At 73.0% G+C, this 57,523-nt stretch carries 53 protein-coding genes (1 of these 53 cut by a window edge); 29 read left to right on the top strand and 24 right to left on the bottom strand.

What is annotated here, in order from left to right:
• Window positions 1-3,174, top strand: partial view of an ATP-dependent RNA helicase HrpA gene (hrpA, locus tag ABIC52_RS12450; protein WP_354027473.1) — the 3' portion only. It extends 687 nt beyond the left edge of the window; the window shows 3,174 of its 3,861 coding nt (coding positions 688-3,861); its start codon lies off the left edge, out of view; the stop codon is at window positions 3,172-3,174.
• A gap of 6 nt (window positions 3,175-3,180) precedes the next feature.
• Here the strand turns inward: hrpA and ABIC52_RS12445 are convergent, their stop codons facing one another.
• Window positions 3,181-3,774 carry a YbaK/EbsC family protein gene (locus ABIC52_RS12445; RefSeq protein WP_126891684.1) on the bottom strand — a complete coding sequence of 198 codons (594 nt, stop codon included), beginning with the start codon at window positions 3,772-3,774 and terminating at the stop codon, window positions 3,181-3,183.
• A gap of 35 nt (window positions 3,775-3,809) precedes the next feature.
• Window positions 3,810-3,998 carry a hypothetical protein gene (locus tag ABIC52_RS12440; protein WP_126891683.1) on the bottom strand — a complete coding sequence of 63 codons (189 nt, stop codon included), beginning with the start codon at window positions 3,996-3,998 and terminating at the stop codon, window positions 3,810-3,812.
• A gap of 141 nt (window positions 3,999-4,139) precedes the next feature.
• On the opposite strand from ABIC52_RS12440, the gene ABIC52_RS12435 reads away from it, so the two are divergent.
• Both ABIC52_RS12435 and ABIC52_RS12430 read left to right on the top strand, forming a co-directional pair.
• On the top strand, window positions 4,140-4,790 hold the full coding sequence (locus ABIC52_RS12435; protein WP_354027472.1) for a CatA-like O-acetyltransferase: 651 nt from the start codon (window positions 4,140-4,142) through the stop codon (window positions 4,788-4,790).
• A gap of 80 nt (window positions 4,791-4,870) precedes the next feature.
• Window positions 4,871-5,344, top strand: coding sequence for a nucleoside deaminase (locus tag ABIC52_RS12430; protein WP_354027471.1), 474 nt, complete (start codon window positions 4,871-4,873; stop codon window positions 5,342-5,344).
• Between the two features lie 95 nt (window positions 5,345-5,439).
• Here ABIC52_RS12430 and ABIC52_RS12425 read toward each other — a convergent pair whose 3' ends face one another.
• Both ABIC52_RS12425 and ABIC52_RS12420 read right to left on the bottom strand, forming a co-directional pair.
• Window positions 5,440-6,177: a response regulator gene (locus ABIC52_RS12425; RefSeq protein ID WP_354027470.1), complete on the bottom strand. Its 738-nt coding sequence runs from the start codon at window positions 6,175-6,177 to the stop codon at window positions 5,440-5,442.
• On the bottom strand, window positions 6,174-7,451 hold the full coding sequence (locus ABIC52_RS12420; protein WP_354027469.1) for an ATP-binding protein: 1,278 nt from the start codon (window positions 7,449-7,451) through the stop codon (window positions 6,174-6,176). The genes ABIC52_RS12425 and ABIC52_RS12420 overlap by 4 nt, the downstream gene beginning before the upstream one ends.
• Window positions 7,452-7,679: 228 nt before the next feature.
• Between ABIC52_RS12420 and ABIC52_RS12415 the strand changes: the two genes are divergently transcribed.
• From ABIC52_RS12415 to ABIC52_RS12395, 5 genes are all read left to right on the top strand, one after another.
• Complete coding sequence (locus ABIC52_RS12415; protein ID WP_238638181.1) at window positions 7,680-8,636, top strand: tripartite tricarboxylate transporter substrate binding protein; 957 nt, start codon at window positions 7,680-7,682, stop codon at window positions 8,634-8,636.
• Window positions 8,633-9,241, top strand: coding sequence for a tripartite tricarboxylate transporter TctB family protein (locus ABIC52_RS12410; RefSeq protein WP_354027468.1), 609 nt, complete (start codon window positions 8,633-8,635; stop codon window positions 9,239-9,241). The genes ABIC52_RS12415 and ABIC52_RS12410 overlap by 4 nt, the downstream gene beginning before the upstream one ends.
• 1 nt (window position 9,242) lies before the next feature.
• On the top strand, window positions 9,243-10,763 hold the full coding sequence (locus tag ABIC52_RS12405) for a tripartite tricarboxylate transporter permease (protein WP_354027467.1): 1,521 nt from the start codon (window positions 9,243-9,245) through the stop codon (window positions 10,761-10,763).
• Between the two features lie 180 nt (window positions 10,764-10,943).
• A complete protein-coding gene (locus tag ABIC52_RS12400) occupies window positions 10,944-11,951 on the top strand; it encodes a LacI family DNA-binding transcriptional regulator (RefSeq protein ID WP_354027466.1) in 1,008 nt (335 codons plus the stop codon).
• Between the two features lie 78 nt (window positions 11,952-12,029).
• A complete protein-coding gene (locus tag ABIC52_RS12395; RefSeq protein WP_354027465.1) occupies window positions 12,030-12,419 on the top strand; it encodes a VOC family protein in 390 nt (129 codons plus the stop codon).
• Window positions 12,420-12,577: 158 nt separating this feature from the next.
• Here the strand turns inward: ABIC52_RS12395 and ABIC52_RS12390 are convergent, their stop codons facing one another.
• A complete protein-coding gene (locus ABIC52_RS12390) occupies window positions 12,578-13,252 on the bottom strand; it encodes an esterase/lipase family protein (RefSeq protein ID WP_354027464.1) in 675 nt (224 codons plus the stop codon).
• Between the two features lie 62 nt (window positions 13,253-13,314).
• Complete coding sequence (locus ABIC52_RS12385) at window positions 13,315-14,118, bottom strand: alpha/beta fold hydrolase (RefSeq protein ID WP_126891674.1); 804 nt, start codon at window positions 14,116-14,118, stop codon at window positions 13,315-13,317.
• 117 nt (window positions 14,119-14,235) lie between these two features.
• Here ABIC52_RS12385 and ABIC52_RS12380 point away from each other — a divergent pair, with 117 nt between their 5' ends.
• From ABIC52_RS12380 to ABIC52_RS12360, 5 genes are all read left to right on the top strand, one after another.
• Entirely contained in the window at window positions 14,236-14,784 is a 549-nt protein-coding gene (locus ABIC52_RS12380; RefSeq protein ID WP_126891673.1) for a dihydrofolate reductase family protein, read from the top strand.
• 102 nt (window positions 14,785-14,886) lie between these two features.
• Window positions 14,887-16,218: an NAD(P)/FAD-dependent oxidoreductase gene (locus tag ABIC52_RS12375; protein ID WP_354027463.1), complete on the top strand. Its 1,332-nt coding sequence runs from the start codon at window positions 14,887-14,889 to the stop codon at window positions 16,216-16,218.
• A gap of 313 nt (window positions 16,219-16,531) precedes the next feature.
• Window positions 16,532-16,735: a hypothetical protein gene (locus ABIC52_RS12370; protein ID WP_194074871.1), complete on the top strand. Its 204-nt coding sequence runs from the start codon at window positions 16,532-16,534 to the stop codon at window positions 16,733-16,735.
• A 67-nt stretch (window positions 16,736-16,802) separates the two neighbouring features.
• The gene (locus ABIC52_RS12365; protein ID WP_354027462.1) at window positions 16,803-18,014 is read left to right on the top strand and encodes an acyltransferase family protein; all 1,212 of its coding nucleotides are present in this window, start codon (window positions 16,803-16,805) and stop codon (window positions 18,012-18,014) included.
• A 127-nt stretch (window positions 18,015-18,141) separates the two neighbouring features.
• A complete protein-coding gene (locus tag ABIC52_RS12360) occupies window positions 18,142-19,323 on the top strand; it encodes an FAD-dependent oxidoreductase (RefSeq protein ID WP_354027461.1) in 1,182 nt (393 codons plus the stop codon).
• An 81-nt stretch (window positions 19,324-19,404) separates the two neighbouring features.
• On the opposite strand, the gene ABIC52_RS12355 is transcribed toward ABIC52_RS12360, so the two are convergent.
• On the bottom strand, window positions 19,405-20,286 hold the full coding sequence (locus ABIC52_RS12355) for a UbiA family prenyltransferase (protein ID WP_354027460.1): 882 nt from the start codon (window positions 20,284-20,286) through the stop codon (window positions 19,405-19,407).
• 99 nt (window positions 20,287-20,385) lie between these two features.
• Window positions 20,386-21,606 carry a formaldehyde dehydrogenase, glutathione-independent gene (gene fdhA, locus ABIC52_RS12350; protein ID WP_354027459.1) on the bottom strand — a complete coding sequence of 407 codons (1,221 nt, stop codon included), beginning with the start codon at window positions 21,604-21,606 and terminating at the stop codon, window positions 20,386-20,388.
• Window positions 21,607-21,792: 186 nt separating this feature from the next.
• Between fdhA and ABIC52_RS12345 the strand changes: the two genes are divergently transcribed.
• Window positions 21,793-22,641, top strand: a complete 849-nt coding sequence (locus ABIC52_RS12345) for a phosphotransferase family protein (protein ID WP_354027458.1) — start codon at window positions 21,793-21,795, stop codon at window positions 22,639-22,641.
• Between the two features lie 12 nt (window positions 22,642-22,653).
• On the opposite strand, the gene ABIC52_RS12340 is transcribed toward ABIC52_RS12345, so the two are convergent.
• Complete coding sequence (locus ABIC52_RS12340; RefSeq protein ID WP_354027457.1) at window positions 22,654-23,139, bottom strand: GNAT family N-acetyltransferase; 486 nt, start codon at window positions 23,137-23,139, stop codon at window positions 22,654-22,656.
• A 40-nt stretch (window positions 23,140-23,179) separates the two neighbouring features.
• Here ABIC52_RS12340 and ABIC52_RS12335 point away from each other — a divergent pair, with 40 nt between their 5' ends.
• Window positions 23,180-23,620 carry a bleomycin resistance protein gene (locus tag ABIC52_RS12335; RefSeq protein WP_209823988.1) on the top strand — a complete coding sequence of 147 codons (441 nt, stop codon included), beginning with the start codon at window positions 23,180-23,182 and terminating at the stop codon, window positions 23,618-23,620.
• Window positions 23,621-23,788: 168 nt separating this feature from the next.
• Here the strand turns inward: ABIC52_RS12335 and ABIC52_RS12330 are convergent, their stop codons facing one another.
• Window positions 23,789-24,703, bottom strand: a complete 915-nt coding sequence (locus ABIC52_RS12330) for a DMT family transporter (protein WP_126891376.1) — start codon at window positions 24,701-24,703, stop codon at window positions 23,789-23,791.
• 71 nt (window positions 24,704-24,774) lie between these two features.
• Here ABIC52_RS12330 and ABIC52_RS12325 point away from each other — a divergent pair, with 71 nt between their 5' ends.
• The 7 genes from ABIC52_RS12325 (at window position 24,775) to ABIC52_RS12295 (ending at window position 36,650) form a co-directional block, all read left to right on the top strand.
• Entirely contained in the window at window positions 24,775-25,623 is an 849-nt protein-coding gene (locus ABIC52_RS12325) for a LysR family transcriptional regulator (RefSeq protein ID WP_209679312.1), read from the top strand.
• 72 nt (window positions 25,624-25,695) lie between these two features.
• Window positions 25,696-26,895: a sensor histidine kinase gene (locus ABIC52_RS12320; RefSeq protein ID WP_354027456.1), complete on the top strand. Its 1,200-nt coding sequence runs from the start codon at window positions 25,696-25,698 to the stop codon at window positions 26,893-26,895.
• Window positions 26,883-27,584 (top strand): response regulator transcription factor, encoded by a 702-nt coding sequence (locus tag ABIC52_RS12315; RefSeq protein WP_126891374.1) that lies wholly within the window; start codon window positions 26,883-26,885, stop codon window positions 27,582-27,584. Before ABIC52_RS12320 ends, ABIC52_RS12315 begins: the two co-directional genes overlap by 13 nt.
• A gap of 40 nt (window positions 27,585-27,624) precedes the next feature.
• Window positions 27,625-28,437: a fructosamine kinase family protein gene (locus ABIC52_RS12310; protein ID WP_354027455.1), complete on the top strand. Its 813-nt coding sequence runs from the start codon at window positions 27,625-27,627 to the stop codon at window positions 28,435-28,437.
• Between the two features lie 138 nt (window positions 28,438-28,575).
• A complete protein-coding gene (locus tag ABIC52_RS12305; RefSeq protein WP_126891372.1) occupies window positions 28,576-28,896 on the top strand; it encodes a hypothetical protein in 321 nt (106 codons plus the stop codon).
• 399 nt (window positions 28,897-29,295) lie between these two features.
• Window positions 29,296-34,866, top strand: coding sequence for a glutamate synthase-related protein (locus tag ABIC52_RS12300; protein WP_354027454.1), 5,571 nt, complete (start codon window positions 29,296-29,298; stop codon window positions 34,864-34,866).
• On the top strand, window positions 34,863-36,650 hold the full coding sequence (locus ABIC52_RS12295; protein WP_354027453.1) for a sulfite reductase subunit alpha: 1,788 nt from the start codon (window positions 34,863-34,865) through the stop codon (window positions 36,648-36,650). The genes ABIC52_RS12300 and ABIC52_RS12295 overlap by 4 nt, the downstream gene beginning before the upstream one ends.
• 83 nt (window positions 36,651-36,733) lie before the next feature.
• Here ABIC52_RS12295 and ABIC52_RS12290 read toward each other — a convergent pair whose 3' ends face one another.
• The 7 genes from ABIC52_RS12290 to mvk all read right to left on the bottom strand — a co-directional run bounded on the left by ABIC52_RS12290 (window position 36,734) and on the right by mvk (window position 42,831).
• Window positions 36,734-36,901, bottom strand: a complete 168-nt coding sequence (locus ABIC52_RS12290) for a hypothetical protein (protein ID WP_153257434.1) — start codon at window positions 36,899-36,901, stop codon at window positions 36,734-36,736.
• Window positions 36,902-37,037: 136 nt separating this feature from the next.
• The gene (locus ABIC52_RS12285) at window positions 37,038-37,421 is read right to left on the bottom strand and encodes a DUF7882 family protein (protein WP_354027452.1); all 384 of its coding nucleotides are present in this window, start codon (window positions 37,419-37,421) and stop codon (window positions 37,038-37,040) included.
• Between the two features lie 104 nt (window positions 37,422-37,525).
• Window positions 37,526-38,701, bottom strand: a complete 1,176-nt coding sequence (locus ABIC52_RS12280) for a hydroxymethylglutaryl-CoA synthase (protein WP_126891368.1) — start codon at window positions 38,699-38,701, stop codon at window positions 37,526-37,528.
• A complete protein-coding gene (locus tag ABIC52_RS12275) occupies window positions 38,698-39,762 on the bottom strand; it encodes a hydroxymethylglutaryl-coenzyme A reductase family protein (RefSeq protein WP_354027451.1) in 1,065 nt (354 codons plus the stop codon). The genes ABIC52_RS12280 and ABIC52_RS12275 overlap by 4 nt, the downstream gene beginning before the upstream one ends.
• Entirely contained in the window at window positions 39,759-40,838 is a 1,080-nt protein-coding gene (locus ABIC52_RS12270; protein WP_126891366.1) for a phosphomevalonate kinase, read from the bottom strand. The genes ABIC52_RS12275 and ABIC52_RS12270 overlap by 4 nt, the downstream gene beginning before the upstream one ends.
• The gene (mvaD, locus tag ABIC52_RS12265) at window positions 40,835-41,842 is read right to left on the bottom strand and encodes a diphosphomevalonate decarboxylase (RefSeq protein WP_354027450.1); all 1,008 of its coding nucleotides are present in this window, start codon (window positions 41,840-41,842) and stop codon (window positions 40,835-40,837) included. Before mvaD ends, ABIC52_RS12270 begins: the two co-directional genes overlap by 4 nt.
• Window positions 41,842-42,831, bottom strand: a complete 990-nt coding sequence (mvk, locus tag ABIC52_RS12260) for a mevalonate kinase (RefSeq protein ID WP_209679333.1) — start codon at window positions 42,829-42,831, stop codon at window positions 41,842-41,844. The genes mvaD and mvk overlap by 1 nt, the downstream gene beginning before the upstream one ends.
• A 119-nt stretch (window positions 42,832-42,950) precedes the next feature.
• On the opposite strand from mvk, the gene ABIC52_RS12255 reads away from it, so the two are divergent.
• From ABIC52_RS12255 to ABIC52_RS12240, 4 genes are read left to right on the top strand one after another with little or no spacing between them, the layout of a single operon-like run.
• Window positions 42,951-44,495, top strand: a complete 1,545-nt coding sequence (locus ABIC52_RS12255; protein WP_354027449.1) for a Mur ligase family protein — start codon at window positions 42,951-42,953, stop codon at window positions 44,493-44,495.
• A 41-nt stretch (window positions 44,496-44,536) separates the two neighbouring features.
• Window positions 44,537-45,013, top strand: a complete 477-nt coding sequence (locus ABIC52_RS12250) for a MarR family winged helix-turn-helix transcriptional regulator (protein ID WP_174234715.1) — start codon at window positions 44,537-44,539, stop codon at window positions 45,011-45,013.
• A gap of 25 nt (window positions 45,014-45,038) precedes the next feature.
• The gene (locus ABIC52_RS12245; protein ID WP_209679339.1) at window positions 45,039-45,461 is read left to right on the top strand and encodes an organic hydroperoxide resistance protein; all 423 of its coding nucleotides are present in this window, start codon (window positions 45,039-45,041) and stop codon (window positions 45,459-45,461) included.
• A 27-nt stretch (window positions 45,462-45,488) separates the two neighbouring features.
• Complete coding sequence (locus ABIC52_RS12240) at window positions 45,489-46,463, top strand: zinc-binding dehydrogenase (protein WP_209679659.1); 975 nt, start codon at window positions 45,489-45,491, stop codon at window positions 46,461-46,463.
• A 95-nt stretch (window positions 46,464-46,558) separates the two neighbouring features.
• On the opposite strand, the gene ABIC52_RS12235 is transcribed toward ABIC52_RS12240, so the two are convergent.
• From ABIC52_RS12235 to ABIC52_RS12225, 3 genes are all read right to left on the bottom strand, one after another.
• On the bottom strand, window positions 46,559-47,263 hold the full coding sequence (locus ABIC52_RS12235) for a DUF4396 domain-containing protein (RefSeq protein ID WP_354027448.1): 705 nt from the start codon (window positions 47,261-47,263) through the stop codon (window positions 46,559-46,561).
• Between the two features lie 158 nt (window positions 47,264-47,421).
• Window positions 47,422-48,879: a sugar porter family MFS transporter gene (locus tag ABIC52_RS12230; RefSeq protein WP_126891361.1), complete on the bottom strand. Its 1,458-nt coding sequence runs from the start codon at window positions 48,877-48,879 to the stop codon at window positions 47,422-47,424.
• 222 nt (window positions 48,880-49,101) lie between these two features.
• Entirely contained in the window at window positions 49,102-49,611 is a 510-nt protein-coding gene (locus tag ABIC52_RS12225; protein WP_126891360.1) for a hypothetical protein, read from the bottom strand.
• 110 nt (window positions 49,612-49,721) lie between these two features.
• On the opposite strand from ABIC52_RS12225, the gene ABIC52_RS12220 reads away from it, so the two are divergent.
• Window positions 49,722-50,627, top strand: coding sequence for a LysM domain-containing protein (locus ABIC52_RS12220; protein WP_126891359.1), 906 nt, complete (start codon window positions 49,722-49,724; stop codon window positions 50,625-50,627).
• Between the two features lie 183 nt (window positions 50,628-50,810).
• Here the strand turns inward: ABIC52_RS12220 and pgi are convergent, their stop codons facing one another.
• From pgi to ABIC52_RS12200, 4 genes are all read right to left on the bottom strand, one after another.
• Window positions 50,811-52,520, bottom strand: coding sequence for a glucose-6-phosphate isomerase (gene pgi, locus ABIC52_RS12215; RefSeq protein WP_126891358.1), 1,710 nt, complete (start codon window positions 52,518-52,520; stop codon window positions 50,811-50,813).
• 143 nt (window positions 52,521-52,663) lie between these two features.
• Window positions 52,664-54,955, bottom strand: coding sequence for a heavy metal translocating P-type ATPase (locus ABIC52_RS12210; protein ID WP_354027447.1), 2,292 nt, complete (start codon window positions 54,953-54,955; stop codon window positions 52,664-52,666).
• A complete protein-coding gene (locus ABIC52_RS12205) occupies window positions 54,952-55,170 on the bottom strand; it encodes a heavy-metal-associated domain-containing protein (protein ID WP_126892667.1) in 219 nt (72 codons plus the stop codon). Before ABIC52_RS12205 ends, ABIC52_RS12210 begins: the two co-directional genes overlap by 4 nt.
• Before the next feature lie 30 nt (window positions 55,171-55,200).
• Window positions 55,201-55,503: a metal-sensitive transcriptional regulator gene (locus ABIC52_RS12200; RefSeq protein WP_126892666.1), complete on the bottom strand. Its 303-nt coding sequence runs from the start codon at window positions 55,501-55,503 to the stop codon at window positions 55,201-55,203.
• A 284-nt stretch (window positions 55,504-55,787) separates the two neighbouring features.
• Between ABIC52_RS12200 and ABIC52_RS12195 the strand changes: the two genes are divergently transcribed.
• Together ABIC52_RS12195 and ABIC52_RS12190 are read left to right on the top strand one after the other, a co-directional pair.
• On the top strand, window positions 55,788-56,981 hold the full coding sequence (locus ABIC52_RS12195) for a helix-turn-helix transcriptional regulator (RefSeq protein ID WP_126892665.1): 1,194 nt from the start codon (window positions 55,788-55,790) through the stop codon (window positions 56,979-56,981).
• Window positions 56,982-57,146: 165 nt separating this feature from the next.
• Window positions 57,147-57,523, top strand: a 377-nt coding sequence (locus ABIC52_RS12190; protein WP_354027446.1) for an Asp23/Gls24 family envelope stress response protein, incomplete at its 3' end; no start/stop codon positions are given.

Raw genomic sequence — 57,523 nt, 5'->3', positions numbered from 1 at the left:
GTGCTCCAGGGCATCACCGACGCACTCGACGAGCTGGCGCGCGAGGACCCGGGCGATGTGCTCGTGTTCCTGTCCGGCGAGAACGAGATCCGCGACGCGCAGGAGGCGATCGAAGGCAAGCGCTACCCGGGCACCGAGGTCCTGCCGCTCTACGGCCGACTGTCCGCCGCCGACCAGCACCGCGTGTTCGAGCGTCGGACCACCCCGGGCATCAGACGGCGCGTCGTCCTCGCCACCAACGTGGCGGAGACCTCCCTGACCGTTCCGGGCATCAAGTACGTGGTCGACACCGGCACCGCCCGCATCTCGCGGTACTCCCCGCGGGCGAAGGTGCAGCGGCTGCCGATCGAGGCGATCAGCCAGGCGAGCGCGAACCAGCGATCCGGGCGTGCGGGTCGCACGAGCGCGGGCATCGCGGTCCGCCTCTACTCGGAGGACGACTTCGCGCGCCGCCCGGAGTTCACCGATCCCGAGATCCTCCGCACGAACCTCGCCGCGGTCATCCTGCAGATGATCTCCCTCGGCTTCGGCGACATCGAACGGTTCCCGTTCCTGCAGCCGCCGGACTCCCGGGGTGTGAAGGACGGCCTCGACCTGCTGCGGGAGCTCCGCGCGGTCGACGCCGACGGCCGGATCACGAAGCCGGGTCGACAGCTCACACGGCTGCCGATCGACCCGAGGCTCGGCCGGATGGTGCTCGAGGCCGGCCGTCAGGGCGTCGGGCGCGAGGTCATCGCGATCGTCAGCGCCCTGAGCATCCAGGACCCGCGCGAACGACCGCTCGAGAAGCGTGCTCATGCCGACCAGCTGCACGCCCGGTTCGCCGATCCGACGAGCGACTTCCTCACCCTGCTCAACCTCTGGAACCACATCGAGGACAAGCAGGAGGAGCTGTCGTCGAGTGCGTTCCGCCGCCTGTGCAAGGCCGAGTTCCTGAACTACCTGCGCATCCGCGAGTGGCAGGACCTGTACCGGCAGCTGTCCCGCGCCGCGAAGCAGGTCGACGTCCGCGTCGGGCAGTCGCGCTCCGAGGACGGCGACGCCGTGCACCGGTCCCTGCTCGCCGGGCTCCTGAGCCAGATCGGTCTGCGCGACAAGGAGAAGCGCGACTACCTCGGTGCGCGCAACGTCCGGTTCGTGGTGTTCCCGGGCAGCGTCCTGGCGAAGAAGCAGCCCGACGCGGTGATGGCCGCCGAACTCGTGGAGACGAGCCGGCTCTTCGCCCGCACCGTCGGCCGGATCGACCCGGCGTGGGTCGAGCCGCTCGCCGGTGACCTGCTCAAGCGCACCTACGGCGAGCCGCACTGGGAGAAGAAGCAGGGCGCGGTCGTGGCGTACGAGCGCGTGACGCTGTTCGGTGTCCCGATCGTGCAGCGCCGCCGCGTGCAGTACGGGCGCGTCGACCCCGAGCACTCGCGCGAGCTGTTCATCCGGCACGCCCTGGTCGAGGGCGAGTGGGACGCGCAGCAGGCCTTCGACCGGGCGAACCGGAAGCTCCGCCGCGAGCTCGAGCAGCTCGAGGAGCGCACCCGCCGTCGCGACATCCTGTTCGACGACGAGCGTGTGTACGAGTTCTACAACGCCCGGATCCCCGCGGACGTCGCCACCACGCGCGACTTCGAGGGGTGGTGGCGGACCACCCGTCGCGAGCAGCCGGACCTGCTCACGATGCGCCGGCAGGACCTGCTCGACGAGGACGCCGCCGAGGCAGCCCAGGACGAGCAGGAGTACCCGACGCAGTGGCGCTCCGGCGACCAGCGCCTGGCGATCAAGTACCGCTTCGAACCCGGCGCGCAGGACGACGGCGTCAGCGTGCAGGTGCCGCTGGCACTGCTCCCCCGCATGCGCGAGGAGGGCTTCGACTGGCAGGTCCGCGGCCTGCGCAAGGAGCTCGTCACCGCCCTGATCAAGTCGCTGCCGAAGCAGATCCGGAAGAACGTCGTCCCGGCCGCGGACTGGGCCGAGAAGATCGTCGCCGAACTGCCCGACGACGCTCCGACCGAGCCGACCGAGTCGTTCCGTGCGACCCTCGCGGCGGCGATCCAACGGATGACGTACGTGCCGGTGACCGAGGCCGACTTCGACCTCTCCCGGGTGCCCGCGCACCTGCTGCCCACCTGGGCGGTGGTCGACGAGCGCGGCCGTCGGGTCGAGTCCGGCAAGGACCTCGCGGCCCTGCAGACGAAGCTGAAGGACCGGACCCAGCAGAGCGTCGCCTCCGCCACGGCGAAGGCGGCGGCACGGCCGGGAGGCGCGGCGCGCGTCGCCGGGGCGTCCTCCGGCACGCAGGTGGAACGGTCCGGCCTCACCACCTGGCCGTCCGACGACCTGCCCCAGGTCCTCGACACGAAGCAGGCCGGTGGCGTGATCCGGGCGTACCCGTCCCTGGTCGAGGAGGGCGAGGGCCCGAAGGCCACCGTCGGCGTCCGGCTCCTGGCGACCCCCGGCGACCGCGCGGTGAGCATGCCGGCCGGCGTCCGTCGGCTCGTCATGCACGCCGTGCCCTCGCCGGTGTCGTACGTGCAGTCGCACCTCACCGCGCAGGAGAAGCTCGCCCTGGCCGCCAGCCCGTACCCGTCGACCGCGGCACTGTTCGACGACGTGCTGGCCGCCGTCGTGGACGCCGGCATCCGACGCGCGCACCCCGACGGACTGGTCTTCACGAAGGTCGACTTCGAGGCGGTCCGCGATGCGGTCTCCGCCACCGTCGTCGACACGATGTTCACCGCTGTGTCCGAGGTCGCCGCCGTGCTCACCGCGCAGCGGGCTGCCGACAAGGCGATGAAGCAGGCGAACTCGATGGCGCTGCTGCCCGCACTCACGGACATGCGGCAGCAGGTGGAGCGCCTGGTGTTCCCGGGTTTCGTCGCCGTCGCCGGGCTCGACCGACTGCGCCGCATCCGGGTGTACCTGCAGGGGGTCGACGCCCGCGTGCAGAAGCTGCTGCAGAACCCGGGGCGCGATGCGACGTGGATGCGCGAGGTCACGGTTGCGACCGACCGCTACACGGACGCCGGTGGGACCTTCCCGCCGTCGGTCGGGGCGCACCCCGAGCTCGTGCACGCCAGGTGGATGCTCGAGGAGTTCCGCCTGAGCCTGTTCGCCCAGGAGCTCGGGACCGCCGAGACGGTGTCGTTGCAGCGGATCACGAAGACCCTGACCGCCGCTCGCTGACGCGGCTCAGCCGAGGTCGGCGGCTCCGGTGGCTCCGGTGGCCGGATCCTCCTCGACGGAGGGGCCCTCAACCGCCAGCCCCTCGACGACGGTGACGTTCGGCAGCGCTGCCAGGGTGCGTCCGGGCAGGAACACCTTCGCCCCGCGGAGCCCTGCGCCGACGACGACCTCGGGAGCCTCGAGCACCCGGGCGTCGACGTACACCGGCCAGTCCGCGGGCAGCCCGATCGGGGTGATCCCGCCGTACTCCATCCCGGTCAGCTCGACCGCCTGGTCCATCGGCGCGAAGCTGGCCTTGCGGACGTCGAGCAGCTTCTTGACGACCCGGTTCACGTCGAGCTTCGTCGACGCGAGCACCACGCACGCCGCGTACCGGACCTCGTCGCCGCGCTTCCCCACGACGACGATGCAGTTCGCACCGCCCTCCAGCGGGTACCCGTACGCCTCGGAGAACGCCGCGGTGTCGGCGAGGGCCGGGTCGATGGGCGCCGCCTGGATCGTCGACAGCAGGTCACTCGGCAGTGCGACGAGCGCCTGGGCGACGGGGATGGCGAGGAACCCGGTGGCGACGAGGGCAGGGGAACGGTCGAGCGTCGGCATGCCCCGAGCCTAGGGAGGAGCCGGCGGACGGGCGGTCAGGCGCGCTCGTGGATCGACCGCGCTCCCGGCACGGGCGGCGCCGGGTCGTCCGAGGCCTCGGGGTCGTCCGCACGCGCCCACTTCACGGTCCACCGGACCAGCGGCTGCACGCGGTCGCACGCCGCGGTGACGTCGTCGAGCGAGCTCTCCAGCGGCAGGTGCACGAGCGCCGCGTAGTGCTGCATCCGGAGCAGGTCGATCCGCGGGTGGTCGGCGTCGTACCCGCCCGAGGCGGTCTTCAGCGGCGGTCCGGCGTCGAGGGCATGCGCCAGTGAACCGCCGTCCCGTGCACGCGCGTCGGGAGTCCGGGGGACGAGACTGACCGGGTGGACCGACTGCGACCGATCGACCTCGACCAGTGGCCCCGCGCCGAGCACTTCGCGCACTACCGGCGCGAGCCCTGTGCGTGGGAGATGACCGTCGACGTCGACGTCACCTCCTTCGTCGACGCTGCTCGGGCCGCCGGGGCGAAGACGTACCCGTCACAGATCTGGGTGCTCGCGACGGTCGTGAACCGGCACGACGAGTTCCGGATGCAGCTCACCGAGGACGGCCAGCCCGCGGTGTGGGACGTGGTGCACCCGACCTTCACGGTCTTCCACCCCGACACCGAGACCTTCTCGGTGCTCGTCGTCGAGTACGACCCGGACGCACGGGCCTTCCACGACGCCGTGGTCGCCACGACCGAGCGGTACCGCGACGACCACCGCATGTTCCCGCAGGGCACCGGACGCACCGACCTCCTCGACGTCTCGACGCTCCCGCGCACGTCGTTCACCGGCTTCGCACTGCACCTCACCGGTGCCGAGGACCACCTGGCACCCGTGATCACGCTCGGGCGCTACAGGCAGGTGGACGGGCGGACGCTCATGCCCATGGCGCTGCGGATCAACCACGCGGCGGTGGACGGCTTCCACGCGTCGCGCTTCGTCACCGAGGTCGAGGAACTGTTCGCCGACCCGTCCTGGCTCGGCTGACCGCCGAGCCCGGCTCCGGCCTGGCTCAGCTGACCGGTTCGTCCCCCGGGCACACACCGACCGGGAGCACCGTGGCCGGCATGCACGACGACGAACTCACCGCCCTCGCGGTCTCCCGCGCCCTCGACAACGTCCACGACGGCGGCAAGCCCTTCGCCTGCCTGGTCGTCCGCGACGGCGAGGTCGTGGTCGAGGCCGTCAACCACGTCGCCCAGACCGGCGACCCGACCGCGCACGCCGAGATCCGTGCGATCCGGGCCGCCGCCGAGCAGGGCATCACCGACCTGACCGGGTACGAGGTGTTCGTCACCGCGTACCCGTGCCCGATGTGCCTCGGCGCGCTGTACTACGCCCAGCCCGACCGCGTGGTGTTCGCCGCGACGCGGGAGCAGGAGGGCGAGCACTACGAGGACGGCAACCGCCTGATGACGCTCGCCACCTTCTACGACGAGTACGCGAAGCCGGTCGAGGAGCGCGCCCTGCCGTCCGAGCAGGGCCGTGTCGAGGACCCGACGGCCCCGTTCCGCGAGTGGAGCGCCCGCCACCCGTCCTGACCCGACGCCACCGCTCGCCTGGCGTGACCACGGGACGGACGGGAGGCTCGTGGCCGTGTCCGCCACGCGCCTCCCGTCCGCGCCGGGGCCGCGTCTCAGGGCGCCGGCGTCAGCCGGTAGAGCACCTGCGGGCGGCCTCGACGGCCGTACCGGTGCGCGAGGTCGATGGCACCCGTCGCGACGAGGTGGTCGAGGTAGCGCCGAGCGGTGGCGCGTGAGGTGCCGGTGGCTGCGGCGACCTCGTCGGCCGAGCGGGCGACGACCGGGTCGAGGGCCGCGACGACGCGGCCGAGCGTGGTGGCGCTGACGCCCTTCGGCAGAACGCCCTCGGGTGCGCCGGCCGGCGCGCCGGCCGGGCCGACCACGCGCACCGAGCCCGTGGCGAGCAGCCGGTCGACGTCGCCCTGCCCCATCGGGACGTCGCGGTGCGCGTCCTCTCGGGACCGGCGCTCGGCGGCGTAGGCGCGCAGCCGGTCCTGCAGCGCCTCGCGGTCGAACGGCTTGAGCAGGTACCCGACCGGGTGCGCGGCGAGCGCCTGCCGCACGGTGACCTGGTCGCGCGACGAGCTGACGACCAGCACGTCGGTGCGGTCGACGCCGGCGACGTGCATGCGGTGCAGGACCTCGATGCCGCTGATGTCGGGCAGGCGCATGTCGAGGAGCACGAGGTCGACCCCGCGTTCGACCGAGGCCAGCGCGGCCCCGCCGGACGCGACCGCCCCGACGACCGCGAACCCCTCGGTCGCGGCGACCCACCGGGTGTGGAGTGCGCGGGCGCCCGCGTCGTCGTCGACCACGAGCACCCGCAGGGGTGCGGGCCCGGACGCGGTCACGACTCCGCCGCCATCTCGACGTCGAGCCGGGCGCCGCCGAGCGCTGCCGAGCGTCCGACGAGCACCGACCCACCGCGGTCGGTGGCCGTCCGCCGGACGAGTGCCAGGCCGATGCCGCGCCCGAGTCCGGTCTCGTCGGGCTTCGACGACCACCCGCGGGTCAGCACGCGGTGCGCGTCGGCCGCGTCGATGCCGGGCCCGTCGTCCTCGACCGTGACCGTGACGCGCCCGTTCCGGGTGCCGACCGTGCAGGCCACGGTGACGGCCCCGGCCTCGGCGGCGTTGCGGCACAGGTTGGCGACGACGAGCAGCACCGCGTCGTCGAGCACGACGTCGTCGGCGACGCGCAGGTCGAGCGTGGCACCGGCCACGGCGAGCTCGGACCGCACCGCCGCGACGGACGCCGTCGCCACCGCACCCCGCCGCGGCGAGCCGACTCCACCGCCGCTGGTCAGTCCGGGCGCGACGGCGTCGATGTAAGCCATCGCGTCTTCTGCGTCCCCCTGCTCGACGAGCCCGCGCACGACGTGCAGACGGGTGCCGAACTCGTGGGCCTGCTCGCGGAGCGCCTCCGTCGTCCACCGGACCTGCCGGCTCTCGGCGTCCACCGCGTCGGCCCGGCGCAACCGGCGCGCGATCAGGAGCGACAGGAGCACGCTCGCGAGCGTCGCGGCGACGAGGGCGCCGGTGCTCCACGGCAGCAGGGTGCCGAGGGCCCGCTCCCGGTCGGCCGCGATGGTCGACTCGAGCACGCCGACCGCGACGACGCCGACGACCTCGCCCTCCTCGTCGCGGATCGGCACCTTGGCGCGGAGCGTCGTACCGGAGGGGCCGGTCTCGGTCCCGACGAACCGCTCACCACGGAGCACGGGTGCGATCGTCGTCTCCACGGGCTCGCCGCGTTCCACGGGGTCGGGGTGGGTGATGCGGACGCCCTCGTCGTCGGTGACCACGACGTAGGAGACACCGGAGGCGCCCTCGACGAGCGTCGCGATGGGCTGCAGCGCCGCGGTGGCCGATGCGAGGTCGTCGGCGTCGGCGAGCGCCCCTGGTGCTCCACGGTCGACGGCGGACGACACCGCGTCACGCACCTCGGGCAGGTCGGCCAGGCTCGAGGCGACACCGGACACCTGGTCGACCACGGACGTGCGGATGGCGCGCTCCTGCACCACGGCCGCGACCCCGGTCGTGACACCCGTCGCCGTGAGCACGATGACGCTCGGGAGCGCGAGGACCGCGATCCGCCGCAGCCGCCCGAGACGTGCCCTGGTCACCGTGGCGTCCTCCTCCGGCCGCGACGCCGTGAGCGTCAATGAGCACATCTCCGCCGCCGGCAGCTCGTCCGGTCGGCGGCTGCCATCGTACTTCTCGACCTGCGGCACGACGACGTGCGCAGGAGGGAGCCATCCATGACAGAGCAGTCAGTGCCAGAGCGGTCAGCGCCCGAGCAGTCGACGACCGGGACAGCGGACGGGCCGCGTGCCCGGCGTCCCGTCGCCCGCGTGGTCGGTGCGACCGTCGCCGCGGTGTCCATCGCGGTCGCCGCCTTCGGGTCCGTCACGTCGGCAGCGGCAGGCGGCGACCCGACCCGGTCCGTCACCCTCGTCGCACCCGCGGCTGCCGGTGGCGGCTGGGACGGCGTCGCGCGGTCGATGCAGCAGGCCCAGCGCGCGAACGGCATCGTCAACTCCGTCCAGGTCGTCAACATGCCGGGCGCGGGCGGCACCATCGCCCTCGGCAACGTCGCGCGGCTCGCGGGGCAGACCGACACGCTGCTCGTCGGCGGGACCGGGCTGCTCGCGGCCGAGATCCAGTTCGGGTCCGCCGTCACCCACGACGACATCACGCCGCTCGCGGTCACGGTCGAGGAGTACGACGTGATCGTCGTCCCCGCTGACTCGCCGTACGAGACGCTCGACGACCTGGTGTCGGCATGGCGCGAGCGTCCCGGCTCGGTGCCGTGGACAGGCGGCGGTTCGTTCGACCAGCTCGTCGTCACCGACCTCGCCGTGTCGGCCGGGATCGACCCGAAGGACACGAACTACATCCCGTCGGACGGCGGTGGCGAGGCGATCCAGGCGCTCCTCAACGGCACGGCCGCTGCGGCCTCGGGCGGGTACCCGGACAACATCGACCAGATCGAGTCCGGTCGGCTGCGTGCCCTCGCGCTCGTCGCGGCGGAGCCGGTCGAGGGCATCGACATCCCCACGGCGGTCGAGCAGGGGCACGACGTCACGCTGACGAACTGGCGCGAGATCGCCGCGCCGGGCGGCCTCGACGACGAGCAGCGGGCGCAGCTCACCGACATCGTGCTCGACACCCTCGACACCCCGGAGTGGGCGGACGCGATGGAGCGGTACCACTGGACCGAGCGGATCATCACCGGCGACGACCTCGACGCGTTCATCGACGAGGAACGCGAACGCATCACCGCGCTGTACGAGGAGCTGGGCCGATGAGCCGTCCGAGCAACCCCACGTCGTCGTCCGCGGTCGTCGGGCAGCGGCTCACGTTCCGGGCCGACCCGGGCCGTGTCGCCGCGGTGGCGAAGGAGCTGACCACCCCGGCGCTCTTCACCGCCTTCGCGGTCTACCTCGTCGTCGGCATCGTCACCATGGAGGTCCCCGCCGGCACCGCGTTCCCCGGGCCGGCGGTGTTCCCCGGGCTCGTCGCCGCGGCACTCCTGCTGCTCGCCGCGCTGCTGGTCGTGCGGTCCGTCCGGGCTGCACGGGGGCGTCGCGCCGGGACGGACGACGCCCCGCTGGAGCCCGCCACCGACACCACGGACGGAACCAGTACGGAGACCGCACGCTCGGTCCGCGTCGACTGGCGCTCCCTGGCCTGGGTGGTCCTGTCCTTCGCCGCCTTCGCGCTGCTGCTCGGCGTGCTCGGGTGGATCATCGGCGCCGGGCTGCTGTTCCTCGGCGTCGCGAAGGGGCTCGGCGCCCCGGGGTGGCTGCGTCCGCTCGTCGTCGGGCTGACGGTGAGCGCGATCAGCTACATCGCCTTCGACATGCTGCTCGACCTGTCGCTGCCCTCGGGCATCGTCGGATGGGAGTTCTGACGTGGACGTGCTCGGTCTCCTCGGCGACGGCTTCGCCGGTGCCCTGACCCCCGCCAACCTGCTCTGGGTCGTCGTCGGCTGCCTGCTCGGCACCGCCGTCGGCGTCCTCCCCGGCCTCGGCTCGTCGATGGCGGTGGCGCTGCTGCTGCCCGTGACGTTCTCGCTCGACCCGACAGCGGCGTTCATCATGTTCGCCGGCGTCTACTTCGGCGGACTCTTCGGCGACTCGACGATGGGCATCCTGATGAACACGCCGGGCCAGGCCTCGGCGATCGCCTCGACGTTCGAGGGCCACAAGATGGCGCTGAACGGACGAGCCGCCCAGGCACTCGCGACGGCCGCGATCGGCGCGTTCGTCGGCGGCATGATCGCGTCGGTCCTGGTCGTGTTCCTCGCACCGGCACTCGCGTCGTTCTCGTCGAGCTTCGGACCGGCGGAGTTCTTCGCCCTCGCACTGTTCGCCTTCGTCACGACGTCGTCGGTCGTCACCGACGACGCGCTGAAGGGCCTCGGGTCGCTCTGCCTCGGGCTCGGCATCGCGGTGATCGGCGTCGACGGCATCTCGGGTGCACCGCGCTTCACCATGGGTGTCCCGGAGCTGTTCGACGGCATCTCGCTCGTCACGGTGACGGTCGCGGTCCTGGCGCTCGGCGAGGTCATCTACGTCGCCTGCCTTGCACGGCACCTGAAGGACGGCCGGATGGTGCAGGCGACCGGCCGCCCGTGGCTGTCGAAGCGGGAACTCCGGGAGGCCGCACCGGCGTGGCTGCGCGGCACCGCCATCGGCCTGCCCTTCGGCGTCGTGCCCGCCGGCGGGTCCGAGATCCCGACCTTCCTGGCGTTCGGGCTCGAGAAGCGCCTGGACGCCCGTCGGAAGGACCCGCAGTTCGGCAAGGGTGCGATCCGCGGTCTGGCGGCGCCCGAGGCCGCGGGCAACTCGACGACCGGCATGGCGATGGGCGCGCTGCTGTCCCTCGGCCTGCCGGTGTCGGCGACGGCCGCGATCATGCTCGCCGCGTTCCGCCAGTACGGCCTGCAGCCGGGCCCGCTGCTGTTCGACCGCTCCCCCGACCTGGTCTGGGCGCTGCTGGCGTCGTTCTTCATCGCGATGGTGGTGCTGCTCGTCATCAACCTGCCGTTCGCCATGCTGTGGGCGAAGCTGCTGCGCATCCCGCGGGCGTACCTGTACGCGGGCATCGCGGTCTTCTGCGGCCTCGGGATCTACGCGACGAGCGGTTCGGTGTTCGACCTGCTCATGCTGCTCGGCATCGGCCTCGTCGGGTTCCTCATGCGGGCGCTCGACATCCCGCTCGCGCCGCTCATCATCGGCATGGTGCTCGGTCCGCTCGCCGAGACGAGCCTGCGGGACGCCGCGCTGAGCGCCGACGGGGACTTCTCGGTCCTGGTGGCCGGGCCGATCCCGATCGTGCTGTACGCCGTGCTGGCGGTCGTGATCGCGGCCACCGTGACCAGCCGCGTCCGGGCGCGCCGGGCGGCGCGTCGCGAGCTGGTCGACGCGTAGCCGCGCCCCGACGGCGCCGGCAACCGGACGCGGTGGCGGTCGGACCACACCGTGTCGGACGGGAGGCGCGTGGCGGCCGCGCACCGTGCCTCCCGTCCGTCACCGCGCCGGACGGGAGGCGCGGGACCGTCCGGCACCGTGCCTCCCGTCCGCCGGGCGGCGCGCGCTACGCTCGTCCCGATGCGCGCGACCGTGCGGGACGTGGCGGCCCTCGCCGGGGTCTCCCCGAAGACCGTCTCCAACGTGGTGAACGGCGGCGTGTCCGTGCGGCCCCAGACCCGGGAGCGCGTCGAGCGCGCGGTCGTCGAGCTCGGCTACGTGCCGAACCTGTCCGCCCGCGGACTCCGGAACGGCCGTTCCGGTGCGATCGCCCTGACGCTGCCCGAGCTCGGCAGCGCGTACTCGGCGGAGCTGGCGCAGTGGTTCGTCGAGCTCGCCCGCGAGCGCGGCTGGACGGTGCAGCTCGACCAGACCGGACACGACCCGGGCCGCGAGCGCGAACTGGTCTCCCGGGCCCGAGCGCACCTCGTGGACGGCCTCGTGCTCAACCCGGTGTCGCTCAGCGCCAGCGTCCTGGCCGAGACCGAGGGGCTCCCGCCGACCGTCGTCATCGGCGAGGTCGAGCCCGAGCACGTCGACCAGGTCCACGTGGACAGCCGGCTCGCCGCGCGGGAGGTCACGAGGCACCTGCTCGACCGCGGGCACCGTCGGATCGCCCTCGTCGGAGCAGCGCGTCCGACGGACGCCACCGCCACGAGCGAGCTGCGCGACCGGGGTCACGCGGACGCGCTCGGTGCGGTCGGCCTCGAGGTCGACCCGTCCCTGCGCGTGCCGCTGGCGGCGTGGACGACGAGTGCGGCGGCGGCGACGTTCGCCGAGTGGCTCGACGTGAACCCGCTGCCGGACGCGGTGTTCGCCTACACGGACTCGATCGCGTTCGGCGTGCTGCACGTCCTGGCCGCACGGGGTGTCCGCGTCCCGGAGCAGGTCAGCGTCGTGGGGTTCGACGACGTGGACGCGGCCGCCTTCGCGATCCCGGCGCTGACGACGGTGTCGTTCGACCGGCGGGTCTTCGCGACGGCGGCTCTCGACCTGCTCAGCCGGCGGATCGCCGACCCAACTCTGCCGCCGGAGACCGTCGTCGTGCCGCACCGGATCGTCGAGCGCGCGAGCGTCGCCGACCGCTGAGCCGCCGGCCGCCGGGCGGGCGCCGGGCCGCCGCGGTGCTGGACCGTCCTGTCGTGAGGCCCGGGTAGCGTGCGCCGCATGAGCGCCGACGACCCCGCGATGCCCGTGCTGACCGCGACCGTCCTGCAGTCCCCCGATCCCGTGCGCCTCGCGCGGTTCTGGGGTGCACTGACCGGGTGGACCGTGCACGAGGACGGCCCGACCTGGCTCAGGGTCCGCCCTGCCGACGGCGGGGTCGGGCTCTCGGTGCAGTACGACGACGCGTACGAGGCTCCGACCTGGCCCCCGATCCCGGGCACGCAGGGCATGCAGCTGCACCTCGACCTGCAGGTGGAGGACCTCGGCGCCGCGACCGCTCGTGCGCTCGAGCTCGGTGCGACCGAGGCGGCGTTCCAACCGCAGGACGACGTGCGGGTGCTCCTCGATCCCGACGGGCACCCGTTCTGCCTGTTCCTGCCCGGCGCCTGAGCGCTGCGGCGCGGCGCGACGGTGCGAGGTGCCTCTGCACAACGGGAAGCAGCTCGCGCCACGTGATCGCGTGGTTCGACGTGCTTCCGGTTGTGCGAGCGCACACGAGCGCCCGGGCCGCACGCGGACCGCACACGAGCGCGCGGCCCGACCTCGGCTCAGCCCGGTGTGCCCGGGCCCGCCGCGTCGAGCACGACCTCGCGGGTCTGCTGCGCGCCGAGGATCCGGAAGTGCCCGCCGACGGGCACCCGCACGTTCGTGGCCCCGGCGAGTTCGCTGCCTCCCGGGATGAGCGTGTCGAACACCCCGTAGACCGAGGTGATCCGCGCGTTCACCGCCAGGTCACGCCCGAGCGCGGCGAGCACGGGGTCCGCCGCTCGGAAGGCCCGAAGGTGCGGCACGGGGGCCAACCGGGCGTAGACCGACCCGCCGAACGGCGTGGAGACCGCGACCATCCGGTCGATCCGCTCCCCCTCGGGCAGCGTCATCGCGTACTTGCCGATGAGACCGCCCTTGCTGTGCGCCACGATCAGCACGTCGCGCAGGTCGCGTTCGTCGAGGTACGCCAGGACCTCGCGCGCCGACTCCGGCACGGGCCGCAGGTTGTGCCGCAGGACGGGCAGCACGTGCACCGGGTGCCCGGCGTCGTGCAGCGCGTCCATCAGCGGCCGCATGAAGTGCCAGGTCTCGTAGACGCCGGGCACGACGACGACGGGTTGGCCGTCACCGGTCCGGTAGTCCTCGGCGGTCGTCGGACCGACGCTCCGGAGTTGCCAGCGGGCCGCGTACCACCAGTCGAGCACGGCCCACCAGGCGCGCCGGAGCAGCGGCACCCGGACGGGAGGCTCGGGGCCCGTCCCGGGGACCGCTCCGGTCCCCGGGACTATCGGCTCGGTCACCGTGCGTCGCCCGTCGTCGCGTCCCCGGTCATCACGTCCTCCGTCGTCTGCACACGTCGGAACTCGTCGACCAGGCGGGCGAACGCAGCCGGCTGGCGGTCCTGCACGTGGTGTCCGCCGGGCAGCTCGACGAAGGCGCCGCGCTGCGCCGAGGCGGCGAGCGCAGCCGCCCAGTCGCGGCGGCCGATGGGGTCCCGGTCACCGCGGACGACCAGCACCGGCTGCGTCAGGGTCGGCACGACCTCCTCGAGCCGGTACCGGAGCATCGGTCGGAGCTCGCGGACGTACTGCCGCATGCTCCGGAGGTAGTCGGTCAGGACGACCCCGTTCATGCGCGGGTCCTCGACGACCGTGTCCCGCCCGAGGTCGAGCGCCTGCTGCAGGAGCGTGCGGCGCGCCGGATCGACGACGGGGCCGATCAGGACGAGCGACGCGACGGCCTGCGGGTGGCGGCGCGCGGCCGCGACCACGACCTGGGTACCCATCGACTGCCCGACGAGCACGAGGTCGCCGGCACCACGGGAACGGACGGCCTCGACCACGAGGGCACCGAGTTCCTCGACCTGCACCGCCCGGCCGACCGGCGGGACCCCGCCGAATCCCGGCAGGTCGACCGCGACGGTGCGGTTGGTCCGTGCGAGGATCCGCTGCGTCCGTGCGAAGGACCGGTGTGACATCCCGATGCCGTGGACGAGGACCACGGTCGGGGCGAGGCCGTCCCGCAGCCGGCCGGCGGGTGCCATCGTCCGGAGCCGCACGGGCAGCCCACCGATCTCGAAGGACTCCACCCTGGCGCGCACGTTGCGAACCTACCCGGCCCTCCGCAGCGCGGGGTCAGCCTCCGCACCGGCGCGCAGCACGCCGTCGGGGCGGACCGGCCCTCGACGTCGCACCGACGGGGCCCTATGCTCCGCAGCATGCGCAAGGTGACCTCGGGGCTGTTCGCATCGGTCGACGGTGTGGTGCAGGACCCGTACAAGTACCAGTACGACTCGTTCGACGCCGAGCTCGGGACCGCCATGACGGCGTGGATGGAGCGCACCGAGACGGTCCTGCTCGGCAAGCAGAGCTACCTGGAGTGGTCCGAGTGGTGGCCGCAGCACGAGGACGACCCCTTCGGCCGGTGGATCAACCCGATCGAGAAGCACGTCGCGTCGACCACCCTCGGCGACGACCTGACGTGGCAGAACGCCCACCGGATCCAGGGTGACGTCGACGACTTCGTCCGCGACCTCAAGGCCGGCGACGGCGGCGACGTCGCGGTCACCGGCAGCGTGACGCTGGTGCGCCACCTGCTGTTCGCCGGGCTCCTCGACGAACTGCAGCTCATGGTGCACCCGGCGATCGCCGGTGCCGGGCGGAAGCTCTTCGAACCGACGGACCCGCCCACGCGTCTGCGCCTGGTGCAGAGCGTGATGACCAGCAAGGGGAACGTGCTGAGCACCTACGCGCCCTTCGACGCCTGACGGGGTCAGGGTGCGCCTCCAGGCCGGACCCGCAGGACCGCTCCATCGGCAGCCGGACGGGCAGGTGGACGGACAGGTGCCGCGACCGGCGTACCCTTCTGGGTGGCCGTCGACCGCACCACCCTGGAGAACACCATGTCCGAGGACACCCGCCCGCACGTCGTCATCGTCGGGGGTGGCTTCGCGGGGATCGCGGCCATGCGGGAGCTCGCCGACGCCGACGTCCGTGTGACGCTCGTCGACCGCCACGTCTACAACATGTTCCAGCCGCTCATGTACCAGGTCGCCACCGGCGGCCTGAACGCGGGCGACGTGACGTACTTCCTACGGAGCCTCCGGGCGAAGCAGTCGAACGCCGACTTCCGGCACGGGCTGCTGACCGGCATCGACACCGAGCACCGCATCGCCGAGATGTCCGACGGCGAGCACCTGCACTACGACTGGCTGATCCTGGCGAACGGTGTCAACACGAGCTACTTCGGCACGCCCGGTGCGTACGAGTACGCGTACTCGATGTACTCCCGGTCGCAGGCCCTCCGCATCCGCGACGAGCTGTTCACCCGCCTCGAGCAGGCCGCGGCACAGCAGGGCCCGGACGAGATCCGCGTGGTGATCGTCGGCGGCGGCGCGACCGGCGTGGAGATGGCCGGAGCCCTCGCCGAGCTGCGCGACCAGGCGCTCGTCGGCGCCTACCCGGAGATCGAGCGCGGCAACATCTCGATCACGCTCGTGCACCGCAGCGGTGAGCTGCTCAAGCCGTTCGCCCCGCGCCTCCGCCGGTACGCGGCCAAGGTGCTCCGCAAGCGCGGGGTCGTGCTCCGGCTCGACACCGGCGTCGCCGAGGTCAAGGAGGACGGTGTCGTCACCGCCTCGGGCGAGTTCATCTCCGCGTCGCAGGTCATCTGGGCCACCGGGGTCGCGGCGCACAAGGAGGTCTCGGGCTGGGGCATGCCGCAGACCCACGGCGGCCGCATCCAGGTGAACGACGACCTGAGCGTGAAGGGCGTCGAGCGGATCTTCTCGGCCGGCGACATCGCGGCCCAGGACGACGCCCTCGCCCAGCTCGCCCAGCCCGCGCTGCAGGGCGGCAAGCACGTCGCCCGCCAGGTCAAGCGGCTGCTCGACGGGAAGCCGACGGAGCACTTCAAGTACTTCGACAAGGGCACGATGGCGACCATCGGGACGAACGCCGCGGTGGCGCAGCTGCGCGGTGGCATCACGATGGTCGGCCCCGTGGCGTGGCTGGCGTGGGTGGCGGTGCACATCGCCTCGCTGCTCGGCAACGGCAACCGGCTGTCGACGCTGTCGCACTTCTTCGTCCGCTACCTGTGGTTCATGCGGAAGCGCTCGATCCCGATCGTCGGCGACGTCCGGCCCGTGCGTCCGAACGGCGACCGCGAGCCCGAGCCCTGGCAGATGCAGAAGGCCGAGTAGCGCGGGTCGCGGACGCCGTCGCCGCTCAGCGCGCGGCGGGTCCGAACTCCGGATTGCGCGACTGGTGCGACAACGTCGACGTCGTACGACAGCGGTTCTGTCGTTCCACCCGCACTGCTCGTGCTCCGCGCGGTTCGTGCGACAACGTCGACGTCGTACGACAGCGGTTCTGTCGTTCCACCCGCACCACGGCATGCGCGGGGGCCGGCCGCCCTCAGCGCGCGGCGACGTGGGCGTACGCCCCCGCGGCGATGTCCTCGAGCAGGGTCGGGCCGGTCAAACGCCGCCGCGGAGTCGGGAACTCGGGAAGCTCGTGACCCTGAAGGTCCACCTGGGCGACGCACTGCGGGCACACGGGATCGACGAACCGGCGGCCACGATCGCCGCGGAGACGGCGGTCACGGTGTTCCACCTGTCCTTCACGCAGTGGATCACGGACGGCGAGGACCGCGACTTCGGGGCGATCGTGCACGAGCGACTGGACGCACTGACCCGGATCGTGCACCCCGGATCTTGAGGGTCCTCTTACCCGGGCAGGGCAAGCTCGTCGTCATCCGTTCGAACGATCCTCGCAGGGAGGAACCGTGGCGACGAACACCCTCGCCCCCGAGCACACCCGCGCGGTCGACCGCAGCACTCCGGTCGGTCGCGGGACCCGTGCTGCCCGGCCGACGCCGCCACCACCGCTGACCCGCCGTGCGCCGGCCCTCGACGGCCTGCGCACCATCGCCATCGCCATGGTGATCCTGTACCACCTGCACGTGCCGCAGTTCGAGGGCGGCTTCGTCGGCGTCACCGTGTTCTTCGCCCTGTCGGGGTTCCTCATCACGACCCTGCTGCTCGGCGAGCACCGGAAGACCGGGCGCATCCGACTCGGGAACTTCTGGCTGAAGCGCCTGCTCCGGCTCTACCCGGCGCTCGTCGCCCTCGTCGTCATCGGCCTGCTCCTGTGGAACTGGGTGGGCGACTACAAGGGTGCGTCGTTCAGCCCCGGCGAAGCGGCGTTCATCGCGCTGACGTACACGGGCAACCTGTTCCGCTCCTTCTGGGACACGACGCAGGGCGTCTTCGCCCACACGTGGTCGCTGTCGATGGAGGAGCAGTTCTACCTGGTCTGGCCACCCGTCCTGGTGCTCCTCTTCGTGGTCCGGTCGCGTCGACGCTGGCTGCTCGCCGGGCTCGGCTCGGTGATCGTGGCATGCTCGGTCGTCGCCGGTCTCGTCTACGCGAAGCCGAACAGCGGCGCGACGCCCGACGTCTACTTCTCCCCCGTCCTCGGGGTCGTCCCGCTGGCGACGGGCTGCCTGCTCGCACTGCTGCTCGACGACGAGCGCGTCCGCACGTGGGCCGCCGGGCTCGCCGGCCACGTCGCGACGTGGGCCGGCATCGTCCTGCTCGCCGGGGTCATGCTCTGGATCGGGGACGACTGGGCCCAGCACGCGTGGACGTTCAGCGTCGTGCTGCCGCTCACCGGTGTCGTCTCCGCCGTGCTCATCGGCGGTCTCGTGTCGGTGCGGTCGCCGCTGTCCGCCGCGCTCGCATGGTCGCCCGTCTCCTGGTTCGGTCGGCGCGTGTCGTACGCCGCGTACCTCTGGCACCCGCTCGTCATCGCGCTCCTCGACCCCTTCGCGGTCGGTCCGTGGGGCCAGGTGTCGATGATCGCGGTCGCCGTCATCGTCGCGGTCGGTGCCGCCTACGCGGTCGAGGTCCCCGTCGAGAAGGCGCAGAAGCGCTTCCGCGAAGCCCGTCGGCTCGCCGCCGAGGACCGCGCCGAGCGCGCCCGCGTCACCACCTGACGACGGCGGCGAGCGGGGCGTCGACGTGCGCCACCGCCCGACGGGAGGCTCGCGGCGCGCCCGCCACGCGCCTCCCGTCCGACGACGCCTGGGCGGGTCGTCGTGACCGGTCCGTAGGCTCGCCTGCGTGACCACGGAACGTGTCGAGGTGCTCGTCGTCGGCGGCGGGCCCGTCGGCCTGTTCGCCGCTGCGCTCCTCGAACGGCTGGGCGTCTCCGTCGCCGTCTGGGAGCGACGCGACACCGAGCCGACGGGCTCGCGGGCGATCGGGATCCACCCGCCGTCGCTCGACGCCTTCGCCGCGATCGGCCTGGACACCGCGGTGCTCGCCGAGGCGGTGCTCGTCCGCACGGGCGTGGCCCGGAGCCGCGGTCGCGTGCTCGGGTCGCTGTCCTTCGACCGCGCCTCGGCGACGCACCCCTACGTCGCCACCCTCGACCAGCACCGCACCGAGGCCCTGCTGCGCGACCGGCTCGCACCCGGGGTGCTGCGGACGGGCACGACGGTGACCGACCTGTCCCGCCACGCCGGGCACGTGCTGGCCCACGGCGTCGCCACCGACGGAACCCCGGTCGTCGCCGAGGCGGCCTTCGTCATCGGGGCGGACGGTGCCCGGAGCGCGGTGCGCGACCTGGTCGGCATCGCGTCCTCGGGGCGCGACTACCGCGACCGGTACGTGATGGGCGACTTCGTCGACCCCGAGCCCGAGCGGGCGCGGTCGTCGGCGTTGGTCGACGTCGGGCCGGAGGGGGTCGTCGAGTCGTTCCCACTGCCGGGTGGCCGACGGCGGTACGTCGCCCTCGTGGCGGGCGGCCGGACCGCACCGGGCGATCGCTCGCCGGACCCGGACGCTGCCGTCCGGCTCGCAGCGATCGTCGCCGGGCGCACCGGTGCTCGGCCCGACCCGGCGACGTGCACGATGACGAGCGGCTTCCGGGTGCGGCGGCGGGAGGCCTCGCGCGTGGGTGTCGGACGGGTGGTGCTCGTCGGGGACGCCGCCCACGAGATCAGTCCGATCGGTGGCCAGGGCATGAACCTCGGCTGGCTCGACGCCGCTGCGCTCGCGCCGCTGCTGGCCGAGGCGGTCCGATCCGGGACGACCGCTCCGTGGCAGGAGTCCGCGAACGCGTACGCCGTCGGGCGGCAGGCCGCGGCGCGACGGGCTGCGCGGCAGGCGGAACTGAACATGGCGCTCGGGCGTCCGACCGGTGCGCTCGGGTCGGTGGGGCGGGAGGCGCTGCTCCGCACCGTGCTCGCGCTGCCGAGCGCCGACGGGCTCGCCGGGGTCTACGCGATGCGGTGGGCCTGAGCGGCGCTGTCGCTCCTGCGGGCGCTGGTGCAGGCGCTGGTGCTGGTGCTGGTGCTGGTGCTCGCCCGTGGACCGGTGCTGTCAGGCGACCAGACGCGCGCCGGCCAGGCCCAGCTCCACCACGAGGACCAGGGACGACGCGATGACGAGTCGGAACAGCGCGCGCGTGGGACGACCGGCGACGACCAGCCGGATGCCGACCGCGGCGAGCACGACGACCACGAGGGCGCCCACGACCGCCAGGACGGTCCCGGCCGTGCCGACGCCTCCGCCAGCTCCGCCGCCGCCGCCGAGCTGACCGCCGAGCACCAGCGCCGCCGCGACGACGAGGGCGCCGAACGCGAGCGTGCCCGCGCCCCGGAGCCCCAGCCGGTGCGGGAACCCTCGGACGCCGGTGGCCTCGTCGTCGAGCAGGTCGGGCAGCACGTTGGTGCAGTGGATCGCGACACCGAAGACGGCTCCGGTCGCGATCGCCCACCACGCCGGCCAGGCACCGCCGGCGCCGGCCGCGACGGACACGACCGGCAGCAGTCCGAACGCCACGACGAACGGCACGACGGACCACACGGTGCGCTTCAGTCCGGCGTCGTAGGCCCAGCCGGCAGCGACGAGGACGACGTGGGCGACCGCGGCGACGGGCCCGAGAGTGATCGACAGGAGCACGGCGACACCGGCCGTCGCGAAGGCAGCGGTCCGGACCGTGCGGACGGCGATGAGTCCGCGGGCGACGGGCTTGTCGCTGCGGCCGACCGCCCGGTCGCGGTCGGCGTCGATCCAGTCGTTGGCGAGGCCGATCGACAGCTGCCCGGCCACGACGGCGAGCGCCACGAGCACGACGAGCCACCAGGGGTGCCCGACGGCGGCGGCGATCACGGCGGCGAGGACCGTCACCGTGACGGTCGGGCCGGGGTGGGACGACGCGAACAGCAGGCGGACGGTCGAGGGCCTGCGGGTGTCGCTCACACCGGCGAGCGTACGGACCGGCGGCTGCACGGGTGCGACGGCGGCGCTGACCCGCGGCGCCTCGGGTGTCGAGGCGCCGCGGGCCGTGGTGCGCTGCGATCAGGCCGCGGGGATCAGGCCGTTCGGGTCCAGCACGTACTTCGTCGCTGCGCCCTTGTCGAACTCCTCGTACCCGCGGGGGGCCTCGTCGAGTCCGATCGGCTTCGCGTTGACGTTCTTCGCGATGCTCGTCCGGTCGTGCAGGATCGCCATCATCAGCTGCCGGTTGTACTTCATCACCGGGCACTGGCCCGTGGTGAACGACAGCGACTTGGCCCACCCGGTGCCGAGGCTGAGCGAGAGGGCGCCCTTCTTCGCCGCCTCGTCGACGCCGCCCGGGTCACCCGTGACGTAGAGCCCGGGGATGCCGAGTGCGCCTCCGGCCGCCGTGACGTCCATGAGGGAGTTGAGCACCGTGGCGGGCGCCTCGTGGCCGGAGCCGGAGCCGTGCCCCTTCGCCTCGAAGCCCACGGCGTCGATGCCGCAGTCGACGAGGGGCTCACCGAGGATCTGGTCGATCTGGTCGGCCGGGTCGCCCTTCGTCAGGTCGACCGTCTCGCACCCGAAGCTGCGCGCCTGCGCCAGCCGGTCGGCGTTCATGTCGCCGACGATCACCACGCTCGCACCGAGCAGGAACGCGCCGGTCGCGGCTGCGAGGCCCACGGGCCCGGCGCCGGCGACGTACACGGTCGAGCCGACCTCGACCCCCGCGGTCACCGCACCGTGGAAGCCGGTCGGGAAGATGTCGGAGAGCATCGCGAGGTCGAGGACCTTCTCGAGCGCCTGGTCGCGGTCGGGGAACTTCAGCAGGTTCCAGTCGGCGTACGGCACGAGCACGTACTCGGCCTGGCCGCCGACCCACCCGCCCATGTCGACGTAGCCGTAGGCGCTGCCCGGTCGGTCCGGGTTCACGTTGAGACAGATGCCGGTCTTCCGCTCCTTGCAGTTCCGGCAGCGCCCGCAGGCGATGTTGAACGGCACCGAGACGATGTCACCGACCTTGATGAACTCGACGTCCGGTCCGACCTCGACGACCTCGCCGGTGATCTCGTGCCCGAGCACGAGGTCCGTCGGGGCCGTCGTGCGGCCGCGGACCATGTGCTGGTCGCTGCCGCAGATGTTCGTCGCCACGGTGCGCAGGATCGCGCCGTGGTTCACCTTGCGTCCGACGTTCGCCGGGTTCACCCCGGGTCCGTCCTTGAGCTCGAACGTCGGGTAGTCGGTGTCGATGACCTCGACCTTCCCGGTTCCCTTGTACGCGACTGCGTGGTTGCTCGCCATGTGATCCTCCTCGATCGGTCGGCGGCGGCACGTGCGGGGAGCGCGCAGCACGGCGGTGCGCTCCTCGTCCCGTCGAGGGGCCGTCTCCGTCGACGGGTGATCCGGACTGTACCTCCCGTGCCCGAGGGCGACAAGGACGGTGCACGACTACCGGATGATCGGTCTCCCCCGTGCCAGGATGGCGCCGTGGGGTGGGACGACAGCGGGCTGAGCCCGGCGCAGGCGGCGTTCGTCGCCCGGGTGCTCCCCGGGGCGTCGACGGTGGCGGACGAGTCGTGGGGCCTCCTCGACACCCGGGTGCTCCACGTCCGCAGTGGTGCCGGCGACCACACCGTCAAGGCGTCCGGACCGGAGAACTCGCACTTCCCGCGGGAGCTGACGGCGCACCGGCACTGGACCGGGGCGCTCCTCCGCGGTGACGACACGGGGCGTCTGGTCGCCGCGGACACGGAGAGCCGTGTGCTCGTGCTGGAACGGGTCCCCGGGCACCTCGCGCTCGGGACCTCCGACGAGACCGCTGCGAGCGTGCACCGGCAGGCGGGCACGATCCTCCGGAGGCTCCACGACCAGGCGACCCGCACCGATGCGGACCACCTGGCCGCAGAGACCGCGAAGGCGCTCCGCTCCCTCGACGCCCCACACCGGATCGATCCCCGGCTCGAGGACCGCGCGCGGACGCTGCTCCGATCGTCGAGACCGCACCCCGTGACGCTGGTGCCGACGCACGGCGACTGGCACCCGCGGAACTGGATCGTGCAGGACGGTCGGCTGCGTGCGATCGACTTCGGTCGCTTCGCGTTCCGCCCGGCCGCAGCGGACCTCACCCGCCTGGCAGTCCTGCACTGGGAGGACTCCCCCGAGCTCGAGCACGCGTTCTTCGCGGGCTACGGGTCCGACCCTCGCGACGCCGACGACTGGCGCTGGCTCCAGCTTCGCGAGGCGGTGGGGACGGCCGTGTGGGCCTTCGCGGTGCACGACGAGCGCTTCGAGCGACAGGGACACCGGATGCTCGAGCACGCACTCGCCGCCTTCTGACCCGCCGGAGACTCAGGTCGAGGTACCGCTGAGGGACTTCCGGTACCAGCGGTCGGAGTACGGCTCGTCGTTGAACGGATCGACCCGCCGGTAGCCGAGCCGCTCGTACAACGCGCACGCCTCGGCGAGCTCCCCGCGGGTGTCGAGCTGGACCGTGCCGACGCCCCGCTCCAGGCACGCCCGTTCGACGGCGCGGACCACCCGCCCCCCGATGCCCCGCCCGCGTGACTCGCTCAGGGTGAACACCTTGGTCAGTTCGGCGACGTCCCCGCGGAGGCGCGCGCCGGCGCACGCGACCGGCTCGCCGTCGTCGAGGGCGACGAGGAGCACGCCCGTCGCACCCGTGAGGTCGTCGGAGGGCTCGTCGCGGAGTGCCTGGTCGACCTCCTCGTCCGTCGCGGGCCGGCCGTACCACCGCGAGGCGACCTCGGTGGTGTACCGGCGGAGGATGCTCACGGCGGTGGGCGCACCGGGGAGCACGGTCTCGATCGTCAGCACGGGGCGAGCGTACTGCCGCCGACGGTGCCACGATGGTCCCGTGCCCGACACGTTCGACCCTGCCCTCGTCCCGGAGCTGCTGGTCGAGGACCTCGACCGGAGTCTCGCTTTCTGGTGCGGAGCATGCGGGTTCACCGTCGCCTACGACCGTCCGGACGAGCGCTTCGCATACCTCGTGCTCGGGTCTGCGCACGTGATGCTCGAACAGGTCGGGGTCGGCCGCAACTGGGTGACGGGTCCGCTCGATCGGCCGTTCGGACGGGGCATCAACCTCCAGGTCACCGTGCCCGACAGCGCTGCGCTCGCCGACCGACTCGATGCCGCCGGCGTTCGGCTCTTCATGCGGCCCGAGACGAAGTGGTACGACCTCGGCGACGAGGAGGCCGGGGTCCAGCAGTTCCTCGTGCAGGACCCGGACGGCTACCTGCTGCGTTTCCAGTCCTCCGTCGGCAGACGCCCGATCGCGGACCGGAACAGCTGAGCGAGCCCCGGGCTGATGGGTCCTGGTGCGCCTGGCCGTTCCGGGCGTACCTGGCCGATCCGGGCGTACCTGGTCGTTCGTTCCCACCGGGTACGCCCGTTTCCGCTTCCCATCGCAGCCGCTCTGGGAAAGAACGGGCAGCGCGAGAGCCCGCACCCGCGCGCCACCTCAGGCAGCAGCCGCAGCCCGCGGTGCCCTCCGCTGCCGACGCCCGAGCACCCCCGACGCCAGCGCGATCCCGAGCAGCACCACGACACCGCCCACGGGCTCGTTCCACCGCAGCGGCTCACCGAGCACGAGGACCCCGAGCGCCACCCCGACCACCGGCGTCAGGTACGTCACCGTCGATGCCCGCCCGGCGCCCCACGCCCCGACCAAGCGCGTGTTCCACGCGTAGGCCAGCCCCGTGCCCACCGCACCGAGCGCGACCATCGCGGCCACGATCCTCCAGTCCAGCTGCACCGGACCGGTGGCGATGACGGGCGCGACGAGCAGCATGAGCACCGCCGCCAGCGTGAGCTGCACCGTCGCGACGGTGGTCGGGTCCTGGCCGCTCCCGACGCCGAAGCGTCGGAGCCACGCGAGGCCGATGCCGTACGAGGCGGTCATGCCGAGCAGCGCCAGCTGCCCGGGGACGGTGGCGAGGACGGCAGGGTCGCCGACCAGGTCCCACGGGCCGACGAGCACGAGCACGCCCAGGATCCCGAGGGCGATCCCGCCGAGCTGTCGTCGGCTGAGTCGCTCGGAGGGCACCAGCACGGCGAGTGCCAGCAGCGTCATGATCGGCGTCGTCGCGTTGTAGATGCTCGCCAGGCCCGACGGCACGGTCTGCTCGGCCCACGCCATGAGCGACGACGGCACCGCGTTCAGGAAGACCGCGACGACGAGCAGGTGCCCCCAGACGCGCGGCTCCCGCGGCCACCGCCGCCGGGTGACGAGCAGCACGACCACGAGCGTGACCGCGCCCAGCACGGTGCGCACGGTGGCGACCTGCTGCGGCGCGAGTCCCTCGAGCCCGATCTTCGCGAAGAAGAAGCTCGAGCCCCAGGTGAGGGCGACCAGGACGTAGAGGAGGGCGTTCACGAGCGCTAGCATCGACCACCACTCGGGCATGTGTCGAACGACTGCCCTGCATGACGCCATGAAGGGCACGCATGACCCTCTCGATCCAGCAGCTCCGCGCGTTCGTCGCGACCGTCGACGCCGGTTCCTTCACCGGCGGGGCATCCGCGCTGGGCGTCGGACAGTCCGCCGTCTCGCACGCCGTCGCCGGGCTCGAACGCGAGGTCGGGGGCCCGGTGGTCCGTCGCGGCGGCGCCGCGGTGGCCACCCCGCTCGGCGACCGCATGCTGGCCCACGCCCGCAGCGTGCTCGCCTCGGTCGACGCCCTGGAGGCCGTGGTGCGGCCCGCCACGGTCCGCGGCACCGTGCGCCTCGCCGCCGTGCCGACGGTCTGCCAGGGCCTGCTGCCGCGGCTCCGCGAGCTGTGGGCCGTGACGCTGCCCGACGTCGACGTGCAGGTCTACGAGGGCGACGACGACGAGATGGCGGAGTGGCTCGAAGGCGGCACCGTGGACGCGGCCGTGCTCGTCGACCCGGGGCCGTTACCCGACGGCGGCGTGGTCGTCGCGCGGGACGAGATGGGCGCGGTGGTGCGGCGGGACCACCCGCTCGCCTCGAGTGCGGCGCTGACGCTCGACGACCTGCACGAGGACGGGCTGGTCGCCGGCGGCGGCGGGTGCGAGCACCAGATCCAGCGCATGCACGAGCTCGCCGGCCAGCCGTTCCGCTGGGCGCACCGCGTGCGGGAGATGAGCACGATGTTCGGGATGATCCAGCGCGGCGAGGGCGTCTCGATCGTCCCGACCCTCGGGCGGGTGATGCTGCCCGACGACCTGGTGATGCTGCCCGTGGAGCCACGGTACGTGCGGACGCTGGTGCTGAGCGGCCCGAGCTCGCGGCCGTGGCACCCGTTGGCGCAGGCACTGGTCGACGCGGTGTGACGCCGCCCGCACCCCGGTTCTCCGACCTTCGGCCGATCCGACGCGGGTGCCGCAGTTCCTAGGCTCGGGGACGTGACCGCCACCCCGCTCCAGCCCGTGCCCCTCGGCCGACGCGTGTGGGCGCAGTCCTGGCGCGTGGTCATGGCCGCGCTCGCCGGTCTCATCGCGTTCGGGGTGGTCTGGCCCGAGCTCGACACCGACGGATGGTCGGACGCGCGCCTCGGCCTGGGCCTGCTCACCGACCTCGGGGCGGGGCTGGTCGCCCTCGTCCTGTACTGCTTCCGGCACCGATCCCCGCTGCTCGTCACCCTCCTGGTGATCGCGATGAGCACGGTGTCCACCATCGCGGCCGGGGCGGGGGTGCTCGCCCTCGTCTCCCTCGCGGTCCGACGCCGACCGGTGGAGATCGCGGTCGGTACGGTCGCGATGCTCGTCACCGGGCTCGTCGGGGACGCCCTCGTCTTCCCGAGCGGGAACGTGCCGATGTGGCAGACGATCCTCGTCTCGGTGATCTTCCTCGCGCTGGTGGTGGCCGTCGGCGTCGCGATCGGGCAGCGCCGCGCGCTCGTCCAGTCGCTCCGGGAGCGGGCGGCCCTGCTCGAGCGGGACCAGCAGCTCCGTGAGGACCGCGCCCGCGAGCAGGAACGCGCGCACCTCGCACGGGAGATGCACGACGTGCTGGGGCACCGGCTGTCCCTCGTCGCCCTCCACGCCGGTGCGCTCGAGTACCGCGGCCGGTCGCTGTCGCCCGACGAGACGGTCGAGGCCGCCGGGGTCGTCCGTGCCGAGGCGCACGCCGCGCTCACCGAACTCCGCGACGTGCTGGGCGTGCTGCGGGAGCCCGGGGACGGCGCCGCGCTCGCCGGAGCCGCTCCCCCGCAGCCGACCCTCCGGGACCTGCCCGCGCTGCTCGACGAGGCGCGGAGCTCCGGCGCCCGGGTGTCGTCGGCCGTCGACGAGCGGGTCGCCGACGCACCCGACGCCGTCGGACGGCACGCCTACCGGGTGGTGCAGGAGGCGCTGACGAACGCGCGCCGGCACGCGCCGGGGCAACCCGTCTCCGTCGCGGTCGACGTGCTCGGCGGGCCCGCGCTGCGGGTGCGGGTGAGCAACCCGACGACGGGCCTCGTGCCCGACGACGACGACCGGGCCGCGGGCCACGGCCTCCGGGGCCTGGCAGAACGTGCCCGGCTCGTCGGCGGCACCTTCAGCGCCGGACGCGGTGCCGACGGCACCCACGTGGTCGAGGCGGTGCTGCCGTGGGCGGCGTGAGCGCACCGATCCGGGTCGTCCTCGTCGACGACGACCACCTCGTCCGGGCCGGACTCCGGCTGCTCCTGAGCGGCGACGACGGCATCGAGGTCGTCGGCGAGGCGGGCGACGGACTCGAGGCCGAGGGCGTGATCGCGTCCGCAGCGCCCGACGTCGTGCTCATGGACATCCGGATGCCCCGGTGCGACGGCCTGGTGGCGACCGCACGGGAACTCCGGAAGCAGCCGGACCTCGCCGTGCTCGTGCTCACCACGTTCCAGGACGACGACCTCGTGCTGGGCGCGCTGCAGCGGGGTGCACGGGGCTTCCTGCTCAAGGACACCCCGCCGCAGCAGCTCGTCGAGGCGGTCCGGACGGTCGCCGCCGGGCGCTCGACCCTGTCGCCCTCCGTGCTCGACCGCGTCATCGCCTTCGCAGCGCGCGCCTCGACCGGGACGGAGCGTGGGGCGGCCGCCGTCGCGACCGCGGCCGCCGACGGTGCCGCGGAGCGCGCACTCCTGTCGACCCTGACCGACCGCGAGACGGAGGTCGCCCTGGCCGTGGCGGCCGGCGCCTCGAACGCGCAGATCGCGTCGGACCTGTTCGTGAGCCTGGCCACCGTCAAGACGCACGTCGGCCACGTGTACGAGAAGTTCGGGGTCGACAACCGGGTACAGCTCGCCCTGGTCGTGCACGCCGCCCGCCGCTGAGCCTGAACGTCGGCGCCGCAGTCTCGGCAGGATGGCATGCGTGCCCGACATCCACGAGAAGACCTTCCGCGACCCGGACGAGGCCACCGCCGAGGCAGCCGACCTGGCCTGGCTCGCCGAGGCCGAGGACACCGGCGGGACCCGGATCGCCCGCGTGCTCGACCACCCCCGGCCGACCGTCCTGCACCTCGAACGGATCGCTGACGGCTCCCCGACCAGGGCCCAGGCTGAACGCTTCGGACGGTCGCTCGCGCACACCCACGCCGCCGGTGCGTCGCACTGGGGTGCGCCGTCCCCCGGGTTCCCGACGAGCGGTGGCCTGCGCATGGGCCGCTCGCGCACGCCCTTCACCAGCGCAGCCGACGCACCGGCCGCCTGGGGCGCATTCTTCGCCGAGTACCGCATCCGGGACTTCGTGCAGCGCATCGTCGACCGAGGCGGGTTCGACGCCGCTGAGGCCGCGGTGTTCGACCGCGTGGCCGACCGGCTCGAGGACGGCACGCTCGGCTCCCCGCAGCCCCGGCTCATCGGCGACGCCCCCGCGCGGATCCACGGCGACCTCTGGGCGGGGAACGTCCTGTGGCCCAGGGACTCCTCGGAACCGACCGGGGCGGTGCTCATCGACGCGACGCCGCACGGCGGGCACGCGGAGACCGACCTGGCGCTGCTCGCCCTGTTCGGACTCCCCCGACTCGAGACCGTGCTCGCCGCCTACGACGCCGAGTCCCGGCTCGCCGACGGGTGGCAGGAGCGCGTCGAGCTCCACCAGCTCGCGCCGCTGCTGCTGCACGTGTTCCTGTTCGGCGGCTCGTACACCGACCACGCGCTGCGCGCAGCCCGCCGCTACGCCTGACGACGGCGGGTGACCCGGCCGCCGGGGCGTCCTGCGTCCACCCCAGGCCCGCCGGTCCGCCAGCCCGCCGGCCCGTACCCGATCCGGCATCGTCGAGTCGGACGAGTACGATGCGGGCACCGGCGGAAGGGGAACGCGATGGACGAGCGACACGGTGACCTGCGGGACGGCGACCCGCGCGCGACGAGCCAGCGGTTCGCCCGGCTGCCCGACCGTACCCGAGCCGAGGACCTGGTCGTCGAGGTCCCGGCGTTCGAGGACGACCGGCCCCAGCCCGAGCCCGAGCCACCCGCCGCCGCCCCCGAGCTCGTCGCCGCGACCCGCTTCGCGCAGACCTCGCACGTGACCCCGACGATCCGGCGGACGCAGAAGCGGGCAGGGCTCTGGATAGCCGGCGTGCCGATCGCAGCGCTCGCCGTCGTCGCGGTCGTGCAGATCGTCCTCGGCGTCACCGGCTGAGCCGTCGCGACCGCGCACCTCGCCGCCACCGCTCGACCGCGCACCTCGCCGCCACCGCTCGACCGCGCCGCTGCACAACCGGGAGCACCTCGCGCCACGGGGCTCCGTGGCGCGAGGTGCTCCCGGTGGTGCGCAAGCAGACGAAACCGCGGCATCACACCGGCACGATCACCGGCGCCGGAACCGGCGCCCGCACCGGACGGGAGGCGCGTGGCCGGGCCGCCACGCGCCTCCCGTCCGGCCGGTCTGTTGCACCCGCGGTATACCAAGCCGTAGCATCGGCTCACCGCACCACCCCCACACAGGGCCACGACCGCCACCACCGGTCCGCCCGCGGCGAGCGCTCCACCGATGCAGCCCTGGCCGTCCGCTGCCGGCTGAGCCCCACTGGACCCGCACGTGAACCCCTCCCCCTTCGGTCTGTACGACCCTGCCCGCGAGTCGAGCGACTGCGGCGTCGGCTTCATCACCCGCCTCGACGGCACCCCGAGCCACGACGTCCTCCGCAAGGGCGACGAAGCGCTCTGCTCGATCCCGCACCGCGGTGGCAAGTCCGCCGAGGGCGTCGGCGACGGTGCCGGCGTGAGCATCGACCTGTCGGTGGAGTTCTTCAGCGCCATCACCGGCGAGGAGCTCGTCGCCGGGCACTTCGGCGTCGCGAACTGCTTCGTGCCGTCCGACCCCGCCGGGCGCTCCGCCGCCGAGCAGACCGTGACCGGAGCGATCGAGCACGAGGGCTTCGACCTGCTGCTCGTCCGCGACGTGCCGGTCGACCACTCGGTGGCCCGTCCCGAGGCCGAGCAGTACCAGCTGCCGATCGTGCAGTGGGTCTTCCGCGCACCCGAGGGGTGGTCCCGCACGGACGTCGACGCCGCGGCGAACCGCGCCCTGCTCGCCGTCGAGCGCGTCTCGTACACGCAGGCTGCCGAGGCACACGCCCCGCACGCCGCCCTCTACCCGCTGTCGCTCAGTGCCCGGACGCAGATCCTCAAGGGCCGCCTGAACTCGGGCGAGGTCATCTCGTACTTCCGCGACCTGGCGGACCCGCGCCACTCGGTGCGCACGCTCTACTTCCACACGCGGTTCTCGACGAACACCGAGCCGCACCCGACCATGGCGCAGCCGTTCCGGCTCATGGCGCACAACGGCGAGCTGAACACCGACCGGAAGAACCGCCTGTCGGACGAGGCCCTCGCCGCCGCCCGCACGCGCAGCATCGTCCGGCCGCCCGGGCAGTCCGACTCGAGCCGCCTCGACCAGACCCTGCAGAGCCGCGTGTTCGACGACGGGCTCGAGATCGTCGAGGCCGTCGTCACCCTCATGCCCCCGGCGTGGGAGAACGACCGCACGCTGACCCCGGACGTCCGGGACATGCTCGAGTACTTCTCGCTGTACGAGGAGAAGAACGACGGCCCCGCCGCGGTGATCTTCAGCGACGGCGACGTCGTGGGCGCACGGCTCGACCGCCTGGGTCTCCGCCCGCTGCGCACCGTGCAGACGGACGAGTACCTCATGGTGGCGTCCGAGTCCGGGCAGGTGACGTTCCCGGCCGGCGACGTCGTGCACCGCGGCCGCATCGAGGCCGGCGGCATGCTCGTCGTCGACCACCGCACCGGGTCGGTGATGCGCACCGACGAGGTCCTGCGGATGCTCGCCGCGCGCCGCGACTACGGGACGCTGCTCGACGCTGCACGCGTGCACCTCGACGACCTGCCCGCGCCGGACTACGACCGGGGCACCAGCACGCTCGGCTACGACGGCGACCTGTCGCTCGCGGGCCGCTACGTGGCGTACTCGCTGAACCAGGAGAGCTTCCGGTTCATGCTCGACCCGATGCTCGCGAACGGCTCGGAGCGCATCTCGGCGATGGGCTACGGCACCGCCATCAACGCGCTGAGCGACACCGAGGGCGGGATGGCGAAGTACTTCTCGCAGCGCTTCGCCCAGGTGACGAACCCGCCGCTCGACTCGATCCGCGAGGCCGACGGCATGAGCATGCGCGTCGCCCTCGGCGCCAAGCCCGACGGGACGGGCAGCGGCACCGCCACCGCCACGCCCAGCCGGCAGATCGTCGTGGACTCCCCCGTCCTCGGGCACCTCGACATGGTCCGGCTCCGCGACCAGACGATCGTGCCGCTCGAGCGGTTCGACATGCTCTACGTGCCGGTCGTCGACGACGAGCAGGCGAACGCCGACGCCGTCCGCACCGCCACCGAGCAGCTCGCCGAGGCCGTCGTGGCCTTCGCCGAGCGCCAGGGCGGGATCGCGGTCCTGACCGACCGCTCGGTGTCGTCGACGCACGCGCCGCTCCCCGTGATCCTCGCCGTCGCCGCGGTCAACCAGCGGCTCATCGAGACCGGACTGCGCCTGCGCGTGTCCGTCGTCGCGGAGTCCGGCCAGCTGCCGTCGTCCCACCACGTCGCGACCGCGCTGGGCTTCGGCGCCTCGGCCGTGTACAGCCTGTCGGCCCGGCTCCGTGCGGAGGAGCAGTACCCCGCCGCCCCGGCACCCGCGGGCGAGCTGACCGCGACCGACGCCGCGCTCAAGCGCTTCCGCAAGGCGACCGAGAAGGCCCTGGCGAAGACGATGGGCCGGGTCGGCCTGTGCACCGCCGAGAGCTACATCGGCGGCGAGTTCTTCGAGCCGAACTACCTCGACACCCGCGACGACCTGTTCGCAAGGGTCTTCCCGCACATGGACGCCCCGGTCGGCGGTGTCGGCTTCGCCCGCATCGCACAGGCCGCCACGGACTGGCACGAGCGTGCCCGCTCGGTCGCGACCGACGGCCAGGTGCCGCTGCTCGGGCTCTTCAAGGAGCGGTCGGACGGCGCCGGGCACTCGTTCGGCGTCGCGAGCGTGCGCGGGTTCGGCGGGATGACCGAGGAGCGCCCGGCCTTCGAGCGCTCGGGCGACTCCGACGCGCTGCGGCTGCTCACGCTCCGGCAGCTCGACGACTCCTTCGGCATCTCGGACACCGCGTACCGCAACACCGGCTACGACCGCCTGAGCGACGCCGAGATCGACGCGCACCGGATCACCCCGGGCTACGTCACGTTCCTGCAGACGACGCACGACGAGCGCTCCCGTCGCCCCGCGGCCCTCCGCGACGTGCTCGCCCTGCCGGCCGACGTCACCGGCATCGACGAGGCCCCGGACTTCGCGCGTGAGCTCGGCCGCTTCTCGACCACCGGGAACGCGAGCATCACGGTGCGCGGACTGTCCGGCTCGCGGCCGTCGTCGGAGGACGCCCTGCCGGGCGGCACGACCCGCTTCACCCTGCAGCTCACCTCGACCGGACCCACGGGTGCGCTGCGCCACCGGGCCCTCGCGGACGGGCTCGCGCTGCTGCACCCCGGCCTGGTCGACGTGGACGTCGTCGCCGACGACCGGGTGACGCTCCGCGCCACCGGTGCGGCCGCCGAGCTGCTCGCCCTGCTGCAGCAGGCTCCCGCGAGCGTCGACGTGGCCGAGGTCCAGCCCGCACACGAGATCACCCGGACCCTGGCGTCCGGTGCGATGAGCCACGGCGCCCTCGTCGCCACCGCGCACGAGGCCGTCGCGCACGGCACGAACATGGTCGGCGGCATGTCGAACTCCGGCGAGGGCGGCGAGCACCACTCCCGCTACGGCACGATCCGCGGCTCGCGCATCAAGCAGTTCGCCTCGGGCCGGTTCGGCATCTGGGCCGGCTACCTCGCCGACCCGATGCTCGAGGAGCTCGAGATCAAGATCGGCCAGGGCGCGAAGCCCGGCGAGGGCGGCCAGCTGCCGGCTCCGAAGGTCACGGTGGACATCGCCGCGGCCCGCGGTGGCACCCCCGGCGTCGAGCTCATCTCGCCGCCGCCGCACCACGACACGTACTCGATCGAGGACCTCGCGCAGCTCATCCACGACTGCAAGGCCGCCCGGGTCCGGGTGGTCGTGAAGCTCGTGTCCTCCGAGGGCATCGGCACCATCGCGGTCGGCGTCGCGAAGGCCGGCGCGGACGTCATCAACGTCGCGGGCAACACCGGCGGCACCGGCGCCGCGGCCGTCACGAGCCTGAAGTACGCCGGACGCTCGGCGGAGATCGGCGTGGCCGAGGTGCACCAGGCCCTCGTCGCGAACGGGCTGCGCCAGAAGGTCACGCTCCGCTGCTCCGGTGCGCACCAGACCGGTTCGGACGTCGTCACGAGCGCGCTGCTCGGCGGGGACTCGTTCGAGTTCGGCACGACCGCGCTCATGATGCTCGGCTGCGTCATGGCGAAGAACTGCAACGTGAAGTGCCCGGCGGGCCTGACCACGAACGCCGAGGCCTTCGAGGGCGACCCCCGCGCGCTCGCGCAGTACTTGCTCAACATCGCCCACGACGTCCGGCAGATCCTCGCCCGCCTCGGCCTGCACTCGCTCCGCGAGGCCCGGGGTCGCACCGACCTGCTCCAGCTGCTCGACCACCCGGCGTCCGTCGGTCGGCTCGACGTGCGGAACCTGCTCGCGCAGGTGCCCGAGAAGGTCGTCACCGACCCGGAGTACCTCGAGAAGGACTTCCGGACCGACGACGCCCTGATCGAGCAGGTGCGCGCGGCACTCGTCGACGGGCACCAGCACACCCTGACCGTCGACGGCATCGCCCTCGGCAACGCCGACAAGTCCGTCGGCGGGCAGTTCGGCATCGACGTCGAGCGCGTCCTCAACCACGAGTTGCGCGGCGTCGACCTGTCCGCACACCCGGCGATCACCACGGACGACCGTGGCCGTCGTCGCCTGGTCGACGGTGCCGTGACCATCCGCACGAGCGGTTCGGCCGGGCAGTCGTACGGCGTGTTCACGAACGACGGGACCACGCTCGACCACACCGGCACCGCGAACGACGGTGTCGGCAAGAGCCAGTCGGGCGGCCGGATCGTCGTGCGTGCCCCGGGCGGTGGGAGCGTCGAGCGGGGCGGCAACGTCCTCGTCGGCAACTTCGCCCTGTTCGGCGCGACCGGTGGCCGCACCTTCGTCGAGGGCGAGGCCGGTGACCGGTTCGCCGTCCGGAACTCCGGTGCGACCGCCGTGGTCGAGGGCCTCGGCGACTTCGGCTGCGAGTACATGACCGGTGGTGCGGTGTTCAACCTCGGCGGCTTCGGCAAGGGGCTCGGCAACGGCATGTCCGGCGGCTTCCTGTACCAGTACGACCCGTCGGGCTCGGTGACCGAGCGCGCGAGCACCGACTCGCTCCTCGTCTTCCCCGTGACCGAGACCGAGCGCGGTGGGTTCCACGAGGCCGCGGCGAAGCTCCTGCTCGAGTGGCACCTCGAGGCCACCGGGTCCGCCCTCGCCGAGCGGTTGCTCGCGGACTGGGCGACCACCCGCGAGCACGTGTTCGTCGGGATGCCGCGCGCGCTCCTGCTCAGCCAGGACGCCGACGAGATCCTCGCCGCCGCCACCCGCGCCGAGCTCCTCGACGAGCTCGCCACCTCGGTCGCGACGGACAAGCTCCGCGCGTTCAAGGTCGACTACCGCGACCAGCGGACCGTGCTCGACGGCCGTGCCCCCGCGCTCGGTGACCAGGGCGAGGACACCTTCTCGCTGCTCTCGTCGTACACGGTGCTCGGGGTGGCGCAGGACGTCGCGCAGGAGCGGGTGCCGGGCGCCGCGCCGAACGACCCCCGCGTGACCGAGGCGGTGCGGAACCTCGTCCTGACCGAGGACTTCCAGGTGAAGCAGCGCGTCGTGAAGTACCTCCGCAGCACGTTCGACCGGTTCGCCGACGACGAGCTCGCGACCCTCATCGCCGTCAAGCGGCTCGACGACTCGAAGCGTGCGCTCGCGCAGCGGAACAACCGCAGTGCGGACATGCCGGGCACCACGGGGTGGATCATGCACCAGAACGCCAAGAACGCCGGCCGGGTCCGCGCGGCCCGCTTCGACGAGCTGCTCGCGACCGCGGCGCTCGAGGACATCGCTGCCCGCGCTCCGCAGGCCCCGGTCGAGGCGGTGTCGGCATGAGCACGCTCCCGCCCACCGGGCAGCTGATCCCGGTCGACGCCCCGTTCTCGGCGGCGCAGGAGTCCTGGCTCGCCGGGTTCATCGCCGGCATCGCCGCCGCGGGCAAGCGGGTCACCGGCGAGGCCCCGACCACGACGGTCGACGTGCTCTTCGGCACGCAGACGGGCAACGCGGAGTTCCTCGCCGACGAGCTCGTCGCCGGGGCGAGGGCACGCGGGCTCGGCGGCCGGGCGACCCCGCTCGACGCCGTGACGCCGGAGCAGCTCGCCGGGATGTCGCACGTGCTCCTCGTCACCTCGACGTACGGCGAGGGCGAGATGCCCGACAACGCCGGCCTGTTCTGGGACGCGATCCAGGCCTCGACGGTCCCCCGGCTCGAGGGACTGCAGTACGCCGTCCTCGGGCTCGGCGACACGAGCTACGACGAGTTCTGCCAGGCCGGCAAGCTCCTCGACACCCGGTTCGAGCAGCTCGGCGCGACGCGCATCCACGACCGTGTCGACTGCGACGTCGACTTCGAGGACCCCGCCGCGCTCTGGAGCGCCGCGATCCTGGACCGTCTCGCCGCCGAGGCCGGCGCGCAGCCGGGCGCTGCCGGCCCCGCCGCCGGAGCGACCACCTCGTCCGCCGCGTCCGGCGGGGCGGGGGCGAGCCGTGCCTCCCGGCCGGGGTCGCAGTGGAACAAGCGCAACCCGTACCGGGCGCCCCTCGTCGTGAACCGGTTGCTCTCCTCGCCGCGCAGCGCGAAGGAGATCCGGCACGTCGAGTTCGACCTCGGCAGCTCCGGCATCGAGTACGCCGCCGGCGACGCGCTCGCGGTGGTGCCGCACAACGACCCGGCGCTCGTCGACCAGCTGCTCGCACACCTCGGGGTCGACGGCTCGGCGGAGCTCGACGGGCGACCGCTCGCCGAGGTCCTCCGCACCGACCGCGAGATCCGGACGCCGTCGAAGGACCTCGTGGCCGACCTCGTGCAGCGTGCGCCCGCGTCGGAGCTCGCGGCGGTCGTGTCGCACGGCGACAAGCACGAGCTCGACCGGTGGCTCTGGGGCCGCGACGTGCTCGACCTGCTCCGTGACGCCGGCAGTGCCGCGCCCACGATGGACGAGCTGCTCCCGAACCTCCGCGGGCTGCAGGCGCGGCAGTACTCGATCTCGTCGAGCCCGCTGGCGCACCCGGACCGCATCCACCTGACCGTCGCGTCCGTCCGCTACGGCGATGCGCGCCGCACGCACGGCGGCGTCGCCTCGACCTACCTGGCGGACCGGGTGCTGGCCGACGGCGAGGTCGACGTGTACCTGCAACCGAACGCGGCGTTCGGGGTGCCCGCCGACGGTGACGCACCGATGGTCATGATCGGGCCGGGCACCGGCATCGCCCCGTTCCGCGGGTTCCTGCACGAGCGGGCCGCTGCCGGGGCGACCGGGCGCAACTGGTTGTTCTTCGGCGACCAGCACCGCGACACCGACTTCGTGTACGAGGACGAGCTGACGGACCTGCAGGAGCGCGGCGTGCTGACCCGGCTCGACCTGGCGTTCTCGCGCGACCAGGCCGAGAAGGTCTACGTGCAGACGCGGATGCGGGAGCAGGCAGCGGAGCTGTACCGGTGGCTCGAGGACGGGGCGCACGTGTACGTCTGCGGGGACGCGTCGCGGATGGCGAAGGACGTCGAGCAGGCCCTGCTGGAGGTCATCGCGACCTGTCGGAGCCGCGGGGACGACGACGCGCAGGCGTACCTGGCGGACCTGCGGCGCGCGAAGCGCTACGTCCGCGACGTGTACTGACCCGCGCCGTGTGCTGACCCGCGCCGCTGTCGAGGCGTGCCCCGGCCGCCGAGGGACCGACGACCGGGGCACCCGAGGGACGGTCACCCGGTGACGGCGACCGACTCCGCATCCCGCGCGACGAAGAAGTCCGAGTACAGCGTGCACCCGTCCGGCTCGACGAGGAGACCCCTGATCCAGATCTCGTGTCGACGCTCCACCTCGACGACCGTCCCGAAGCGGTCGTCGTGCGTGCTCTCCGTGGCAGACATGCGGTTCCCTCCCACCACGGCACGCACCCGGTCGGCTCCCTGACGCCGGCCGTGGGGACGGTGCGTCCAGCGGCACCAGTACGCTACGGAGCCGCCCGCGGCAGCCGGAACCCGTTGACTCGACCCGGCCGCTGTGCTACCCCGTGTCGCCGGCGGACGCGGACTCCGCCGCCCCCGGGACGACCGCTCGGGACCACGCGGAGTCCGCCGCGGTGCTCGTGTCGGGTGGCTCGGGCACGAGCACGAGTCCGGCACCGGAGGTCGCAGCGGCGTAGAGCTCCTCGAGCCAGCTGCGGTTGATCGCGGGCACCCGGCTGCCCGCGAAGGTGAACCGCAGACTGACGTTCGGGTGCAACCAGACCGAGCTCCGCCCGTCGCCGTGGAGCACGTCGTCCTTCCACGAGAACACGAAGCGGTGCTCACGGCGGAGCATGTTGACGATCACGATCTGCAGGTGTGTGAGAGCCCGGTCGTCGATGCGCAGGTCGAGCACTTCACCGTCGTACACGAGTTGACCCATGAGGATCCTTCTACACCGCGCGAGCGGGCGAGGGACGGGAGCAGGAACGGACGGGAGGCGCGGTGCCAGCCGGCACCGCGCCTCCCGTCCGTCGTGGGGTCGCGTCAGTCCTGCGCGGTCGCCTCGTAGTGGCGGGCACCACCGCGCACGCCCGCGAAGCGGTACGGCGCGGCCGTGACGCGCGGACGCTCGACGTCCTCGCTCGTCGCGGCGCCGGCGGCGTGCAGCTCCCGGTAGGCGTCGACCGTCAGCGGGACGCGTGCCTCGAGCAGCGCGCGGACCCGGCCCTCCCGTCGGTGGGAGCGGTAGTCGGGTCGGACGATGCCGGTGATCAGCTCACCGACGCTGCCCGAGCCGTAGCTGAACAGGGCGATCCGCTCCCCGGCCAGGTCGTCGTCGAGGTCGAGCAGTGCCGCGAGCCCGATCCAGAGCGACGCCGTGTAGGTGTTGCCGGTCTGCTTGTTGTAGGTGAAGCCGATCGCGAGCTCGGACTCGTCGAAGGGCACCCCGACGTGCTGCGTGAGCTTCCGGTGTGCCTTGAGCGCCATCTTCGTGAACGGCTGGTGGTGGACGAAGCGCACGATGTCCTCGTACGCCGGGCCACCCTGCGACGCCAGGTCGTCCCACGCCCCGACGAACGCATCGACGTAGGCGCTGACCGACAGCCGACCGTCGACGAGCGCGGTCGAGCGGTCGTTCGGTCGCCAGAAGTCGTCGACGTCGGCGGTGAAGACGCCGGCGGCGGGCTCGATCTCGATCAGGTCGGGGTCAGCGGACACCAGGATCGCGGCGGCGCCGGCGCCCTGGGTGGGCTCGGCGGCGGTGTCGACGTCGTACCGCGCCACGTCCGCGGCGATGACGAGCACCCGCTCGTGCGGCGCGCGCGCGATGATGCCGAGGGCGAGCTGCACGGCGGCGGTCCCGCCGTAGCAGGCCTGCTTCAGCTCGACCACGCGGACGTTCTGCGGCAGGCCGAGCAGCCCGTGCACGTAGACGCCGGCGGCCTTGGACTGGTCGACGCCGGACTCGGTCGCGAACAGCACCGTGCGGATGCCCTCGACGCCGTGGCGGTCGATGACCTCCTTCGCTGCGGCGGCGCCCATGGTGACGATGTCCTCGTCGGGGGCGGGCACGCTGAAGGCGTCCTGGCCGATGCCGACGTGGTACTTCGCCGGGTCGACGCCGAGCCGTTCCGCCAGGTCGTCGAGCTCGAGCACGTGGTGGCCGGTCGCGATCGCGATGTCGTGGATGCCGACGCGCACCTGCTGCTGAGCGGTCATGCTGCACCTCCTGCGGGCTTCGACCCGCGACGTTCCATGGCGACGTGCGCCGCCATCAGCTCCCCCGGGTTGGTCTGCGCGGCGAGCAGCGACAGCTCACCGCAGAGCACGGTCGCGGCGCACAGGGCGGCCAGGCGGCGGGCGTTCGCCCCGGGCTCGCGGTCCTCGCGGCAGCCGAGGCGCACCAGGGCGTCCTCGACGACGGGCAGGTCCCCGCCCTTGCCGTTGCCGACCGTGCCGACGATGAGGTGCGGCAGCGCGGTGGAGAAGTACAGGTCGTCGCCGCGGGCCTCGGCGTAGGTGATGCCCTGGGAGCCCTCGACGATGTTCGCGGCGTCCTGCCCGGTGGCCAGGTAGAAGCCGAGGAGCATGTTCGCGTAGTGCGCGTTCGCGGAGCGCAGGGCCCCGGCGATCGTCGAGCCCACCAGGTTCTTCGCGACGTTGAGCTCGGCGATGCGCTCCGCGCTCGACCGCAGCCGCTTCTCGACGATCTCGCCCGGGATGACGATCTCGGCGATCGTGTTCCGGCCACGACCACGGATGCCGTTCACCGCGGTGGCCTTCTTGTCGGTGCAGAAGTTGCCCGAGACGCTGACGTACCGCAGGCCCGGCTCCCACGCGAGGATCGCGGGCAGCAGCTTGTCCGCCGCCTGCGTCACCATGTTGTGGCCGGAGGCGTCGCCGGTGGTGAACGCGAAGCGCAGGAACAGCAGGTCGCCGACGATCTCGGGGTGCACCTCGATGAGCTTGGCGAACCGGCTCTGCCCGGCGACGATCCGCTCGAGCTCGTCCTGGCGCGCCAGGATCCGCCCGGCGGCGATGTGCGCGGCGGCCGCACTGTCGGCCTTCACGACGACCGAGCGGGTCATGCGCTCGTCGACGACGGTCGCGACGATGCCGCCCTCGACCGTGCGCGAGACGCGAGCCCCGCGACCGACGGACGGCCACAGCGGCGACTCGTACGTGGCGAGGGGCACCTCGTGCTCGCCCTCGACGGCGTTGCCGCTCACACGGATCGGCCCCACCCACTTCGTGGGGATCGGGGTCAGCAGGTCGGTCATTCGACGCTCCCTTCGGGCGCTTGCACCGCGACGCTGAGGTGTCTGATGTCGTGCGCCTCCCAGGCGCGGTGGATGCCGGCGAGGTCGGTGTCCGCCGGGACGAGCGCGATGCCGCAGTCGCCGCCGCCGGCGCCGGAGGGCTTCGCCGCCCCGCCGGCCGACTCGACCACGTCGCACAGGGTCGCGAGCCGTTCGGTCTCGATCTGCGAGCCCACGGACGCGCCGAGGCGCTGCATGAGCACGCGGGCGCGGCGGAGGGCGTCGAGCGTGATCGCCGCGTCGCCGGTCCGGAGGCCCGTGGTCAGGTCGTCGACGCAGGCGCGGCTGTCGTCGAGGAACGCCTGGTACCCGCCGTTGCGGTGCTTCCGGACCACGCTGACGAGCTTCGTCGTCGACGCCGGCGAGCCCGTCCAGCCGACCAGGAGTTCGAGGTCCTTCGGTGCGGGCAGACGCTGCACGTCGAAGCCGCTCCAGGCGTCGGTGTCGTCGAGGATCGCGGTCACGGAGCGGCTGTCGAGCATGGCCACAAGACGCTCGCGGTCCGGTGCGCTGTAGCGGAGCCAGCCGCCGAACGTGCTCGCGGCGAGGTCGCCGCCGGACGCCCGGGGGTTGACCCGGACGGTCGCGAGCAGGGCGACCCGGAAGCGGTCGCGCTGGGAGAGCCCGATGCCGTAGAACCGGTCGAGTGCGCCGACCGTGGCCACGGTGACCGCGGCCGAAGACCCGAGCCCGAACTTCCGACCGCTGGCGTCGTCGAGCTGGCTCTCGATCCGCAGGTCGTGGAACCTCGGCGCGATGCCGCGCTCGGCGCGGAGCTTCTCGACGAGGTCGATCGTCGCCATGACGTAGTCGTACGGGTGGTGCTCGCGGTCGAGCGCCAGGCCGTCCTCGTCGCGGGTCCACGTCAGCGGCAGGTGCCCGTACTCCTCGGAGTGCACGCTGCCGGCACCGTGCCCCTCGCGCACCCGGGCGGTGATGGCCCGGTCGAGGGCGATGAGCACGGACGGCTGCCCGGGCTCGACGACGGCGTACTCGCCCGCGACGAACAGCTTGCCGTGGGCGCGGAACTCGATCACTCGGCGGACTCCTCCGGTCGGACGACGCCCACTCCGGGCGCCTCCGTTCCTTCGGAGCGGACGACCCGTGCGCCTGGTCCGGTGCCGGACTCGATGACGTCTCCCAGGCCGGCGAGCGCGGACGCGACCGTCCCGCGGTCCTCGGGCTTCGTGAGCACCACGACGTTCGGTCCGGCGTCGGCGGTGGCGTAGGCCTCGGTGCCCGCGGCGCGGAGCTCCGCGACGGCGTCGAACACGGCGACGCTGCGGGCGTTCAGGTACCGGATCGGCGGAAAGGCGCCCTCGATGGTGGCGTGCATGCGGAGCGCGTTGCTCTCGGTGAGCTCGCCGATGCGGGTGAAGTCCCCGGCGGCGCAGGCGTCGAGCATCTCGCCCACGGTGTCGGTCGTCGACGTCACCCAGGCCGGGTAGAACGGCGAGGTCGCGATCGTGCGACGCATCGCCTCGCGCGAGCCGATCGCCTTCTCGCCGGCCGAGATCGTCACCACGACCATGGCCATCGGCGGGGCGGGCACGCGCTCGGCGTAGGAGCCCTGGTCGTCGCCCGCGTGCCAGACCGCGACACCGCCGGGGATCGACCGCGTGGCCGATCCCGAACCGCGTCGGGCGAGCCGGGACAGGTCACGCTCGGACAGGTCGAGCCGGTACGCCGCGGCGGCCGCGGTCGCGAGCGCCGCGAAGCCGGACGCGCTCGACGCCAGGCCCGCACCGGTCGGCACGGTGTTCTCGGAGACGACGGCCGCCCGGTCGGAGGACCCGGCGAGCTCGCGCACGAGGTCGAGGAACTGCTGCACGCGGAGCAGTGCGCCCTCGGGAGCTGCGCTGCCGTTGAGCACGAGCGAGTCGGTCTCCGCCGCGCCGTCGAGGGTGACGGTCGTCGTGGTCGGGAAGACGTCGAGGCCCATCGACACGCTGCCGGTGGCGGGCAGGGCGAGCTGCGCGTCGGCCTTGCCCCAGTACTTGACGAGCGCGATGTTGGGGTGCGCGACGGCGGTGGCGGTCATCAAGCGCGGGCTCCGATCGTGGTGGTCCAGGTCTCCGTCGCACCCGCGGCACGGAGTGCGGCGGACACGCGGTCGGCGTGCTCCCCGTCCGCGACGAGCGCGAGGACGCATCCGCCGCGCCCACCGCCGGTGAGCTTCGCGCCGAGGGCGTCCGCACGGCGTGCGGCGACGACGAGCCGGTCGAGGTCCGCGCTCGACACGTCGAGTTCGGTGAGCAGTTCGTGCGCGGCGTCCATCGTGGCACCGAGGGCCTGGGCATCGCCGTCCTCGAGTGTCCCCCGCGCGCGTCGCGCGAGGTCACCGATGGCCTCCACGACGGCGCCCACCGAGGCGGGGTCGGCGTCGTGGCGTTCCCGGACGGCGGCCACTGCTTCGCGCGTGTGCCCGGGGACGCCGGTGTCCGCGACGACGAAGGTGAAGACCGCGCCGAGCGGGACGGGCTCGACGACACCGCCCTCGAACCAGACGGGGACCTCGGCGACGACCCCTCGCGCGTCGAGCCCGGACGGCCGACCGTGCGCGACGCGCTCGCACTCCTGCACGAGCTCGTGGTGCTCCTCGGGACCGAGGGTCCGGCCGAAGGCGTCGGCCACGGCGGCGGTGACGGCGGCGGCGACCGCGGCGCTCGACCCCATGCCGCGGGCGGTCGGCACGGCGCTGTCGACCCGCACGTGCACGTGCTGCTCCTCGGCGCCGAGGTGCCGCAGCGTCGCCGTGACGGCGGTCACCGTCGGCAGCACCGCGGCGGGGGCGGTGTCGAGCGGCCCGGTGTGCACGGTCGACTCGAGTCGGCTGCCGTCGTCGGACGCCACCGGTGTGACCGTCGCCGTCACGCGGACGTCGAGCACGGGGAGCACGAGTGCGGGTACGCCGTAGACCACGGCGTGCTCGCCGATCAGGATCGTCTTGCCGTGGGACGACGCGGAGCCGGTGCGGAGGGGGGTCCCTGCGCGCGGGGTCGCGGTGCTGTCGGTGTCGTGGTTGGTCATCGTGGCTCAGGTCAGCCTAACCGGACCGCCGTCGGGACGTCGCGCTGGGTGTCCAGGCTGGACGCGGGCACGGTCGCCGGAGCGGATCGTCGAGCGGTACCCGGATCCGGAAGGCAGCGATGACGCACGCGTTCGACCCCCGACACCCCGTCGCGGTCCCGCTCTCCCGGATCGCCGGCGTGGCGGGGACGCAGCACCGCGGCGACACCGTGCTGACCGGCGTCGCGGTCTCGTCGGGCGGGGTCCGCCCCGGTGCGCTCTTCGCAGCGCTCCCCGGCCGCCGCTCCCACGGCGCGGAGCACGTGCAGGCCGCAGCCGCCGCGGGGGCCACCGCCGTGCTGACCGACCCTGCCGGTGCCGGCCGAGCCGCTGCAACCGGTCTGCCCGTCCTGGTCGTCGACGACCCCAGGGCGGTCCTCGGTGCCGTCGCCGCGGCGGTGTACGGCACCGCGCGGCTGCCCTTCCCGGTGTTCGGCGTGACGGGCACGAACGGCAAGACGACGACCGTCCACGTGCTCGATGCCGTCCTGCGCCGTCTCGGGCGCCGCACCGCCCACAGCTCGACGGTCGACCGCCGCATCGGGAGCACGACCGCGGCGAGCGCCCTCACCACGCCGGAGGCGCCGGAACTGCACGCCTTCCTGGCGGCCGCCGCCGAGGCGCGGGTCGAGGGCGTCGCGCTCGAGGTCAGCGCGCAGGCGCTCACGCGGCACCGGGCCGACGGCGTGGTGGTCGACGTCGCGGGCTTCACGAACCTGTCGCACGACCACCTGGACGACTACGCGGACATGGACGCGTACCTCGCCGCGAAGGCGGAGTTCTTCACGCCGGCGCACGCCCGTGCCGGGGTCGTCTCGCTCGACTCCCCCGCGGGTCGCCGCATCGTCGCCGCTGCCCGCGTCCCCGTGACCACCGTGACCGTCCGCCCCGACGTCGCCGCGGACTGGTCGGTGCGTGTGACGGAGCAGCGGGCCGACGGCACCCGTGCGGAGCTGACGGCGCCGGACGGTGCGGTCCTGGCCTTCACGGTGGCGCTGCTCGGCGCGCACGCGGCGGCGGACACCGGTCTCGCGCTGGCGATGCTGGCGGTGTCCGGCGTCCCGTTCGCGGCGCTGCGTGCAGCCACCGCGTCCCCGCTCGACGTCGTCGTCCCCGGTCGCATGGCGGATGCGTCGGCACCCACCGGACCGCGGGTCTGGGTCGACTTCGCGCACACGCCGGACGCGTTCGCGAAGAGCCTCGAGGCCGTGCGGGCCGTCGTCCCGGGGACGGTCGCGATCGTCCTCGGGGCCGACGGCGACCGCGACCCGAGCAAGCGACACGCGATGGGCGTGGTCGCAGCCACCGCGGCGGACGTGGTCGTCGTCGCGGACCACCACCCGCGGACCGAGGCCCCCGACCCCATCCGGGCGGCCATCCTCGCCGGGGCGCGGTCCGTCGGCACGGGAGCCGTGGTCGTCGAGGAACCCGACCCGGCGCGTGCGATCCGCGTGGCGATCGAGGCGGTCGGCGACGACGGTGCCGTGTACTGGGCCGGACCGGGTCTCACCGACTACCGGGACGTGGACGGCGTGCACGTGCCGTACTCGTCGTTCCACGACGCGGAACGCGCGCTGGCCGAGGCGGGGCACCCCCGGAGGACGTGCGAGCTCTCCGCCCCCTGAGAAGGATTGCGCGCAACCGAGTTGCGTGCAACACTTACGGCATGCCGGTGACCGACGAGATGGTGTGCTTCTCGCTGTACGCGGCGTCCCGGGCCACCACCCAGGCGTACCGCGCACTGCTCGAACCCTGGGGTCTCACCTACCCCCAGTACCTCGTCCTCGTGACCCTGTGGATCGAGGGCGACCAGACCGTGTCGACGCTCGGCGACCACCTGCAGCTCGACTCCGGCACCCTGTCACCGCTCCTGCGTCGCATGGAGCAGACCGACCTGGTCCGCCGCGAGCGCCGCAGCACCGACGAACGCGTCGTGACGGTCGCCCTCGGTGATCGCGGACGCTCGATCCGCCCCGAGCTCGCGCACGTCCCGGCCCGCATCGCGGCCGGGATGGGCCTGTCCGACGAGCAGGCCGCACTCGAACTCATCGCGACGCTCCAGCGCCTGACCACGACCATGCACGCCGCGGGCGACGACGCCGGCACCCCGACCCCCGACGCCCCCACAGCGTCGGACGACTGACCCCACGAAGGAAGGAAGGACCCCCATGGACGTCCTCTACACCGCCGAGGCGCTCGCCACCGGCGAGGGCCGCAACGGCCACGTCGCCACCAGCGACGGCCGCGTCGAGCACGACCTCGCCATCCCGAAGGAGATGGGTGGCTCCGGCAACGGCGCGAACCCCGAGCAGCTGTTCGCCGCCGGGTACGCGGCCTGCTTCCACTCCGCACTGCAGGGCGTCGCCCGCGCGCAGAAGGTGAAGATCACCGACTCCACCGTCGGCGGCCGCGTCTCGATCGGCCCGAACGGCCAGGGCGGCTACCAGCTCGCCGTCATGCTCGAGGTCGTCATCCCCGACGTCGAGCACGACCAGGCCCAGGCCCTCGCGGACGCCGCGCACCAGGTCTGCCCGTACTCGAACGCCACCCGCGGCAACATCGACGTCACCATCGTCGTCTCGGAGGACTGACCCATGACCGACACCACCCCCACCACCATGCGCGCCGTCGTCCACGAGACCTTCGGTGAGCCGGCCGACGTCCTGACCGTCGCCGAGCGGCCCGTCCCGCAGCCCGGCCCCGGCCAGGTGCTCGTCCGCACGGTGCTCTCCCCGATCCACAACCACGACCTGTGGACGATCCGCGGCACCTACGGCTTCAAGCCCGAGCTCCCCGCCGCCAGCGGCACCGAGGCGCTCGGCGTCGTCGAGGCCCTGGGCGAGGGCGTCGACCGCCTGCAGGTCGGCCAGCGCGTCGCGGGTGGGACCTTCGGCGTCTGGGCCGAGTACTACGTCGCCGACGCGGCCGGGCTCGTCCCCGTCCCCGACGCGATGCCCGACGAGGCCGCCGCGCAGCTCGTGTCGATGCCGTTCAGCGCGATCAGCCTGCTGCACTCGCTCGACCTGCACGAGGGCGACTGGATCATCCAGAACGCCGCGAACGGCGCCGTCGGCCGCATGGTCGCGCAGCTCGGCAAGGCACGCGGCATCAACGTGATCGGCCTGGTCCGTCGCGCCGAGGGCGTCGAGGAACTGCGCGAGCAGGGCATCGACCGCATCGTCGCCACCGACGCGGACGACTGGAAGGACCAGGTCGCCGCGATCACGGGCGGCGCGCCGATCATCGCCGGCGTGGAGTCGGTCGGTGGCAAGGCCGCCGGCGACATCGCCTCGGTGATGGGCGAGAACGGCACCCTCGTCGTGTTCGGCGCGATGGCGTCCCCCACGCTCGAGATCCCGTCGGGCAAGGTCATCTTCGGCCAGCTGACGGTCAAGGGCTTCTGGGGCGCGGTCGTCAGCAAGACGATGCCCGGTGAGCTCAAGGGCCAGCTCTTCGGCGAGTTGATCACGCGCGTGCTCGACGGTTCGCTCACGCTCCCCGTCTCGGAGACCTTCGTCTTCGAGGACGCCCGCGACGCCGCTCGCGCCAGCGACACCGCCGGCCGCGTCGGCAAGGTGCTCCTGCGCCCGTAGCGCGGGTGCGGTCGTAACACACGACCAGCCGACGAACGGGAGGCGCGGTGCCGGCTGGCACCGCGCCTCCCGTCCGTCACGGGATGCGTCGACGGTCACATCGCCTCCTTCAGCCCCCTCCGCACCAGCAGCGCGTTCATCGGGTACGAGCAGACGAAGCCGGCGACCATCGCGACCTGCATCGCGACCCAGAACTCGGGCGTGAGCACGCCGACCCGGCCACCGAGCACTGCCGGCAGCAGCGCGAACTGCAGCACCGCCATCGCGCCGTACATGCCGACCTGCCACGCGGTGATGCTGAGGGTGTCGGCCTTCAACGCGGCGACGAGCCCGTCCCGCCAGCCGAGCCCGCGCATCGGCGCGATCGCCGCGTACTGGAACGCGATGCCGACGACGAACGCGATGACGAAGTCGATGGTCCACCCGGCGAAGATGCGGTCCTGGTAGAGCGTGCCGAGCCCGACGAGCGTGCCGAGCGCTGGGAACGCGACGAGCCCGAACTCACCGACGAGGTCACCGAGCGCGCACCCGGCGCCGCAGTGGCTCGTGTCAATCGCGGTGCCTGCCCACCGTCCGTGGCCGTCCACCGTCGCGCGGCCCCGACGCAGGTAGAACACGAGCCAGACCACGCTGCCGAACAGCATCGTCAGCGGCCAGACGAGCGCCATCACCCGCATCTGCGGCGGGTGCCGGACGACGTCGACCGCGACGAACACCGCGCATGCGATCGCGACGGCCAGCAGCCCCGCGCAGACGAGCGTCAATGCCGTCGGCAGATCCTGCAGCTGCAGTTCCGTCATCGCGTGCGCCTCCCGGTGATCGTTGTCTCCCGACAACGGAGCACCGTACACACGCCGCTCGGACGGTCGGTCGGGCGCGCGTCACCGGTGACCGGACGACGCGACGAGAGGCCCGTGGCAGCGTCGCCACGGGCCTCCCGTCCGTCGTGTCGCTGGGTCTACCGCCGCGCCTGCTTCGCGGGGACCGTGAAGATGTTGCCGGTGGTCACGCCCTCCTCGACCTCCTCGAGGGTGCGGCCGCGGCTCTCCGGCACGAACTTCCAGATGAAGACCAGGGCGAGCACGCCGACCACGGCGAAGCCGAAGAAGGTGCCGGTGATGCCGGTCGCCGCCACGATCGTCGGGAAGTACAGCCCGAGGAACGCGTTCGCGATCCAGAGGCAGAACACCGCGATGCCCATGCCCAGTGCGCGGATCTGCGTCGGGAAGATCTCCGACAGGATCACCCACGTCGCGATGTTAAGGAACGTCTGCATCGAGCCGACGAACGCGACGACCAGGAAGAGGATCACCCACGGACGAGCGGGGTTGCCCTCCACCAGGGTCATCGACGCGATGCCGATGAGGAAGTGGCACACCGTCGTCAGCGAGTACCCGAGGATGAGCGTCGTGCGGCGGTTGATGCGCTCCATGTTGGCGAGGGCGATCACGCCACCGACGACCGCGATGACACCCGGGGCGATGTTCGCGATCAGGGCCGCGGACTGCTGGAACCCGGACTCGATCAGGACGGTCTGGCCGTAGTACATGATCGAGTTGATGCCGGTGAGCTGCTGCGCGACACCGATGCCCGCGCCGATGAGCACGATCCGGATCAGCCACTTGTTGCCGAGCAGCGTCCGCCAGCCACTGACACGCTGGACCTCCACCTCGAGGTCGTTGGTCCGCCTGATGTCGTCGAGCTCGGCCTTCGCACGCTCCTCCGACCGGATCTCGCCCAGCACCGACAGTGCCTCGCCGTAGCGGCCCTTCGATGCGAGCCAGCGCGGCGACTCCGGCACCCGGAGCATGCCGATGAAGAGCGCGACTGCAGGCAGGGCGCAGACGGCGAGCATGACGCGCCAGACGCCGTTGCCCTCGCCCCACAGGTTGCCGATGACCGCGTTGACCACGAACGCGGCGAGCTGCCCGATCACGATCATGAGCTCGTTCCGTCCGGACAGCGATCCGCGGATCTCGTAGGGCGCGAGCTCGGCGAGGAAGACGGGCACGACCGTCGACGCGCCGCCGACCGCCAGGCCGAGCAGGACCCGGCCGACGACCATGACCCCGAAGGCCGGAGCGAAGACGCACGTGAGCGTGCCGACGAAGAAGGTCACGGCGAGCAGGATGATCGTCTTCCGGCGCCCCCAGCCGTCCGCGATCCGCCCGCCGAGCATCGCGCCGACGGCTGCACCGAAGAGCAGCGAGCTCGTGACGACGCCCTCGGTCAGGTTCGTCAGGCCGAGCTCCTCCTTCATGGGGAGCAGCGCGCCGTTGATCACACCGGTGTCGTAGCCGAAGAGCAGGCCGCCGAAGGTCGCGACGAGGGCCAGGACGCCGAGACGGCGACGGTGGGGCCCCTCTCCCACCGGTGGAAGTGCGACGTTCGGTGCTGTCGGCTTGATGTCGACCATTCGATGACTCCTTCGTCGGGTGACTGCGCGGCGATGCGTGCAGCGATCGTATCCCGATTCCATGTCCTGTCAATTAGACATTCTGTCGACCTGACGTTTGGACCGATCCAAGAAACGCCTGATGAGCGAGGGAGCGGTCCAATGTGTCCCGGTCCGGAACCATTCTGGCCGACGGCTCGACGAGGCACCGACGGCCGAGCGGTCGTCGGATGCCGCTGCGACTCAGGCGGGGTCGGTCGGACCGTCGCCGAGCACGTCGCCGAGCGAGGCCATCCCCGCCCCGTGGTCGGTGTACCGGCGGACCGTGCGGCGGGCTGCGGCGCTCGCGGCGCCGCCGAGCGTCGGGTTCCGCCGAGCGGCGTCGGCGACGCGGCCCGCGTGGCCGGCGGTCGACAGCAGGACGTTCGCCAACGCGCGCGCCGCCCCGGGCTCCGGGACCCCGGTGACGGTCCAGGCGCTGCGGAGCTGCTCGTCGGGCGTGATCCCGCGGCGGGTGCCCATCCGGTGCCAGTCCGACAGTGCTCCCTCGGTGCGCTCGGCGGCTCGTTCGACCTCGCCCGCGCGCCGGCGCTGGACGGCACGCGCGGCGTCGGCCGAGGCGTCGTCCGTGCTGTGTTCGCGCCCCTCGACCGCGGCGGCACGCTGCCGGGCCGCGGTGTCGTCGCCGCCGGCCTCGGCGATGCGAGCGGCGTGGGCGGCGGCAGCGGCAGCGAGGATGTCGTGGCGGTCCATGCCTCGACGGTAGCCGCTCGCACCGACAGCTGTACCCGCGGACACATCCGCTCGTGCCCGCTCCTCCCCGACCCGGGGCCGGCAGTAGCATCGGGACCCGAGGGGGAATCATGAACCGAACCGTCGCGACCGGCGCCACCGCTCTGGTCGTCGCCGTCGCGCTGTCCGGTTGCTCGCTGCTCGGCGGGACCGACGGAGCGCTCCCGGCGCCCTCGGTCCCGCCGACGGCGAGCCGGTCGCCAGCTCCGACCGCCACCGCGACCGAGGACCCGGACGCCGCACGGCTCGAGGCATCGGCGACACCGCGCGCACCCACCCCGGTCGCGAGCGAGGCGGCTGTCCCCGACCCCGTGCTCACGCCCGTCCCGGCCGGCACGGTCCTGGCCGAGGGTGACGTCGCGTCACCGAAGGGCAGCATCCACTTCCACTACCGGGTCGTCGCGGACGGGGACGACACCTTCACGGCGCAGTACACCGGCGTGACCTCGTCACTCCCCGTGCCGATCGGCGTCGGCTTCTTCGAGCGCGACCGGCAGGTGGGCGACGGCCTGACCTACCCCGGCGTGGGCGACGCCGTACTCGGCGGTCCGACCCCGGCGCCCGTGGGAGCGGACGTGCCGCTCGACGGCTCGGGCGTCGACCCGTCGGGGCTCGTGACGCTCGTGGTGTCGTCGGCGGCAGATGCCGCACGGACGGACCTGCCGATCGAGATCGCCGGTGGCAAGGTGCTCGCGGTCGCGCCCGTGCGGTGGTCGGTGCCCGAGCGGCAGACGAACGTGCACCCGGTCGACGGCGGGGCTCGGGCGAACGCCGCCGGTCCGGTCACGGCGACGACTCCCTCGGGAGCGCCCCGGTCCTACACGGTCGCTCCGGACGACCTCATCGGCGACGTGGCCGCACGCTTCGGCATCAGCGTGAAGGCACTCGTCTGGCTGAACGCCGACGTGCAGGTGTTCGGCGACGACCAGTACCTCTACGAGGGCACGACGCTCAACCTCGACCCGCTCGCCCGCTGACGCGCGCTGCGCGCTTGCCGAGTCTCGGCCTGGGCGACACTTCTCGCAGCGATCCGTCCGAGGAGTGTCGCGCACCGCGAGTCTCGCCCCGGGCGCCCCGGGCGCCCGCGGCACGCGCGCACCTGACGGACGGGAGGCGCGGTGCCAGCCGGCACCGCGCCTCCCGTCCGTCAGGTGCGCGCCTTACTCGCCGCGCAGCTCCAGGTACTTCGCGATGAGCGCCTTCGTCGAGGAGTCCTGCGACGCGAGCGCGTCCTGGTCGCCGTCGACGGCCGGGGCGATCTGCAGTGCGAGCTGCTTGCCGAGCTCGACGCCCCACTGGTCGAACGAGTCGATGCCCCAGATGGTGCCCTCGGTGAACACGATGTGCTCGTACAGCGCGATGAGCTGACCGAGCACGCTCGGGGTGAGCTCCGGCGCGAGGATCGACGTGGACGGCTTGTTGCCCGTGAAGGTGCGGGCGGCGACGATCCCCTCGTCGGTGGTGCCCTCCGCGCGGACCTCGTCGGCGGTCTTGCCGAACGCGAGCGCCTTCGTCTGGGCGAAGAAGTTCGCGAGGAACAGCGCGTGGACGTCCTGGCCCGGCTGCACGGCCCCGCCGTCGCCGGACTCGTCCTTGAGCGGACGGGCCGGCTTCGCGACCGTGATGAAGTCCGCCGGGATCAGGCGGGTGCCCTGGTGGATGAGCTGGTAGAACGCGTGCTGGCCGTTCGTGCCCGGCTCGCCCCAGAAGACCTCGCCGGTGTCCGTCGTGACGGGCGAGCCGTCCCAGCGCACGCGCTTGCCGTTCGACTCCATCGTGAGCTGCTGCAGGTACGCGGCGAAGCGGTGCAGGTACTGCGTGTACGGCAGGACCGCGTGGCTCTGCGCGCCGAGGAAGTTCGTGTACCAGACGTTGAGCAGGCCCATCAGGACGGGGACGTTCTGCTCGAGCGGCGTGGTGCGGACGTGCTCGTCGACCGCGTGGAAGCCGGCGAGGAACTGCTGCCAGTTCTCCTTGCCGATCGCGATGACGACCGAGGTGCCGATGGCGGAGTCGACCGAGTAGCGGCCGCCCACCCAGTCCCAGAAGCCGAAGGCGTTCTCGGGGTCGATGCCGAACGCCGCGACCTTGTCGAGCGCGGTCGACACGGCGACGAAGTGCTTGGCGACGGCGTTCGACTTCTCGCCGTCCGACGCGTCGGTCAGGCCCAGGCGCTCCCACAGCCACTGGCGGGCCAGGCGGGCGTTCGTCAGGGTCTCGAGCGTGCCGAACGTCTTCGACGCGACGATGAAGAGCGTGGTCTCCGGGTCGAGGTCCGCGGTCTTCTCGTAGATGTCGGCGGGGTCGATGTTCGAGACGAAGCGCGCCTCGAGCCCTTCCTGCACGTACGGCTTCAGGGCCTCGTAGACCATGACCGGACCGAGGTCCGAGCCACCGATGCCGATGTTCACGACCGTCTCGATGCGCTTGCCGGTGACACCGGTCCACGAGCCGTCACGCACCTGCTCGGCGAAGGCGTAGACCTTGTCGAGCGTGGCGTGCACGTCGGCGTCGACGTCCTGCCCGTCGACGACGAGCGCCGGCTCGATGCCCTCCGGACGACGGAGCGCAGTGTGCAGGACGGCACGGTCCTCGGTCACGTTGATGTGCTCGCCGGCGAGCATCGCCTGGAAGCGCTCGGCGACGCCGGTGTCCTTCGCGACCTGGAGCAGGGCGCCGAGGATCTCGTCGTCGACGAGGCCCTTCGACAGGTCGACGGTCAGGTCGGCGGCCTGGAACGTGTAGCGCTCGGCACGACCGGGGTCGCTGTCGAACCAGCCGCGCAGGTCCGGGGTGAAGCCGTCGGCGATGCCGGCGAGCTTCTTCCAGCCGTCGGTCGATGTGGGGTCGACGGGAGCGGATTCGGTCACTTCGGTCCTCCTGGGTACCTTCAAGACGTACTGGACCGCGGGTCACCGCAGCGCTGCGTCGCGGACCACGTCCGAGCGTAGTGCGCTCCGGCAGGTGACGTGCACAGTCGCCCGGGAGGCACGGTGCGCGTCCGCCCCGCCGGTCACGCGGTCGACGCCGCCGGCTCCTCGGCCGCGGCACGGAAGCGACGCAGGCGCAGGCTGTTCGTCACCACGAACACGGACGAGAACGCCATCGCCGCACCCGCCAGCACCGGGTTCAGCAGTCCCGCCATCGCCAGCGGGATCGCCGCGACGTTGTACGCGAACGCCCAGAACAGGTTGCAGCGGATCGTGCGGAGCGTCGCCCGCGACAGCCGGACCGCGTCCGCCACGACGGTGAGCCGACCGGTCACGACGGTGATGTCGCTGGCCGCGATCGCCGCGTCGGTGCCGGCTCCCATGGCGATGCCGAGGTCCGCGGCCGCGAGTGCCGCGGCATCGTTCACCCCGTCGCCGACCATGGCGACCGTCCGACCCTCGGCCTGGAGCCGCCGGACGGTCTCGAGCTTCGAGGCCGGGGTGGCCCGGGCGTGCACCTCGTCGATGCCGACCCGGTCCGCGACCGCGCGGGCAGCGCCCTCGTTGTCACCGGTGAGCAGCACGGGACGCAGACTCAGCGCGACGAAGCGCCGAACGGCCTCCGGGGCCTCGGGCTTCACGGTGTCGCCGACCACGACCGCGCCGAGCACGCTGCCGCCCCGTGCGACGAGGACCGCGGTCCCGCCGTCCGCCTCGGCCGCGGCGACCCGTCCGGCCAGCGTGTCCGGCACCGGCAGGGCCCAGGCTTCGGCGAGCCACCGAGCGGTGCCGACGACGACGACCTCGCCGTCGACGACCGCCTGCACTCCGGCACCGGGCGTCGCGGTGAACTGCTCGGCCGTCGGCACGACGACGTCACGCGACCGTGCCGAGCGGACGATCGCCCGCGCGACGGGGTGCTCGGAGCCGTCCTCGACCGCAGCGGCCACGGCGAGCACGGCCGCGTCGGCGTCCGGTGCTCCGTCGACCGGCAGGACCGCCGACAGGCGCATCTCCCCGGTCGTCACCGTCCCGGTCTTGTCGAGCACGATCGTGTCGACGGCACGCGTCCGTTCGAGGGCCTGCGGTCCACCGATCAGGATGCCGAGCTGCGAGCCGCGGCCCGTGCCGACGAGCAGGGCGGTCGGGGTCGCGAGCCCGAGGGCGCACGGGCAGGCGATGATCAGCGTCGCGACGGCGGCGGTGAACGCAGCGGTCAGGGAGCCACCGGCGACGAGCCAGCCGACGAACGCGACGACCGCGAGGCCGATGACGACGGGCACGAACACCGCCGAGACCCGGTCCGCCAGCCGCTGCACGGCGGCCTTGCCGGTCTGCGCCTCCTCCACGAGGCGCCCCATCCGGGCGAGCTCGGTGTCGGCGCCGACGGCGGTGACCTCGACCACGAGCCGACCCCCGACGTCGATGGTGGCCCCGGTCACACGGTCGCCCGGACGGACCTCGACCGGCACGCTCTCGCCGGTGAGCATGCTGAGGTCGACGGCGGACGAGCCCTCGCGCACGATGCCGTCGCTCGGGATCCGCTCCCCCGGCCGGACGACGACGACGTCGCCGACGACGAGCGAGGCGGCGGGCACACGGGTCTCGACGGGACCGGTCGGCCCGTCGCGGAGCACCGAGGCGTCCTTCGCGCCGAGTTCGAGCAGCGCATGCAGGGCCGCCCCGGACCGCTGCTTGGCCCGGGCCTCCATGAAGCGGCCGGCCAGGATGAACACCGTCACGGCTGCGGCCACCTCGAGGTAGAGGTCACTCGCCTCGGGGTCCGTGGCGAACCACGAGAAGGTCATGTGCATGCCCGGCCGGCCGGCGTCGCCGATGAAGAGCGCGACCAGCGACCACCCGAACGCGGCGAGGACCCCGAGGCTGACCAGCGTGTCCATGGTCGCGGCGCCGTGTCGGGCGTTCACCCATGCGGCGCGGTGGAAGGGCAGCGCGCCCCAGACGGCGACCGGTGCCGCCAGCGCCAGGGCCGCCCACTGCCAGTTCGGGAACTGCAGGACCGGCACCATCGAGAGCAGCACCACGGGCACGGCGAGCACGGTGGAGACGACGAGCCGCTGCCGCAGGGGCGCGGTCGCGTCGTCACGGGAGTCGGCGTCGGCCGCGTCGTCGTCGGCCCCGGGCGCCGGTCGCCGCACGTGCACAGTCGCCCCGTACCCGGCGGCCTCGACCGCCGCGACGAGCGCCGCCTTGTCGACCGCGTCCGGGTCGGTCACCGACACCTGCGCCTGCTCGGTCGCGTAGTTCACGGTCGCGGTGACACCCGGCAGCTTGCCCAGCTTCCGCTCGACACGGTTCGCGCACGAGGCGCAGGTCATCCCCGTGATGTCGAGCTCGACGACGCCCTCGCTCACCGGGCCACGACCTCGTACCCCGCCTCCGCGATCGCGCCGCGCAGGGCGTGGTCGTCGATCGGGTGGTCCGACGTGACGGTGACGGACGACGACCCGCCCGGCACCAGGTCGACGGCGACGTCGGTCACGCCGGCGAGCTCGGAGACCTCCTCGGTCACGCTCGCCACGCAGTGCTCGCAGGTCATCCCGGTCACGGCAACGGTCTCGGTGGTCATGGGTCCTCCTCGGTGTGTGGTGCGGTGGGGTCAGGAACGGACGAGTCGGGCGATCGCGTCGCTCGCCTCGCGGAGCTTCGCGTCGGCGGTGTCGCCGCCCTCGGCCACGGCCTCGGCGACGCAGTGGCGCAGGTGGTCCTCGAGCAGCGACAGGGCGACCCGCTCGAGCGCGCGGTTCGCCGCGGAGATCTGGGTCAGCACGTCGATGCAGTACGTCTCGTCCTCCACCATGCGGGCGATGCCGCGCACCTGCCCCTCCGCGCGGCGCAGCCGCTTGAGCAGGTCGTCCTTGTCCTCGATGTACCCGACGTGCGCGTGTGCTGCTGTTGGCATCCTGACCTCCACCTCTCCGAACAGGGTACCCCCCTGGGGTATTCCGATCACGTCGGAGCACGCCGACACGGAGACTTCCCTGAGAATCTTTCACTCACCGCTGGCATCCCTCGTCCGCGCGGGAGACGGCGGGCGCATCCGGACGGATCGTCGTCAGCGTGCGGATCGAGGCGGTGCACCGGACGGGAGGCGCGTGGCGGGCACGGCCGCGCGCCTCCCGTCCGGCACCCGTCGCCGCCGACGCAGGAAGCGCGCATCCCGGACAGTGCTGGCATGATGCGCGGGTGAGCACCTCGTCGACGAACGGTTTCCGCCGCCTGCGGTTCACCGAGAGCGACGGCACCGACTACGGCCGGATCTTCTCGGCCGAGTACAACGGCCGCGACCTCGGCACCGAGACCTACGTCGCCGAGGGCACCCGGTACGAGTACACGATCGTGGGCGACGACGACGTCACGCTCCGCACCATGCGCGCCGAGGGCGGTCGCCGGGGCGGCGTGATCGGTCCGCGCAACGACCACGTGGTGTTCTGGCTCACCCACGGACGCCTCGAGATGCACTTCGCGGACCGCACGCGCGTGATCGAGCCGGGAAGCCCCTACATCGCATCCGCGTCCGAGGCGTACCGCTTCGAGTCCGCCGACACCGTCTACAACGGACTGCACGTGTCGGACCCGTTCCTCCGGTCGGTCGGCGCAGGACTCGGCTACCGCCTGCCGGACGGTCCGCTGCTGTTCGACCAGCAGGACGAGACGATCGCCCGGCGCGAGCCGCTCCGTCGCCTGGTGCAGGACCTCGCACCCGCGCTGCTCGACGACCGTGTGGTCGGTCCGATGCGGACAGCGCTGAACCGTCGGCTCGCGGTGGTCGTGCTGGACACCTTCCCGATCCGCAACCGGGGTCAGGACGTCCCCGTCGCGAACCGACTGCGCGACGCGATCCGTCACATCGAGGCGCACGCGCACGACCGCCCCTCGGTGCCCGACATCGCCGCCGCCTGCGGACTGAGCCAGCGCGGGCTGCAGGACGTCTTCGCGCGGACGCTCGGCACCACACCCAACCGCTTCATGCGCGACCACCGGCTCGACTGCGTGCGTCGCGAGCTGCTCCGTGCAGCCGGTGACGAGGGCGTGACGCCGGTCGCCCGACGGTGGGGCTTCACCAACCCCGGTCGCTTCGCGGCGGCGTACCGGGAGCGCTTCGGGGAGGACCCGGCCGCGACGCTCCGGGGGTCGCGCGCCGCACGACCCGAGTCCGGACGGACCTCCTGGCGGGTCCGACGAGCCGTGGCGCACATCGTCGAGCACGCCGGGAGCGACCTGACCGTCGACGACATCGCGGACGCGGCGGGGGTGCGTCCGCGCCGGCTGCAGCAGCTCTTCCAGCAGGAGTGCGGGCTGTCCCCGATGGCGTACGTGCGCTCCGTGCGGGACGCTGCGTCGCGCAACACCGGGGCCGGTATCGGCGGCACCGACTGACGACTCCTCCGTCGGGGTACGCGGAGAACCGGCGTTCTGGCGCTCTTCCTGGAAGACCGCTGGAACCCGGGACCCGCGCGTGACGAACCTCGGTGTCAGCCCGTCTCATCCGTGAACAGCATCCGCTGGGAACGAGTCCCGGCGGGCACTCGAAGGGAGCATCCAATGGCTGACACCACCACCACCTCGACCACTCCGGCGACCGCTTCGGCGGCGTCGCGCTCGGCCGTCCAGAACGGTTCGGGCACTGCGGGCAAGACCACGATCGACGACACCGTCGTGTCGAAGGTCGCCGGCATCGCCGCGCGTGAGGTCAACGGTGTGCACTCGCTGGGCGGCGGCGCTGCTCGTGCGATCGGCGCGATCCGCGATGCGATCGGGCAGCGTGACCACGGTCAGGGCGTCAAGGTCGAGGTCGGCGAGAAGCAGGTCGCGGCGGACGTCGTGATCGTCGCGGAGTACCCGGTGTCGCTGCAGCAGGTCGCGGACGGTGTCCGTTCGTCGGTCGCTCGTGCGCTGGAGCAGATCGTCGGTATGGAGGT

The organism is Curtobacterium oceanosedimentum (genome assembly GCF_040545555.1).
Taxonomy (GTDB): domain Bacteria; phylum Actinomycetota; class Actinomycetes; order Actinomycetales; family Microbacteriaceae; genus Curtobacterium.
Note: the sequence above shows the minus strand (reverse complement) of the source record. Positions and strands in the feature narration are given on the sequence as shown.

What these genes read in the sequence shown, in the direction of transcription:
- ABIC52_RS12445 (WP_126891684.1), bottom strand. Translation starts at nt 3,774, where the DNA reads ATGCCGACGCTCGACCGTTCCCCTGCCCTCGTCGCCACCGGGTTCCTC.
- ABIC52_RS12440 (WP_126891683.1), bottom strand. Translation starts at nt 3,998, where the DNA reads ATGCAGCACTACGCGGCGCTCGTGCACCTGCCGCTGGAGAGCTCGCTC.
- ABIC52_RS12430 (WP_354027471.1), top strand. Translation starts at nt 4,871, where the DNA reads ATGCACGACGACGAACTCACCGCCCTCGCGGTCTCCCGCGCCCTCGAC.
- ABIC52_RS12410 (WP_354027468.1), top strand. Translation starts at nt 8,633, where the DNA reads ATGAGCCGTCCGAGCAACCCCACGTCGTCGTCCGCGGTCGTCGGGCAG.
- ABIC52_RS12400 (WP_354027466.1), top strand. Translation starts at nt 10,944, where the DNA reads ATGCGCGCGACCGTGCGGGACGTGGCGGCCCTCGCCGGGGTCTCCCCG.
- ABIC52_RS12395 (WP_354027465.1), top strand. Translation starts at nt 12,030, where the DNA reads ATGAGCGCCGACGACCCCGCGATGCCCGTGCTGACCGCGACCGTCCTG.
- ABIC52_RS12380 (WP_126891673.1), top strand. Translation starts at nt 14,236, where the DNA reads ATGCGCAAGGTGACCTCGGGGCTGTTCGCATCGGTCGACGGTGTGGTG.
- fdhA (WP_354027459.1), bottom strand. Translation starts at nt 21,606, where the DNA reads ATGGCGAGCAACCACGCAGTCGCGTACAAGGGAACCGGGAAGGTCGAG.
- ABIC52_RS12325 (WP_209679312.1), top strand. Translation starts at nt 24,775, where the DNA reads ATGACCCTCTCGATCCAGCAGCTCCGCGCGTTCGTCGCGACCGTCGAC.
- ABIC52_RS12305 (WP_126891372.1), top strand. Translation starts at nt 28,576, where the DNA reads ATGGACGAGCGACACGGTGACCTGCGGGACGGCGACCCGCGCGCGACG.
- ABIC52_RS12295 (WP_354027453.1), top strand. Translation starts at nt 34,863, where the DNA reads ATGAGCACGCTCCCGCCCACCGGGCAGCTGATCCCGGTCGACGCCCCG.
- ABIC52_RS12290 (WP_153257434.1), bottom strand. Translation starts at nt 36,901, where the DNA reads ATGTCTGCCACGGAGAGCACGCACGACGACCGCTTCGGGACGGTCGTC.
- ABIC52_RS12285 (WP_354027452.1), bottom strand. Translation starts at nt 37,421, where the DNA reads ATGGGTCAACTCGTGTACGACGGTGAAGTGCTCGACCTGCGCATCGAC.
- ABIC52_RS12280 (WP_126891368.1), bottom strand. Translation starts at nt 38,701, where the DNA reads ATGACCGCTCAGCAGCAGGTGCGCGTCGGCATCCACGACATCGCGATC.
- ABIC52_RS12275 (WP_354027451.1), bottom strand. Translation starts at nt 39,762, where the DNA reads ATGACCGACCTGCTGACCCCGATCCCCACGAAGTGGGTGGGGCCGATC.
- mvaD (WP_354027450.1), bottom strand. Translation starts at nt 41,842, where the DNA reads ATGACCGCCACCGCCGTCGCGCACCCCAACATCGCGCTCGTCAAGTAC.
- mvk (WP_209679333.1), bottom strand. Translation starts at nt 42,831, where the DNA reads ATGACCAACCACGACACCGACAGCACCGCGACCCCGCGCGCAGGGACC.
- ABIC52_RS12255 (WP_354027449.1), top strand. Translation starts at nt 42,951, where the DNA reads ATGACGCACGCGTTCGACCCCCGACACCCCGTCGCGGTCCCGCTCTCC.
- ABIC52_RS12250 (WP_174234715.1), top strand. Translation starts at nt 44,537, where the DNA reads ATGCCGGTGACCGACGAGATGGTGTGCTTCTCGCTGTACGCGGCGTCC.
- ABIC52_RS12245 (WP_209679339.1), top strand. Translation starts at nt 45,039, where the DNA reads ATGGACGTCCTCTACACCGCCGAGGCGCTCGCCACCGGCGAGGGCCGC.
- ABIC52_RS12240 (WP_209679659.1), top strand. Translation starts at nt 45,489, where the DNA reads ATGCGCGCCGTCGTCCACGAGACCTTCGGTGAGCCGGCCGACGTCCTG.
- ABIC52_RS12235 (WP_354027448.1), bottom strand. Translation starts at nt 47,263, where the DNA reads ATGACGGAACTGCAGCTGCAGGATCTGCCGACGGCATTGACGCTCGTC.
- ABIC52_RS12230 (WP_126891361.1), bottom strand. Translation starts at nt 48,879, where the DNA reads ATGGTCGACATCAAGCCGACAGCACCGAACGTCGCACTTCCACCGGTG.
- ABIC52_RS12225 (WP_126891360.1), bottom strand. Translation starts at nt 49,611, where the DNA reads ATGGACCGCCACGACATCCTCGCTGCCGCTGCCGCCGCCCACGCCGCT.
- ABIC52_RS12220 (WP_126891359.1), top strand. Translation starts at nt 49,722, where the DNA reads ATGAACCGAACCGTCGCGACCGGCGCCACCGCTCTGGTCGTCGCCGTC.
- ABIC52_RS12205 (WP_126892667.1), bottom strand. Translation starts at nt 55,170, where the DNA reads ATGACCACCGAGACCGTTGCCGTGACCGGGATGACCTGCGAGCACTGC.
- ABIC52_RS12200 (WP_126892666.1), bottom strand. Translation starts at nt 55,503, where the DNA reads ATGCCAACAGCAGCACACGCGCACGTCGGGTACATCGAGGACAAGGAC.